The organism is Streptomyces sp. NPDC029014, from assembly GCF_055564695.1.
In genome coordinates this window covers 1-50,326 of record NZ_JBVHVT010000066.1, presented here as the reverse complement: position 1 = coordinate 50,326, position 50,326 = coordinate 1, and the positions used below count along the sequence as shown (strand labels likewise).

36 protein-coding genes and 3 pseudogenes are annotated in these 50,326 nt (G+C 74.2%); 27 read left to right on the top strand and 12 right to left on the bottom strand.

The annotated features are described in order from the left end of the window. Window positions 1-139 precede the first annotated feature (139 nt). The 3 genes from ACZ4VL_RS29660 to ACZ4VL_RS29650 all read right to left on the bottom strand — a co-directional run bounded on the left by ACZ4VL_RS29660 (window position 140) and on the right by ACZ4VL_RS29650 (window position 3,735). Window positions 140-1,582: a hypothetical protein gene (locus tag ACZ4VL_RS29660; protein ID WP_468205904.1), complete on the bottom strand. Its 1,443-nt coding sequence runs from the start codon at window positions 1,580-1,582 to the stop codon at window positions 140-142. 318 nt (window positions 1,583-1,900) lie between these two features. After that, window positions 1,901-2,530 (bottom strand): HAD family hydrolase, encoded by a 630-nt coding sequence (locus ACZ4VL_RS29655; RefSeq protein ID WP_468205901.1) that lies wholly within the window; start codon window positions 2,528-2,530, stop codon window positions 1,901-1,903. Between the two features lie 14 nt (window positions 2,531-2,544). After that, window positions 2,545-3,735: an MFS transporter gene (locus ACZ4VL_RS29650; protein ID WP_468205898.1), complete on the bottom strand. Its 1,191-nt coding sequence runs from the start codon at window positions 3,733-3,735 to the stop codon at window positions 2,545-2,547. Window positions 3,736-3,903: 168 nt separating this feature from the next. On the opposite strand from ACZ4VL_RS29650, the gene ACZ4VL_RS29645 reads away from it, so the two are divergent. From ACZ4VL_RS29645 to ACZ4VL_RS29585, 13 genes and pseudogenes are all read left to right on the top strand, one after another. Next, the gene (locus ACZ4VL_RS29645) at window positions 3,904-4,677 is read left to right on the top strand and encodes a DeoR/GlpR family DNA-binding transcription regulator (RefSeq protein WP_468205895.1); all 774 of its coding nucleotides are present in this window, start codon (window positions 3,904-3,906) and stop codon (window positions 4,675-4,677) included. Window positions 4,678-4,706: 29 nt separating this feature from the next. Further along, window positions 4,707-5,333: a GNAT family N-acetyltransferase gene (locus ACZ4VL_RS29640; protein WP_468205894.1), complete on the top strand. Its 627-nt coding sequence runs from the start codon at window positions 4,707-4,709 to the stop codon at window positions 5,331-5,333. A gap of 73 nt (window positions 5,334-5,406) precedes the next feature. Then, window positions 5,407-6,147 (top strand): spermidine synthase family protein, encoded by a 741-nt coding sequence (locus ACZ4VL_RS29635; protein WP_468205891.1) that lies wholly within the window; start codon window positions 5,407-5,409, stop codon window positions 6,145-6,147. 71 nt (window positions 6,148-6,218) lie between these two features. Beyond that, a pseudogene (locus tag ACZ4VL_RS29630) lies at window positions 6,219-6,564 on the top strand (zinc ribbon domain-containing protein); the annotation flags it as partial. Window positions 6,565-6,604: 40 nt separating this feature from the next. Continuing rightward, a pseudogene (locus tag ACZ4VL_RS29625) lies at window positions 6,605-7,071 on the top strand (cupin domain-containing protein). Window positions 7,072-7,185: 114 nt separating this feature from the next. Further along, entirely contained in the window at window positions 7,186-7,743 is a 558-nt protein-coding gene (locus ACZ4VL_RS29620; RefSeq protein ID WP_468205907.1) for a DoxX family protein, read from the top strand. Window positions 7,744-7,798: 55 nt separating this feature from the next. Then, entirely contained in the window at window positions 7,799-8,506 is a 708-nt protein-coding gene (locus tag ACZ4VL_RS29615; protein ID WP_468205888.1) for a hypothetical protein, read from the top strand. Between the two features lie 238 nt (window positions 8,507-8,744). Next, on the top strand, window positions 8,745-10,049 hold the full coding sequence (locus ACZ4VL_RS29610) for a phenylacetate--CoA ligase family protein (protein ID WP_468205886.1): 1,305 nt from the start codon (window positions 8,745-8,747) through the stop codon (window positions 10,047-10,049). Further along, complete coding sequence (locus tag ACZ4VL_RS29605; RefSeq protein ID WP_468205884.1) at window positions 10,046-11,470, top strand: MFS transporter; 1,425 nt, start codon at window positions 10,046-10,048, stop codon at window positions 11,468-11,470. The genes ACZ4VL_RS29610 and ACZ4VL_RS29605 overlap by 4 nt, the downstream gene beginning before the upstream one ends. Beyond that, entirely contained in the window at window positions 11,467-12,678 is a 1,212-nt protein-coding gene (locus tag ACZ4VL_RS29600) for a GNAT family N-acetyltransferase (RefSeq protein WP_468205882.1), read from the top strand. Before ACZ4VL_RS29605 ends, ACZ4VL_RS29600 begins: the two co-directional genes overlap by 4 nt. Next, the gene (locus ACZ4VL_RS29595) at window positions 12,675-13,841 is read left to right on the top strand and encodes a LuxE/PaaK family acyltransferase (protein WP_468205879.1); all 1,167 of its coding nucleotides are present in this window, start codon (window positions 12,675-12,677) and stop codon (window positions 13,839-13,841) included. Before ACZ4VL_RS29600 ends, ACZ4VL_RS29595 begins: the two co-directional genes overlap by 4 nt. Then, window positions 13,838-16,432, top strand: a complete 2,595-nt coding sequence (locus ACZ4VL_RS29590) for an acyl-CoA reductase (protein ID WP_468205876.1) — start codon at window positions 13,838-13,840, stop codon at window positions 16,430-16,432. Before ACZ4VL_RS29595 ends, ACZ4VL_RS29590 begins: the two co-directional genes overlap by 4 nt. Before the next feature lie 193 nt (window positions 16,433-16,625). Beyond that, window positions 16,626-17,746 (top strand): annotated as a pseudogene (locus ACZ4VL_RS29585) (IS630 family transposase). Window positions 17,747-17,748: 2 nt separating this feature from the next. Here ACZ4VL_RS29585 and ACZ4VL_RS29580 read toward each other — a convergent pair. Together ACZ4VL_RS29580 and ACZ4VL_RS29575 are read right to left on the bottom strand one after the other, a co-directional pair. Then, a complete protein-coding gene (locus ACZ4VL_RS29580) occupies window positions 17,749-17,988 on the bottom strand; it encodes a hypothetical protein (RefSeq protein ID WP_468205873.1) in 240 nt (79 codons plus the stop codon). Window positions 17,989-18,042: 54 nt separating this feature from the next. Continuing rightward, window positions 18,043-18,705: a MerR family transcriptional regulator gene (locus tag ACZ4VL_RS29575; protein ID WP_468205870.1), complete on the bottom strand. Its 663-nt coding sequence runs from the start codon at window positions 18,703-18,705 to the stop codon at window positions 18,043-18,045. Between the two features lie 137 nt (window positions 18,706-18,842). Between ACZ4VL_RS29575 and ACZ4VL_RS29570 the strand changes: the two genes are divergently transcribed. Then, window positions 18,843-20,285: a DUF3533 domain-containing protein gene (locus ACZ4VL_RS29570; protein WP_468205867.1), complete on the top strand. Its 1,443-nt coding sequence runs from the start codon at window positions 18,843-18,845 to the stop codon at window positions 20,283-20,285. A 62-nt stretch (window positions 20,286-20,347) separates the two neighbouring features. On the opposite strand, the gene ACZ4VL_RS29565 is transcribed toward ACZ4VL_RS29570, so the two are convergent. After that, window positions 20,348-20,869, bottom strand: a complete 522-nt coding sequence (locus ACZ4VL_RS29565; protein WP_468205864.1) for a SixA phosphatase family protein — start codon at window positions 20,867-20,869, stop codon at window positions 20,348-20,350. 335 nt (window positions 20,870-21,204) lie between these two features. Between ACZ4VL_RS29565 and ACZ4VL_RS29560 the strand changes: the two genes are divergently transcribed. The 5 genes from ACZ4VL_RS29560 (at window position 21,205) to ACZ4VL_RS29540 (ending at window position 29,768) form a co-directional block, all read left to right on the top strand. Next, window positions 21,205-22,569, top strand: coding sequence for a cytochrome P450 (locus tag ACZ4VL_RS29560; RefSeq protein ID WP_468205862.1), 1,365 nt, complete (start codon window positions 21,205-21,207; stop codon window positions 22,567-22,569). A gap of 92 nt (window positions 22,570-22,661) precedes the next feature. Next, complete coding sequence (locus ACZ4VL_RS29555; RefSeq protein ID WP_468205859.1) at window positions 22,662-24,554, top strand: peroxidase family protein; 1,893 nt, start codon at window positions 22,662-22,664, stop codon at window positions 24,552-24,554. Window positions 24,555-24,776: 222 nt separating this feature from the next. Beyond that, window positions 24,777-26,843 carry a SpoIIE family protein phosphatase gene (locus tag ACZ4VL_RS29550; RefSeq protein ID WP_468205856.1) on the top strand — a complete coding sequence of 689 codons (2,067 nt, stop codon included), beginning with the start codon at window positions 24,777-24,779 and terminating at the stop codon, window positions 26,841-26,843. Between the two features lie 147 nt (window positions 26,844-26,990). Beyond that, on the top strand, window positions 26,991-28,409 hold the full coding sequence (locus ACZ4VL_RS29545; RefSeq protein ID WP_468205853.1) for a DUF2079 domain-containing protein: 1,419 nt from the start codon (window positions 26,991-26,993) through the stop codon (window positions 28,407-28,409). A gap of 87 nt (window positions 28,410-28,496) precedes the next feature. Continuing rightward, window positions 28,497-29,768 (top strand): competence protein CoiA, encoded by a 1,272-nt coding sequence (locus ACZ4VL_RS29540; protein WP_468205850.1) that lies wholly within the window; start codon window positions 28,497-28,499, stop codon window positions 29,766-29,768. 32 nt (window positions 29,769-29,800) lie between these two features. Here ACZ4VL_RS29540 and ACZ4VL_RS29535 read toward each other — a convergent pair whose 3' ends face one another. Further along, window positions 29,801-30,517 carry a TetR/AcrR family transcriptional regulator gene (locus ACZ4VL_RS29535; protein WP_468205848.1) on the bottom strand — a complete coding sequence of 239 codons (717 nt, stop codon included), beginning with the start codon at window positions 30,515-30,517 and terminating at the stop codon, window positions 29,801-29,803. 104 nt (window positions 30,518-30,621) lie between these two features. Between ACZ4VL_RS29535 and ACZ4VL_RS29530 the strand changes: the two genes are divergently transcribed. Next, complete coding sequence (locus ACZ4VL_RS29530; protein WP_468205845.1) at window positions 30,622-31,887, top strand: FAD-dependent monooxygenase; 1,266 nt, start codon at window positions 30,622-30,624, stop codon at window positions 31,885-31,887. Between the two features lie 21 nt (window positions 31,888-31,908). On the opposite strand, the gene ACZ4VL_RS29525 is transcribed toward ACZ4VL_RS29530, so the two are convergent. From ACZ4VL_RS29525 to ACZ4VL_RS29505, 5 genes are all read right to left on the bottom strand, one after another. Beyond that, window positions 31,909-32,616: a TioE family transcriptional regulator gene (locus ACZ4VL_RS29525; RefSeq protein ID WP_468205842.1), complete on the bottom strand. Its 708-nt coding sequence runs from the start codon at window positions 32,614-32,616 to the stop codon at window positions 31,909-31,911. 369 nt (window positions 32,617-32,985) lie between these two features. Continuing rightward, on the bottom strand, window positions 32,986-35,376 hold the full coding sequence (locus ACZ4VL_RS29520) for an ATP-binding cassette domain-containing protein (protein ID WP_468205839.1): 2,391 nt from the start codon (window positions 35,374-35,376) through the stop codon (window positions 32,986-32,988). A gap of 71 nt (window positions 35,377-35,447) precedes the next feature. Next, window positions 35,448-35,858: a VOC family protein gene (locus ACZ4VL_RS29515; RefSeq protein ID WP_468205837.1), complete on the bottom strand. Its 411-nt coding sequence runs from the start codon at window positions 35,856-35,858 to the stop codon at window positions 35,448-35,450. 10 nt (window positions 35,859-35,868) lie between these two features. Further along, entirely contained in the window at window positions 35,869-36,339 is a 471-nt protein-coding gene (locus ACZ4VL_RS29510; protein ID WP_468205836.1) for a helix-turn-helix transcriptional regulator, read from the bottom strand. Then, window positions 36,336-37,535 (bottom strand): PP2C family protein-serine/threonine phosphatase, encoded by a 1,200-nt coding sequence (locus ACZ4VL_RS29505; RefSeq protein ID WP_468205834.1) that lies wholly within the window; start codon window positions 37,533-37,535, stop codon window positions 36,336-36,338. Before ACZ4VL_RS29505 ends, ACZ4VL_RS29510 begins: the two co-directional genes overlap by 4 nt. A 204-nt stretch (window positions 37,536-37,739) precedes the next feature. Between ACZ4VL_RS29505 and ACZ4VL_RS29500 the strand changes: the two genes are divergently transcribed. The 7 genes from ACZ4VL_RS29500 (at window position 37,740) to ACZ4VL_RS29470 (ending at window position 49,940) form a co-directional block, all read left to right on the top strand. Next, window positions 37,740-38,786 carry a cyclase family protein gene (locus ACZ4VL_RS29500; RefSeq protein ID WP_468205831.1) on the top strand — a complete coding sequence of 349 codons (1,047 nt, stop codon included), beginning with the start codon at window positions 37,740-37,742 and terminating at the stop codon, window positions 38,784-38,786. A gap of 166 nt (window positions 38,787-38,952) precedes the next feature. After that, window positions 38,953-41,727, top strand: coding sequence for a SpoIIE family protein phosphatase (locus ACZ4VL_RS29495; RefSeq protein WP_468205828.1), 2,775 nt, complete (start codon window positions 38,953-38,955; stop codon window positions 41,725-41,727). A gap of 165 nt (window positions 41,728-41,892) precedes the next feature. Further along, window positions 41,893-43,482 (top strand): sugar ABC transporter ATP-binding protein, encoded by a 1,590-nt coding sequence (locus tag ACZ4VL_RS29490; RefSeq protein WP_468205825.1) that lies wholly within the window; start codon window positions 41,893-41,895, stop codon window positions 43,480-43,482. After that, window positions 43,479-44,525: an ABC transporter permease gene (locus ACZ4VL_RS29485; RefSeq protein WP_468205822.1), complete on the top strand. Its 1,047-nt coding sequence runs from the start codon at window positions 43,479-43,481 to the stop codon at window positions 44,523-44,525. Before ACZ4VL_RS29490 ends, ACZ4VL_RS29485 begins: the two co-directional genes overlap by 4 nt. 10 nt (window positions 44,526-44,535) lie before the next feature. After that, a complete protein-coding gene (locus ACZ4VL_RS29480) occupies window positions 44,536-45,702 on the top strand; it encodes a substrate-binding domain-containing protein (RefSeq protein ID WP_468205819.1) in 1,167 nt (388 codons plus the stop codon). Window positions 45,703-45,872: 170 nt separating this feature from the next. Then, on the top strand, window positions 45,873-48,125 hold the full coding sequence (locus ACZ4VL_RS29475; protein ID WP_468205817.1) for a protein kinase domain-containing protein: 2,253 nt from the start codon (window positions 45,873-45,875) through the stop codon (window positions 48,123-48,125). 69 nt (window positions 48,126-48,194) lie between these two features. Then, window positions 48,195-49,940, top strand: coding sequence for a hypothetical protein (locus ACZ4VL_RS29470; protein WP_468205814.1), 1,746 nt, complete (start codon window positions 48,195-48,197; stop codon window positions 49,938-49,940). Window positions 49,941-50,326 lie beyond the last annotated feature (386 nt).

Sequence of the window (50,326 nt, the reverse complement as noted above, 5' to 3'; positions counted from 1 at the left end):
TTCTTGCCCCCTCTCTCCTTCTGGGGTTGGGGGACGAGGGTCAGCTGAGCCCCCACCACAGGCAGGGGGGTGGCTTTCCCCCCCCCCCCCCCTCCCCCCCCCCCCCCCCCCCCTCTCAGGGACCGTCGGGTCGGTCGGGTCAGCCGGCGGTGCGGCCCGAGACCAGCGGCCACTCGCGGTTGAGCGATCCCAGGGGGATCTTGCGCTCGAACAGCGGCGTGCCGAACAGGGACAGCTGGAGCTGGAGGTTGCCGCTCAGGTCGAAGCCTCCGTAGAGGGCCCAGGCGCCGCTGACGGAGGTCTTGCCGTCGGTCGACGCGGAGGCCTTGGCCTCGGCCTCGCCGCGCAGGTACGGGGCGAAGTCCGCGGAGACGCCGACGGCCCCGTACAGGCCGATGGAGGCCTCGGCGCCGAGGGCGCCCTTGACCTTGCCGGAGGCGGTGACCTCGGCCTTCACCGGGGTGCTCTTGACGTTCGAGGTGCTGACCGGGCTCCAGCCCTTGCCGGTGGCGTAGCTGCCGCCGACGCGGAAGTCGCCCTTGACGTCCTGGCTGACCTCCAGGGTGACGCGGCCGTCGGCCTCCACCTGGACGTAGCAGGTCAGGTCGAGGTTGACGACGACGGGGACGGGGCCCACCTGGATGACGGGCGCGGTGTGCAGCTTCGCGAACGGGATCCGCTTGGGCGATCCGGTGCTCGCGGCGGCGTGCCCCTTGAGGCTCCACTGCGAGGACCAGTCGCCGCTCATGCCGAGGAAGGCGGTGCGCGGGCCGACGCCGCCCGAGCCGTCGTAGGCGAACTCCACGGTCGGGGCGAGCTGGACGAATCCGTTGACCGAGGCGCCGGCCGAGACGGGGGCGCCGGGGGCGGTCTCGATCGGGGCGTTCACGTCGAGCCGCAGGTTGCCGAGGGGCAGCTTCCCGCCCTCGGGGCCGAACTTCATGCCGCCGGTCTTGGCCCAGGAGAAGGTGACGCCCTTCATCAGGGGTTCGACCGTGACCGCGGACGGGTCGACGGGGACCTTGCCGTCGGCCTTGTCGTCGTTCAGGACCGAGGCCAGCGTCGTGGGGGCGGTCTTGACCTCGGTGCCGCGGTCGGTCTTGCCGACGACCTCGGTGACCTTCGCGAGGAGGCCGTTGGGGGCGCCGGGGGCGGGGGCGCTGGCGATGACGTCGCCCACGGCGACGGGCTTGTCGGCCGCCGGGGACTGGCTCGGCGAGGCGGACGAACCGGGCGCGTTCTGCGGTCCCTTGGTGCTCGGCGGGTTCTTCGAGGGGGTGGGGCCCTGCGGGGCCGAGGCTATGACGGCGCGGCCGGTCTTCTGGTCGAAGGAGGCGACCTTGAGCGCGGCCTTCTCCGGGGTGCCCTTGCCGGCCCCGACGCGGGCGATCCCGGCCGGTGCGGGCGTGCCCTCCGGGGCGGCGGCGACCTCGAGCTGCTGCGTGCCGTCGGCCACGGGGGTGGGGTTGGCCGGGTCGGTGGGGCCCGCGGCCCCGGTGTGCGTGGCCGAGGAGCAGCCGGTGACGGTGAGCGCCAGCGTGGTGATGCCGGGCAGCAGGAGGCGTCTGGCGAGCATGCGCACGTACGTAAGACCTTCTGGTTGGGGGGAAGTTACGCTACCGACAAGTAACGTGAGAAGCGATCATGACAGGCATGTCCACCACAACAGCGATATTCGGCCACCCCGACCGAAGGATCACGATCGACAGCCTGTGTGCCGGACCGTCGCCGTACGTAACGGATCAGCCGGTTCCGGCCGCAGGGTCGGCACAACCCCGCCGCTCGACCCCCGGCCGGAGCCCCGCGCCGCGCCGCCGAAGTCGGCGCAATCCGCTGCGTGTTGCCGCCCGCGCGGCGCGAGGGACCGCCCGCGCGGCCCACCCCGACCCACACCCCCGGGTCACCCCAGCCGGATCTCCAGCGCGGCCTCAAGCTCGACCGCGAGCGCCTCGTGGGACGTGAACACATGGCCGCGGAAGCCGAGTTCACGCGCAGCCCGGACGTTCTCGACGTTGTCGTCGACGAACAGGATCTCCTCGGCCGCCAGCCCGAGTTCCCGAACACACCATGCGTACGCGCCCGGTTCGGGCTTCGCACTGCCGATCCGGCAGGAGAGCCCGACGACCGCGAACCGGTCCAGCCAGGGCTGGGTGGCCTCGTACCGGGCCGCGAGTTCCTCGGGGATGTTGGAGAGGAGCCCGAGGACGACCCCCCGACCGGCGAGCGCACCCAGCAGGTCCACGCTGCGCCGGTCGACCTCGCTCCAACTGGCGAGGTCGGCGGCGATCAGCTCCCCGACCAGGCGGTCGTCGAGCGGGATGCCGAGCTGGGCGCAGACGCCCGCCCAGTAGGCCGGTCCGGTCACCTCACCCCGGTCGTACGGGGGGCGCCGCGACCAGTACGCCTCCCAGAAGCGGTCGGGGTCGGCGCCGGCCGTGCGCTCCAGTACGGCCCGGGACCCGGGCGACTGGAGGCGGGCGATCACGCCGAACATGTCGAAGAGGACGGCTTCCACTTTTCGGTTTCCCATCTTCCGGCGGTACCTCACTTTCCCCGGGATCCGTGCAGGGGGGCGTTCCTGCGCAGCCAGAGGCTCAGGGCGGCGCAGGCAACGGCGAGTCCGAACAGCACCAGGGGTACCGCGTCCACCCCCAGCGCGTCGATCACCGCGCCGAGCAGGGGCGGAAAAGCGACGCCGCCGACCATCGAGGCGGCGATCACGTACGCCCCGGCCGAGGCCACCCCGGGCACGGCCCGGTTCAGCCAGGGCAGGCAGGTCGGGAAGACGGGGGCGATCGCGAGGCCGACGCCGACGTACGCGTACGGGGCGAGCACCGGGACGGTGGCCAGCAGGAGGAATCCCGCCATGCCCGCGCAGCAGACGGCCAGGATCGACGGCGCGGAGCAGCGCAGCCCGATCGGTACGACGAGGAACCGGCCCGCCGTCATGGCGGCCCAGTAGGCGGAGGTGGCGGTGGCCGCGGTGGCCGCCCCGTACCCGGCGGCTTCGAGGTGGGTGGGCTCCCAGCCGCCGACGCCGGTCTCGATGGCGACGTGCAGCACGTAGACGCCGATGAACCCGGCGATGACCGGCAGCACCCGGACACCCCCCGCGGACCGCCCCTCTGCCACGGGCGGTTCGGGCTCCCGCGGGGCCACGCCGCCCAGGGTGAGCGGGATCAGCAGGCTGACCGCGGCCAGGCCGAGGAAGATCCCCGGGTAGGCGTCCGCGCCGAGTCGGCCGATCAGGGCCGGGCCGGCGATGGCGCCGATACCGAAGTGCCCGTTGAGCAGGTTGAGCATGGCGGTGCTGCGGTGGCCGAAGCCGATGGCGAAGAGGTGGTTGAGGCCGTAGTCGATGCCGCCGAAGCCCAGTCCGGTCACGAAGGCGCCGGCCAGGGCCGTGACCCAGCCCGGCGCGAGCGCGAAGCCCGCCGCGCCCGCGGCCGTGAGCACGTAGGAACCGCCGAGCAGCGCCCGGTCGTTCAGGCGCCGGCGCAGCAGGTGGTAGGCGAGTACGCCCAGGAGCGCGCCGGCGAAGTGGGCGCTGAGGCCGAGCCCGGCCGCGGCGGGGCTGATGCCGTACTCCTCCCTCAGTGCCGGGATCGCGGGGCCGTAGAGCGCCTGGAGCGCACCGATCACGACGAACGCGGCACACGAGGCGGCGATCGCGACCGGCCCGAGGAGGCGGCTCCCCGAGACCTCCGGCCGCTCGGCCTCACTGGTGGCGGACATCGCCCCTCCCCTCGTCCATGGCGCTGCGAACACACGTGGTGTTCAATGCAGCGCCGACTTCACATCTTTGCGCACACAATAAACATCAAGAATGTTCGTTTCAACAGAATCATTGTTCGGAACCCCCTCCGAGGGCCCTCCCGACCCGGCTGTGCTAAAAGCAGACACATGAACGTGAGGGAGAGGCACAAGTTCGTCGTGGAGCTGCTCGTGCAGCAGAACCGCGCGACGGTGGCCGAACTGGCCCGGGCCACCGGTGCGTCCGAGATGACCGTCCGCCGGGACCTGGAGGTCCTGGAGTCCCGCGGCGCGCTCCGCCGGGTGCGGGGCGGCGCCGTGAGCAGCCGGACCGGCGGCGTCGAACCGCCGTACGCGGTCCGCGCCCTGTCCGGGACCCCGGCCAAGGAGCGGCTGGCCCGCACCGTGGTCGGGCTGCTGACGGACGGCGAGACCGTGGCCCTGGACACCGGCACCACCGCCGTCGCGGTCGCCCGGGCCATGGCCGGCCGCCGACTCACCGTCGCCCCGCTCTCGCTGCACGCCGCGTTCGCCCTCTCCGACCAACCCGGCATCCGACTGGTGATGCCGGGAGGTCAGGTCCGCGCCGAGGAGCTCTCCTTCCACGGGCCCACCGCCGTCCGGACCCTCGGTGAGCTGTGCTTCGACACGTTCGTGCTGGGCTGCTGCGGGGTGGACCCGGTGCAGGGCGCCACCGCCTACGACCTCGACGACGTCCAGGTGAAGCGGGCCGCCGTGGCCGCGGCACAGCGGGTGGTGCTCGTCGCCACCGCCGACAAGCTGGGCCGTACGGCGCTGGGCCGCATCTGCCCGATCGAGCAGGTCACCCTCGTCGTCACCGACGCCCCCGCCGACTCCCCGGCGGTCGACGCCCTGCGGGACCGGGGCGTCGACGTCCTGCACCCGGCCCCGGAGGAGGACTGAGGACCGCAGCGCTCTGGCATGATGCCGGAGTGATCGTTCCCATACCCGACGTCGTGCTCCCGGGCCGCCTGGCCGGAGCCGGACATCCCGTCTTCCCGTTATCCTGCGGCCTCGAACTGCGCCCGTGGGCGCCCGACGACGCGCCGGTCCTCGCGGAGTCCTGCCACGACCCGGACGTCCAGCACTGGAACCGGCCCGGACACCTGACCCCGGACGCGGCACGCGAGCGGATCGCCCGGTGGGAGGCCCGCCGGCAGGCCGAGAAGACCGTCGTCTGGGCCGTCGCCGAGCCGCACGGCGGCCGCCCCGTCGGCCTCGTCGGCCTGGCCGACGTCGACCTCCGCGGCGGCAGCGCGGAGTTCGTGTACTGGCTCCTTCCCGCGGGCCGCGGCCGCGGGGCCATGGCCGAGGCCGTCGTCCGGGTCAGCCGCTGGGCACTGGAGGACCTGGGCCTGCACCGGCTCCGCATCACCCACTCCGTCGCCAACACCGCCTCCTGCGCGGTGGCGACCCGTGCGGGCTTCGCCCTGGAGGGCACCCTGCGCAGCGCCCTGCTGCACGCGGACGGCTGGCACGACGAGCACCTGCACGCCCGTGTGCAGGGCGATCCCCCGCCCGCGGGGCGTGCGGGGGAAGCAGGACGCCCGGGGGGCTGAGGTGGGGAGGGCGCGGGACATGTTCGTGTGATCCGGCCGGAACACCCGTCCCGCGGGCCTCGTTGAACCTCGCATGAAGGCATTAGTGACACCGGACGTCCCCGAGACGCTGGACCGCCGGGAAGGCCCGTTCGGCGAGGTCGTGCTGCGGCGCCGGGGGGCCGCGTACGAGATCATCGCGAACGGCTGCTTCCTGATGGACACCTCCGACGGCAGGTCCGAGCGGCTGCTGGTCGACGCCGCGTACCTCGCCCTCGACCCGCCGCCCGGCGCGCCCGCGCCGTCCGTGCTGATCGGCGGGCTCGGCGTCGGCTTCTCGCTCGCGCACGCCGCCGCGCAGCAGGGCTGGGGCCGGATCGCCGTCGTCGAACGGGAGGACGCGATCATCGAATGGCACCGGACGGGCCCGCTCGGCGCGGTGTCCGCCGAGGCCCTCGCCGACCCGCGGACGACGGTCCTGCACACCGATCTGGCGGCGTACCTGACGGATTCCGCCGACCGGTACGACGCGCTCTGTCTGGACATCGACAACGGCCCGGACTGGACGGTGGACGAGGAGAACCAGGGGCTGTACTCCCCCGCCGGACTGGCCTCCTGCCGGGACCGGCTCAACCCGGGCGGGGTCCTCGCCGTCTGGTCGGCGCAGCCCTCCCCCGCCTTCGAACGGGCCCTGCGCGAAGCCGGGTTCGACTCCGTGCGGACGCAGGAGGTCCAGGTGGCCCGCGGGGTGCCCGACGTGGTCCACCTGGCCCGCAGGCCGGCGCCCGACCACGGACCCGCGGACCGCACCGACGACCGGCGGACAGCCGGGTAGTCCCGTCCACGGCCCGACCGACTCAGGGGGATCCATCCCTTGATCTTCGCAGGGAATCCCGGCCTTGAGGCAAGGCCCCCGTGCCGAAACCCGACCCCGGTCGGCCGGGCAGATTTCTGCCCAACGCCGCGAGCGCGAAGGCCGGGCTGAACTGCTCAATCAACGATGCCGGATGGGGGGGTGTTCCTCGCGGTCCTGAACGCCAGGGCTGAAAGCGCCGGACGGGAAATGATCGCCGTGGACCCCCGCAACACCTCCCGGACCTGTCCCGCATGCGGGCACGTCTCAGGGGAGAACCGGCCCACACGGGAGAAGTTCCACTGCGTTGGCTGCGGCCACCAGGCGCACGCGGACACGGTGGGCGCTCTGAACGTTCTACGGGCCGGGCTGGTCCGTCGCGAAGCCCAACCGGCATAGCGAGAAGCCCCCTCATCCATGAGGGGGAGGACTCACGTCACTGCTCCTTCCCGACTTCGACGACACGGTCGTCGTCCGGGCCGCCGACGCCGAAGTCATCGGCGCCGGAACCTCCGTGACGAACCGTCTGCTCGCCGACAGCAGCGCCACTGGCGGCGCGCTCTCCACCATGCGGGTCACCCTCGCCGAGGGGGCGAGATGTTCTACGTGCTGGACGGCACCGCCCTCCTGCTCTCCGGCGACCAGGTGGTCACGGCGGAGCAGGGCGACCTCGTGGCCGTCCCGCCGGGCACCCAGCACGCCTTCGCGGCGGCCCCCGGGGAGACGGCCGACATGCTCGTCGTGATCACTCCGGGCATCGAGCGCTTCGAGTACTTCCGGCACCTGGAGCGCATACGGTTCGGCAAGGTCCCGGTGGAGAGCATCCTCGAGGTGCAGGAGCTGTACGACAACCACTTCGGCACCAGCAGGGTCTGGGGGGAGGCCCTGGCCCGCGGACGCGCCTGACCGGCCCGTCGGCCATTCGGTGGGGCTCCGCCGGGTGCACGGTGTGGGGCCGCGGGCGCCGGGGGGAGCGGACCGATCCTGCCGTGAGTGCTCCTCGTCCGAAAGGCCTCCCCCATGCCGCTGACCCGACGCAAGGACCTCGGACTGCTCGCCCTGCGCATCGGAACGGGCGGCGTGCTGATCGCGCACGGCACGCAGAAGCTGTTCGGCTGGTTCGGCGGGGCCGGCCTCGACGGCACCGCCCGGGCCATGGAGCAGATGGGCTTCACCCCCGGACGCCCGAGCGCCCTGGCCGCCGGCCTCGGCGAGGCCGGCGGCGGCGCCCTCCTCGCCCTGGGGCTCGCGACCCCGGCGGCGGGCGCCGCCGCGGCCGGCGCCATGGCCGGGGCCGTATCGGTGCACGCACCGGCGGGCTTCTTCGCACAGGGCGGCGGCTTCGAGTACCCGGCGTTCCTCGGCTTCGTCTCCGCAGCGCTCGGGGTCTCCGGGCCCGGATGCTTCTCGGTCGACCACCTGACCCGGCACCGGCTGGACCGGCCCGCGGTCCTGCTGGCCGCGTTCACCTTCAGCGCGGCCGCCGCCACGGTGGTGGTCAAGCGGCGCATCGCGGCGATGGAGGCCGCGCAGGCGGCCGCCGCCCGGCAGGACGGGCGCCCCGGCAACGGCGCATAGCGCGCACCGGCCCGCCCGGTTGCCGAGCGGCTGCGGCGGGCGGGACGATCTGCGGATGATCGAACTGCTGCCCGAGACCGGGCTGTTCCTGCCGAACGGTGCCGGCACCCTCCGCTTCGGTACGGACGGGCTCGCCGCCCGGGAGGTGCTGGCCCGCCTGGGCCCGGTCGAGGAGGACCGGGAGCCGGGCACCGGGTGGGGGTACTCGGTCCGCTGGTGCGACCTCACCGTGACGGCCCGCGCAGACGCCCCAACCTCGCAAGCCCCGCTCTCGGAAGCCCCGCCTTCGCAGGCCCCGCCCCTGGACGGCCCGTCCTCGGACAACCGGTCCCCCGACGGCCTTCCGCTGGCCGAGGTCACCGTGCGGCGGGGCGGCTTCCGGCCGTCGTGGCACGGCCCTGTGGCGGCCCCCGTCGCCCTCGACGGCATCGACCTGTTCGGCCATCCCGCCGACGAGGTGCGGGAGGCCCTGGACGCGCACCGGTATCCCGGACTCCTGCTCCCACCTGCCGGCCCGGACGGACATCTGCCCGCGGTGACCCTCCGGGCCGGACCTCGCCCCGACACCGGGCCGGACCTCGCCGCGTACGCCCCCATGTGGACCACCGAGCGGGACTCATGGCAGCTGGAGGTCGCGGGCAGCGGCTACGCGATCGTCACGAAGGGCGAGCGCCCCATGGAGTTGCTGATCTGCCACGAGGAGCTCGCCGAGCAGGTAATCGCCCGGATGCTCGCGGCCGGCGTCGAGATCGCGGGCGGGTGACGCACGGTAAATCTCGCGGGTTCAGGTCGCCATGGCCGGAAATATTTGGCCAATTTGGCGGTAACCGGAATGATGTTCCATCATCGTGACTGCACGTCAGCTATCGGCGTGCGTCGAGGAGGCGGGGGTGCGGGGGTTCCCCCGTACCCACCACCGGCCGATGCGCAGGCGGGCCCGTGCCCTTGCCGCGCCCCGAGGTGGCTCCCGCCCCTGTTCCCGTTCACCTAGGCAAAGGCCCATGTCCGCCCAGCAGCTCTCGGACCTCATACGTTTCGCCCGCCACAACTCGCCCTTCTACCGCGACCTCTACGCGTCCCTGCCGCCGGACGTCGACCGCCTCACCGACCTTCCGGTCGTGGACCAGCAGGAGTTCTGGGCGGCCAACACCCTCCACGACAACCGGGTGCTGACCGGCCCGCTCAGCGAGGCCACCGTCTACAAGACCGGCGGCACCACCGGCTCGCCCAAGTTCTCCGTCTACACCCGCGACGAATGGCGCACCTTCGTCAGCGCCTTCGGTCAGGGGCTCGTGGACACGGGCCTGCGCCCGGGGCACCGCGTCGCCGACCTCTTCTACGCCGGTGAGCTGTACGCCAGCTTCCTGTTCCTCCTGGACTCCCTGACCCACGCGCCCGTGGACAACGTCCGCCTGCCCATCGGCGGCGCCGCCCCGCTGGAGTCGACGGTACCCACGCTGCGCGACCTCGCGGCCCAGGTACTGACCGGCACGCCGACCACGCTGTGCCGGCTGGCCGAGCACGTCATCGCGGCCGGCGTCCGGCTCGACTCCGTGGAGTTGCTGCTCTTCGGCGGTGAGGCCCTCTTCGACGACCAGCGGCGGCTGCTGGCCACCGCGTTCCCGCACGCCGAGGCCCGCTCCGTCGGGTACGCGAGCGTGGACGCCGGTCTGCTCGGCCGCCCGGTGCCCGGCCCCGACGCCCGGGTGCACCGGGCCTTCACACCGCACTCGGTCGTCGAGATCCTCGACGACACCACCGGTGAGCCCGTCACCGAGCCGGGGCGGCCCGGCCGGGTCGTGGTCACCAGCCTGTTCCGGCGCCTGATGCCGGTCATCCGCTACCCCGCGGGCGACCGGGCCGAGTGGACGGGCACCGGGGAGGGCCACTTCCGGATCCTCGGGCGCGCCGAGGAGGGCGTACGGGTGGGCCCGGTCTCCCTCTACACGCAGGACGCCCAGCAGGCCGTGGCCGCGGCGGACACCGCCGGGCGGGTCGTCGGCATGCAGCTCGTCGTACGCCGCTGGGAGGGCCGGGACGGACTCGTGCTGCGGCTGGCGACGGCGCCCGGGGACGGCAGGGGTGCCGGCGACGGCGCCGACGCGGACCGCCGGCCGGGCGGACTGGAGGCGCTGGCCCGGGCCGTCGTCACGGAGCTGGAGACCGTACGGCCGCTGTACCCGGACAGTGTGCGCGCCGGGTTCGTGCACCCGCTGTCCGTGGAGTGGGCCCGCCACCGGGACCTCGCCGTCAACCCGCGCTCGGGCAAGCTCGTCCGCGTCCTGGACGAGAGGCCGACCGCATGAGCGCCGTCACCGAACCCCAGACCCCTGTCGGGGCCCCGGCCGCGGCCACCGACCGGCCCGGGACCGGCGGCCGGCGGCTGCCGCTCGTCCTGCGCAACCGTGCCTTCGGGGCCGTCTGGCTGGGCCAGGTCCTCACCCAGGGGGCCGTGCGCATGTTCCAGGTCGGCGTGTCATGGTGGCTCGTCGCCTACGCCGTGCAGGACGCCGGCGGACTGGCCTCCGGGCTGTTCATGGCCGTCTGCACGCTGCCCGCCGTGGCCCTGGCGCCCCTGGTGGCCCGCGCCGTCGCCCGGTTCGCGCACCGCTCGGTGCTGCGGACCGCCGCCGCAGCGGCCGGAGCCGCCGCGGCCGGTCTCGCCCTGTGGGCGCAGGGCAGCGGCCTGCCGGTGGCCGCCGTGTACGGCGCCGCCCTCGCCCTGGCCACCTGCCAGGCCTTCTTCGACCCGTGCCTGACCACGTCGGTGCCCGAACTCGTCGACGACGCCGACATCGAGACCGCCACCGGTTTCGAACTGTCCACCCAGTCCCTGGCCGGCCTGGGCGGGGCCCTGCTCGGCGCCCTGACCGTGGACCGGGCCGGCGTGGCCGGGCTCGCCGCCGGGTGTGCCGCCGCCTACCTGCTCGCCGCCGTCCTCGTCGCGACGGCGCGGTTCCGCACCGCCGCGGCGGCCCATGGAGCGGCAGCCGCCGACGGCGGCGCCGGCGCCGACGGGCCGTCCGCGGTGGCCGGGCAGCGCCGCACGCTGCGCGGGATCCTCGGCGAACTGCCCTACGTACGAAGGATCCTGGTCTGTTTCACCGCGGCGAACCTCTTCACCGCCGCCGTGTTCGTCGTCATCCCCCTCTACACCCGGTCCGTCCTGCAGGGCGGCGGCGGTACCGTGGCCCTGCTGGAGGCCTCCCTCGGCACCGGCGCGCTCATCGGCGCCTTCACCGGCACCCGGGTCCCGGGCCGGCCCGCCGTCGCCGGCGCGTACTGCCTGGGGCTGATGGCCGTCGCCCTGGCCCTGCCCGGCCTGGCCCCGCTGCGCCCGGTGTTCGCGGGCTGCCTGGTCGTGGCCGGCTGGTGCGCCGGGGCCGTCAGCGTCCGCTTCGTCGCCCTCTTCCAGCGGCTGGTGCCCGCCGCCGACAAGCCCGGCTTCTTCGCCGTGATGCAGGCCGTGCTCGGCGCCTCCCTGCCGGTGGCCTCGCTGGTCTTCGGCTCGGCCGGCGACCACCTCTCGCCGCAGACGCTGTGCCTGGTGCAGGGCATCGGGCTGCTGCCCGCCGCCTGCGCCCTGGCCCTGCTCGGCCGGCACCACCCGGAACCCGCGGAGGCGGAGGCCGGAGCAAGGGCAGGAGCGGAAACGGACGCGCATGCCGAGGCGGAGGCGGATGCCGTCGGCGGCGCGGCCGCCCGGCCGGCGGGAGGCGCGCGGTGAACCCCGTCATCACCCCGGCCGCCCGCGCGGACATCGCCGAACTGCGCCAGCTCTACTACGCCGTCTACGGACCTCACTACCCCGTCGCCCTCGGCACCGACCCCGCCGAGATGGCGCGGCTCATCGCCGACCCGCACTCCCTGTGGCTGGTCGGCCGCTGCCCCGACTCCGGCGCCCTGACCGCCTCGGCCGCCATCCACGGCGAGGCCGGCAGCCGCATCGGCCGTCTGGAAGGCATCGCCGTGCACCCCGAGCACCGCTCGGGCGGCCTGGCCGCGGCCCTGACCGAGGAACTGTGCACCCGGATGCTGGACTCCGGGCGCCTGGACTCCGTGTACGCCACCGTCCGGACGGTCAGCGCAGGCCCGCAGCGCGTCGTCGCCCGCAACGGCTTCCGCCCGCTGGGCATCCTGCCCAACGCGGTGGATCTCAGCAGCCGAGAGAGCCTCGCGCTCTACGCGCGTCATTCCGCGGGGGTGCTCGACCGCCGGATGCCCGTCGCCGAAGTGCCCGCCGCGCTGCTGCCGTTGCTGCGGACGGCCGAGGGCGCGCTCGGCATCCGCTACGCGGAGGTCCGGGCCGCCGCGGCCCCCTCCACCCCCGCTACCCCCTCCACCCCCTCCACCCCCTCCGCCCCCGCTACCCCCGGCGCCCCGCCGGTCACCGCGCCGCCGGCGCCGGAGGCCGCCATGCGACTGGAGGTGATCGAGGCCCCGGCGTTCGTCCGCCGCCGGTTCCGCGACCACTTCCCGGGCGCGGAGGGCTGGTTCTACCCGCTGCACACCCCCAACGTGCTGCTCACCCCCGAGGACGGCCGGTTCGAGGTGTACGCCTACCTCAACCGCGCCGGCGGCTACTGCTCCCTGCTGACCGCCCACCCGGACCCCGCCGCGGCGGCCGCCCACCTCGAACCGGTCACCCGGGCCCTGGCCCGCGCGGGCGCCGGCTACGTGGAGGCCCTGGTGCCGCTCGCGCACCAGGAGGCCCTCGCGGCCTTCCTGGCCCAGGGGTTCGTGGCCGGTGCGCTGTACCCGGCGATGCGCGCGGACGGCGACGGGTTCCACGACTACGTCGTGCTGTCCCGCTCCACCGAGCGCATCGACTTCCGCGGCGTCGCCGTCGAGCCGCCGCTCCAGCCCTATCTGGACTGCTACGTGTCGGCCTGGGCGTCGACGCACCTGCCCACACCACCCGAGGTTGCCCGATGAACCCCCATCTCGCCCCGGTCGGCGTGCCCGACCCCGCCCTCCTGCCGCACGTGCAGCAACTGTGCGACCTGACCGACCCGTACGCCTCCGGGCCCGCCGAGGACGAGCTGTTCGCCGCCGCCATGGCGGAGATCAACGCCTGGCACGCCGAACGGTCCCCGTTCTTCCGCTCGTTGTACGCGGCCACGCCCGCGGCGGAGGGCGGGGCGTACCGCACGCCGCTGGTCCACGCGAACTTCTTCAAGCGGCACGAGGTGCTGTCCATCCCCCGCGAGGACGTCGAACTGCACCTGACCTCCTCCGGCACCACCGGCCAGAAGTCGCAGATGTTCTTCGACCACTGGACGATCCGCTCCGCCCAGCGCATGGTCGCCCGGATCTTCGAGCGCAACGGCTGGATCACCCCCGAGCAGGAGGTCAACTACCTGCTCTACAGCTACGAGCCGGCGCCGTCGCTGAACCTCGGCACCGCCTTCACCGACAACTACCTCTGCGACTTCGCCCCGGCGCGCAGCGTCGAGTACGCCCTGCGCAACACGGGCGGCGGCGCGGGCGGCGACCACGAGTTCGACCCGTTCGGCTGCATCGCCGCGCTGCGCCGCTTCGAACGGGACGACGCGCCGGTCCGCATCCTCGGCTTCCCCGCCTTCCTGTGGTTCACCCTGGAACGGATGCGGGCCATGGGCGTGCCGCCGCTGCGGCTGCCCGAGGGCTCCCTCGTCGTCCTCGGCGGCGGCTGGAAGGGGCACGCCGACCGGCGGATCGGCAAGGAGGAGCTGTACGCGCGGGTCACCGAGCAGCTCGGGATCCCCGGCGAGCGGATCCGGGACACCTTCGGCTCGGTCGAACACTGCATCCCGTACATCGAGTGCGAGCGGCACCGGCTGCACGCGCCCGTCTGGTCGCGGGTGACGATCCGCTCCACTCGCACCCTGGAGCCGCTGCCGTTCGGGGAGCGGGGCTACCTGCACCTGGTGTCCCCGTACATCACGTCCGTGCCCGCGCAGAGCGTGGTGATGGGTGACCTGGCCTCGCTCGAACCCGGGGAGGCCTGCGGGTGCGGGCTGCGGACCCCCTGGTTCACCGTCCACGGCCGGGCCGGGGTGAGCCGCAACCGGAGCTGCGCGGTGGCCGCGGCGGAACTGATGAAGGGAATGGCGTGACCGTGAGCATGACCGTCGACGGAGACCTGGCCGTGACCGTGGCCGTGACCGCGTACGAGAACGGCGGCGGGCCGACCGCCGACGCACCGCACTACTGGCAGGGCGCCTTCACGGGCGACGAGGAAGCCGGGCGCCGGCTCGCCGAACTCCCGGCCGCGGTCGAGGCCGCGCTGGGCACCCCGCTGGAGACCGAGACCGTCCTGGCCGCCTGCGACGCCCTGGCCGGCGCCCTCCTCGATCCGGAGCACCCGGTGCACGCCCGGCTGGCGGCGCACCTGCCCGAGGGCGAGGACCCGGCGCTCCTGGCGGAGCTCGGCCACCACCTCGGCCGCCGGGAGCTGACCCGCAAGCTGCGCCGCGAGCTGGGCGGTTCCGCGCCCGGCCGGCTGAACCGGCCCGACCCGCGCGAGGCGGTGTACGAGGCGTGGGCGCCGGTGGGCATGGTCGCGCACATCGCTCCGGGCAACGCGGCCACCGTGGCCCCGCTGAGCATCGTGGAGGGCCTGCTCGCAGGGAACGTCAACGTCCTCAAGACCAGCAGCGCCGACTCCCTCTTCCCGCAGGCCCTGATGGCCGAGCTGGCCGCCCTGGACCCCAGCGGGGCGCTGGCCGCGCGGATCGTCGTGCTGCGCTTCGGGTCGTCCCGGCAGGAGTGGCTGCGCCTGATGTGCGCGCCCGCGGACGCCGTCGCCGTCTGGGGCGGCGAGGCCGCGGTCGCGGGGGTGGCCGCGCACGTGCCGGCCGGCTGCCGGCTGGTGGAGTGGGGGCACCGGATCTCGTTCGCGTACCTGACCGGCGACGCCTGGTCGGACGGGGACGCGCTGGACGCCCTCGCCGGGGACGTGTGCCGGCACGAGCAGCAGGCCTGTTCGAGCCCGCAGGTGGTCTACCTGGACACCGAGGACCAGGCCGAGGTCTTCGCGTTCGCGGAGCGGTTCGCGGGCGTCCTCGCGGCCCGGTCCGCGGCCGCCCCGCCGCCCGGCGCCGCGGGCGGGGACCGGGACCCGGCCGAGGAGGCCGAGCTGACCACCACGGAGCTGGTGGCCCGGCTGGAGGAACACCTCGGTCTGACCCGGGTGTTCGCCGCGGACGACGGCTCGTGGCGGGTCATGGCCGACACCCGGTCCCCGTTGACGGCGTCCCCGCTGCACCGCAGCGTGTGGGTCAAGCCGCTGCCGCGCGAGCGGATGATCGCGACCCTGCGGCCGATGCGCCGCTACCTGCAGACCGCGGGCATCGCCGGCAGCAGGACGGACATCGCCGAGCTGTCGCGCACCGCCCTGGCGGCCGGCGTCACCCGGGTCACGCCCGTGGGCGCCATGCTCGACAGCTACACGGGCGAGCCGCACGACGGGGTGTACGCGCTGCAGCGCTACAGCCGCCGCGTCGCGGTCCAGGCCGATCCGGACCGGTTCGCCACCACCGCCTGCCTGGACGACCTGGCCGGGCCCGTGCTGCTGCCGGCGCCCGCCGGCCCGCTGCTGGGCAAGGAGGAGGTGCAGGAGCGCAACGGCCGGGTGGACCGCGCCGACGCGGAGCTGTACTTCCACAGCGGCGGCAGCACGGGCGCCCCGGCGCTGTCGCTGTTCAGCTACGACGACTACGACGCGCAGATGCACGCCGCGGCCCGCGGCCTGCTCGCCGCCGGCTACGACCCGGTCGGGGACCGTACCGCCAACCTCTTCTACTGCGGCGGCATGTACGGCAGCTTCATCAGCTTCTTCTCCATCCTGGAGCGGCTCGGCGGGGTCCAGCTCCCGCTGGCCGCCGGGCCCGACCACCGCGCGACGGCGCGGGCCCTGATCGACCACGGGGCGACCACCCTCTTCGGCATGCCCTCCTACCTGTGGCAGCTGCTGCACGCGGAGGCGGACGCGCTGCGCGCCTACGGGGGCCTGCGCAAGGTGTTCTACGGCGGCGAGCGCTTCACGCCGGAGCAGCAGCGGACGCTGGAGGACGAGTTCGGCATCGAGGTGGTCCGCTCCATCACCTACGGCAGCACCGACCTCGGCCCGCTGGGCTACCAGTGCACCGAGAGCACGGGCGGGGTCCACCACCTCCACGCCGACCTGCACACCATGGAGATCCTCGACCCCGACGCGGACCGGCCGGTCGAGCCGGGCGCGACGGGCCGGCTCGTGTTCACCACGCACGCGCGGCGCGGCCAGCAGCTGGGCCGGTACGTCATCGGCGACCTGGGGCGGGCCGTGCCGGGCCGCTGCCCGTGCGGCAGCCACGCCCCGCGCTTCGAGCTGCAGGGCCGCACCGGCGACGTGATGCGGGTGGCGACGTACTTCCTCAACCACCGCCGCTTCGTGACCCTGGCGGAGGAGCAGGGCGGCCACCGCGGCGAGCTGCAGGTCCTGCTCGGCAACGGGGAGGCGCGCGAGCGGCTGACGGTGCGGGTGGAGCGCTCCGCCGGGACGGACCCGGAGCGGTTGCGCGAGGTGTTCCTGGCCGGCTACCCCGACCTCCGCTCGGCGGTGTCGGAGCGGCTGCTGGACCTGGTGGTCGAGGCGGTCGACGGCGCGTCGCTGGACCGCAGCCCCACGAGCGGCAAGCTCCGCTCCGTGGTGGACGGCCGCCGCTAGGCCTGGTCGGGGTCGAGGGGGCGGGGCCCGGCCCGACCCCTCGGCCCGGCTGCGGCCCCGGCTGCGGCTGCGGCCCCGGCTGCGGCTGCGGCCCCGGCTCCGGCCCGGCTAGTGCTGTGACCGCATAGGTTCACCGGGTTGCTCGTTGTGCTGGTCGGAAGTGACGGCTTCCAACCCAGCATGGTCGGGCGGGATGGCACCACAGGTCAGGGTCCGCAGGCTGACGGAGCAGGAGGGACAGAAGCTCCAGCAGACTGTTCGGCGGGGCAGCACCAGCTCGGTGCGGTTTCGGCGGGCGATGATGCTGCTGGCCTCGGCCGGCGGTAGCAAGGTCCCGGTGATCGCGCGTCTGGTCCAGGCGGACGAGGGCACCGTCCGTGACGTGATCCACCGCTTCAACGAGATCGGGCTCGCATGCCTCAACCCTCAGTGGGCGGGAGGCCGTCCCCGCCTGCTGAGCAGTGACGATGAGGACTTCGTCATTCAGACGGCCACCACCCGCCCCACCGTGCTGGGCAAGCCCTTCACCCGCTGGTCGGTCCGCAAACTGGTCGATCACCTGCGACGCAACGTCGCCAGGCCGGTTCGGATCGGCCGTGAGGCCCTGCGGTGCTTACTGTCTCGCCGGGGGATCACCTTCCAGCGGACGAAGACCTGGAAGGAATCCCCGGACCCGGCCTTCGACGCCAAGCTGGCCCGGATCGAGTACGCGCTTAACGAGCGGCCGGACCGCACGTTCGCCTTCGACGAGTTTGCCCTCTGGGCATCCGCCCCACCGTCGGCTCCTGCTGGAAGAAGCAGGGCAGCCCCGACCGGCTGCCGGCCACCTACCGCCGCACCCACGGAATCACCTACTTCCACGGCTGCTACTCGGTCGGCGACGACAAGTTGTGGGGTATCAACCGGCGCCGCAAGGGCAGCGACCACACCTGGTCCGCCCTGCGGTCGATCCGGGCCGCCCGCCCGGACGGCGGGCCGATCTACGTGATCCTCGACAACCTCTCGGCCCATCTGAACTGGAAGATCCGCAGGTGGGCGGCGAAGAACAAGGTCGAGTTGTGCTTCACACCCACCTACGCGTCCTGGGCCAACCCCATCGAGGCCCACTTCGGGCCGCTCCGGCAGTTCACCCTGGCCAACTCCCACCATCCGAACCACACCGTCCAGACCCGGGCCCTGCACGCCTACCTGCGCTGGCGGAACAACAACGCCCGCCACCCCGACGTCTTGGCCGCCCAGCGACGCGAACGCGCCCGCATCCGCAGCGAGCGAGGTGTCCGCTGGGGCGGCAGACCACTACCGACCGCAGCCTGACATCACCGCCCCGACCACCGGAACTGCTCGTCCTCCGGTTCCTCCCGCCGCTCCAGCACTCCTGCGGCGACCAGCTGAAGAAGCACCTCGTGAAGAGCGTTCCCCAACGGGTTGTCGGTCCAGAACACGCCCTTGACCTGCGTGAACGTCACAGACTCGTCAAAGATCCCCAGCGAACGGCCCACCACGAAGGCAGCACCGTCCCAATCAGTCCAGCCAGCCATGCCCTCGGAAAGATCCACAAGCCGATCCTGCCAGCACACGCCCTAACCCGGTGAACCTTCCCGGTCACAGCACTAGTCGGCGTCCGGGGCCTCGATCGGCGTGCGGCGGCGGACCTGGTCCTCCTGGGCCAGTCGCCGCAGCAGTTCGAGTACCGGGGCGGACAGGGCGAACACGACGACCGCCTGCTCCGCCAGCGCCGCCGAGTCACAGAAGGCGGCGGCGCGGCGCAGGTCGAGGCGGGCGACGGAGTCGGCCAGCTCGGCGTAGGCGAGGAGGCCGTCCGGCCGGTACCCGGCGTCGAGCCGCCTGAGCTGCTTGAGCGCCGTGGTGAGCCCCCGTACGTGCGGGGAGGTGTCGGGGACCTGCCAGTCCATGGTCGCGATCAGCGCGGCGACGTCCGCCTCGGCGGCCGTCTCGGCCTCGGCCTCCTGCTCGGAGTCCCCGGCGGGGGCCTCCGCCACCGGTACGGGGAGGGCGTAGCTGATCGCGCCGAGGGCGGCGTCGGTGGTGTCGGCGCGGTCGACCGCGGCGAGGACCTCACGGGTGGCGGCGATGGAGAGCCCGCCCAGGCTGGTGAGCGCCTTGATCAGCCGGAGTCGGTGGACGTGCTCCTCCCCGTACTCGGCCAGGGTCGCGGCCGTGGCCCGGCCGGCGGGCAGCAGACCCTCGCGGCGGAAGTACTTGATGCTGGCGACCGGCACGCCGGTGCTGCGGCTGAGCTCCGAGATCCTCATCGGCTACCTCGCTGTGGTGCGGCCGGGCTGGACCGCCGCCGTCGTCGTCGATTGGACACCCTAAGAAGATACTGCCACTATCTAGTACTGGATACCTTGAATATCTAACTACTCCATGTAATCACCCTGGAGCTGCCATGCCTTCGCCCCAGCCGTCCGCCCCGTCCCCCACAGCACCCTCGGAGCCCTCCTCCGTCCTGCGCAGCCCACGGCTGTGGCTCGGCACGGGCGCGATCCTCGCGGTGGTCTCGACGCTGTTCGCGCTGCTGTACGTCGGCGGCAACGTCAACCCGAAGGGGAACCTGCGCGACCTGCCCGTCGCACTGGTCAACAGCGACCGGGGCGCCGACTCGGGCGGCAAGCACGTCAACTTCGGCGAGCAGGTCGTCACCGGGATCCAGAAGTCCGCGTCGGCCAACAAGAGCATCTCCTGGCAGGTGCTCAGCCGTGCGGAGGCCGACGAGCGGCTCGGCCAGGGCAAGCTCTACGGCGCCCTCGTCGTCCCGGAGGACTTCACCGCGTCGGTGTCGGCCCTGGCCGCACCGCCGGCCCAGGCCCAGGCCCAGGCCCAGAACCCGGCGCAGGCCCAGGCCAAGGCACAGGGGCAGCCCCAGGCCCAGCCGCAGGGTCAGGGCCAGGCACAGCCCCAGCCGGTGCGCCCGAAGCTGACGGTGCTGACCAACCAGTCGGCCGGTAGCTTCGGCTCGTCCATGGCCTCCCAGGCGAGCCAGCAGGCCGCCCACGCCGCCTCCGCGCAGCTCGGCAAGGAGCTCCTCGCCCGGGTGTCCGCCCAGGGTGCGGCCGCCGCCCAGCTGCCCCCGGCCGCCAAGCTGATGCTGGCCGACCCGGCCGCCGTGGAGGTCGCCGACGGGCATCCGGTCGGCGCGCGCAGCGCGATGGGCCTGAGCGCGTTCTACTACGCCCTGGTCCTGCTGGTGTGCGGCATGCTCGGCGCCAACGTGATCAACTCCCAGGTCGACAACGCGCTCGGCTACCTGCACACCGACTACGGCCCGATCCGCCGGCGCACCCCGGTCCGGCACACGAGCCGTGTGCGCACCCTGGCCATCGGCGCCCTCATGATGCTGGGCCTGTCGGTCGTGATGGGCTCCCTGATCGAGGCCACGACGGTGGGCCTGCTCGACATGGACGCCTCCCACCTGGGCCTGTTGTGGCTGTACTCGGTGGCCACCATCGCGGTCGTCGGCATCAGCGGTCTCGCCCTGCTGGCCGCCTTCGGCACGCCCGGCATGCTGATCTCCACCATCGTCTTCATCGCGATGGCCGTCCCGTCGTCCGGTGCGACCGTGCCGCTGGAGGCGCTGCCCGGGTTCTTCCGTACGCTCGCCGAGTTCGAGCCGCTCCGGCAGCTGACCGGCGGCCTGCGCTCCATCCTGTACTACGGTGCGCAGGGCGACGCCGGCCTCACCCGGGCCTGGGCCGCCATGGGCATCGCGCTCGCCGTCTCCGTGGTGTTCGGCTTCGGCATCACCCGCTTCTACGACCGCAAGGGCCTGCACCGCATCCCGCAGACCGCCGAGGCCCCGGCCGCCGCCTCCTCGGCGTCCGCCGCGCTCTGACCGCCGGCTCCTCCCCCTTCGGGCCGCGCCCTTCCCGGGCGCGGCCCGACGTGCGTTCCGCGTCAGCCGCGGGGCGTCCAGAGTTCGACCAGGCGGGCCGCCTTCCACGCGAGGCTTCCCCAGCCGCCGTTCACGGCGAACACGGCGATGGCGCTGGTGGGGAAGGACTTCCCGAGGCGGGCGACCAGCTTCTCCGGCCCGTCGCCGCACAGTCCCACCGCGAGCTCGTGCACGGCCGGGTTGTGGCCGACGACCAGCAGACCGGTCAGCTCGTCCGCCTGCTCCCCGAGCACACCGAGCAGTTCCTGCGCGTCGGCCTGGTACAGCCGGTCGTCGAAGACGGTGGGTGGGGGGTCGGCGAGCGCGGGGAGCATGAGCTGCCAGGTCTGCCGGGTCCGCCGGGCCGGCGAGCACAGCGCGAGGTCGACGGCGAACCCGAACGCGGCGAGTCTGCGGCCCGCCTCCGGGGCGTCGCCACGCCCCCGGTGGGCGAGCTCGCGCTCGAAGTCCTCGACGTCCGTGGCCTCTCGGGGCACCGCCTTCGCATGGCGGACCACCACGATCCGGCGCTCGATGTCCGGCACCGTCCACACCTCCCATGGCCCGGCCCGCCGGTCCCCCGCGCGGCCCCCGTGCCGGGCGCTCCTCGTCCTCGGCGACCCGGGTCCGGAACCGCCCCCTTCCGCTTTCCCCGGCCGGCCCCGCGGCAAGCGCGGCCGAACGGTGGACGCGCAGGACGGCCTGAAGCAGATCCGGCCCGACCGGCGGCCGACGGCGGCCGGTTTCGCTCGGGTGGGGCATGCAGAATCGATTACCTGCATGGCGTTCGGGAAGCCGGCCGTGCCCGTCGCCTACCGTGACCGGCGTTGCTCCACAGCCGCCCCGGCCCACGCCGGACCCCTCGAAAGGTGATCGAGGCATGAGCCAGTCCACCCGGGCAGTCGGCCGCGGACTCGACGCCGCCGGCACCGCCGCGCCGGCCGTCGCCGGGGTCGCCGAGAACCTCCGCTTCCTCGCCACCCACACCCTGCCGGCTTTCGTCCGCGGGTTCGTCAACGCCCGTCCCGTCGTGGTCAAGGCCTATGCCGCGGTCGGCCAGCCCGCCTGGTCGGCGGCCACCCTGCGCGCCCTGCGGGCCCGCCACGGCGGTGCGCCCGTGCTGCTCAAGGGCATGTCCGGGCCCATGCTCGTCCTCCTCGACGAGCCCGAAATCCGCCAGTTCTACGCCGAACCCGTCCGTACGCTGGCCATGGACTCCCCCGACAAGACCGCCGGCCTGGCCGTCCTGGAGCCCACCGGGGTCATCTGCTCGCACGGCGAACTCCGCGAACAGCGACGGCAGATCAACGACGAGGTCGTGGCCGCCCCCGAGGCCGTGCACCCCTGCGGTTCGGAGTACCTCGCCGTGGTCGCGGACGAGGCCCGGCGGCTCGCCTCGCGCAGCCTCCTCGACACGCCGGCGCTGGAACGCGCGATGCAGCGGGTGACCCGCCGGATCGTCCTGGGCGAGGCGGCCGCCGACGACCGGCAGCTCACCGAATGGCTGTTCACCCTGCGCAACGAGGGCAACTGGATGGGCAAGCGCCGCAAGCAGACCCAGGCGGCGCGGAGCCTGTACGCCCGGGCCAACGCGCGGATCGCCGCCTACGCCGCCGCGGCGCCCGCGCACACCCTGGCCGCCCGGGCCCTCGCCCACCCGGACCCGGACGGCACCCTCGACCCGATCGGCCAGGCCCACCACTGGCTGCTCGCCCTCGACGCGCTCGGCCCCGTCGCCGCCCGCACCCTGCTGCTCATCGCCACCCACCCGGCCGAGCAGGAGGCCGTCTTCGGCGAGGTGTCCGCGGGCGGCGGCCCGCTCCTGCCCCGGCTGCAGGCCTGCGTCCGGGAGTCCTTGCGGCTGTTCCCGCTGGTGCCGGACCTGGTACGGGTCACCCGGGCCCCCACGAGCTGGCGCGGCGCGCCCTACCCCGCGGGCACGTCGGTGCTGGTGCCCGCCCTGTTCCACAACCGGGACCCGCACCGGGTGTCGGCGCCCGACGCGTTCGTACCCGGCCGCTGGCTGGCTCCGGGCGCGACCGGGATCCTGCAGTTCGCGCCGTTCAGCCACGGCGGCGGCCGCTGCCCCGGGGAGAACCTGGGGCTGCTGGTGACCACCGCCCTGTGCGCCGAAATCCTGCGCGCCGACCGCCTCACCGGGGCCCGGCCCGCGCTGCCGTCCTCGGGCCCGCTGCCGCTGATCGTGGACACCGCCGGCATCCGGCTGGGCCTCGTACCCCGCTGACCGCTGACCTGCGCCGACGCCCCGCCCCGTCCCTTCCCGCTCTTCGCCCACCGAGCCGGAGACCGCCGGCCGGCCGAGACCACGAGGCCCCGATGACCGACACCGCCCCCACCACCCGCACCGCCGCCACCGCACCCGAGACACCGCAGCAGCCCGGCAGCTGGGTGACCGCGCCCTACGGGCCGGCCGGACTGCTGGAGCGCCTCGGCTCTGCCGCCTTCGCCGGGATCAACGCCCACTGGGAATGGCACGAACTCCCCCTGCCGCTCGCCCTGCTGAACCTGCGCACCCTCCGCGAGGACCTGCGCCGCAAGAACCTGTACGACACCTTCGGCGCGGGCGGCGAGCGCCCCCGCCGGGCCACCTCCCACCTGCTGCCCTACCGGTCGTACGACGGCTCCGGCTACGACCCGTACGACGAGGACATGGGCCGGGTCGGCACCCGGCTCGACCGCAACGCCCCGCTGGACCTCTCCTACCCGGAGCCGGACGCGGAGCTGATGAGCCCGAGCCCCCGGGAGATCAGCCGCCAGCTGCTGGCCCGCCGCTCCTTCGTGCCGGCCACCACGCTGAACCTCCTCGCGGCGGCCTGGATCCAGTTCCAGATGCACGGCTGGGCCAACCACGGGGACAACACCGCCGTGGACCCGTTCACCGTGCCCCTGGCCCCGGACGACGACTGGGAGGCCCGGGGCGGCACCTGCCCCATGCGGATCAACCGCACCCAGCCCGACCGGGTCGCCCACACCACCCCCGACGCCCCGCCCACGTACGAGAACACGGTCACCCACTGGTGGGACGGCTCCCAGCTGTACGGCAGCGACGAGGAGCGCTGCCGCTCGCTGCGCACCGGCGAGCACGGCAAGCTGGTCCTCGGCGCGGACGGCCGGCTGCCCGCCGACCCCCGCCCGGGCCGGGAGTGCCTGGACTGGACCGGGATGAACCACGACTACTGGGCGGGCCTGTCGCTGCTGCACCACCTGTTCACCAAGGAGCACAACGCGATCTGCGACATGGTCCGCTCCCACCACCCCACCTGGGACGACGAGCGGATCTTCCAGATCGCGCGGCTGGTCAACACCGCCCTGATCGCGAAGATCCACACGGTGGAGTGGACGCCCGGCATCCTCGACACGCCGGCGCTGCACTACGCGATGAACGCCAACTGGTACGGGATGCTGCCCCGCTGGGTGAGCAAGCGGTTCGGCCGGATCGGCTCGGGCGAGATGCTCAGCGGCATCCTCGGCTCCCCCACCGACCACCACGCGGCCCCGTACTCGATGACGGAGGAGTTCGTCTCCGCGTACCGGCTGCACCCCCTCATCCCCGACGAGCTCGCCGTGCACGAACACCGCGGCGGCCGGCTGCGCCGCACCATCGGCTTCGACGAGATGCAGGGCCGCACCACCCGCACGGCCGTCGACGAGTTCGGGATGAGCGACCTCCTGTACACCTTCGGCACCTCCCACCCCGGCGCCCTGGTCCTGCACAACCACCCCGACGCGCTGCGCAACCTGATCCGGCTGTCGGGCGAGCACATGGACCTCGGGACCGTCGACATCCTGCGCGACCGCGAGCGCGGCATCCCCCGCTACAACGCCTACCGGCAGATGCTGCGCAAGCGGCCCGTCAGCTCCTTCGAGGAGCTGACGGGCGGCCACCCGGACGACACGCCGCTGATCAGGGACCTCTACGAGGGCCGGCTCGACCGCGTCGACACCCTCGTCGGCAATCTGGTGGAGCCGCGGCCCGAGGGCTTCGGCTTCAGCGACTCCCTGTTCCGGATCTTCATCCTGATGGCGAGCCGGCGGCTCAAGAGCGACCGCTTCTTCACCACCGACTACCGGCCGGAGGTGTACACCGCGGAGGGCCTGGAGTGGGTCGACCGCAACACCATGGTCACGGTGCTGCTGCGGCACCACCCCGAACTGGCCCCCGCCCTGGACGGCGTCGCCAACGCCTTCGGGCCGTGGAAGGGCCGGTAGGGCACCTGCCCCCGGCCGCCGCGCACGGGGCCGTCGGCTGCGGGACGGCCGCGGGACGGCCGCGTGTGGGGCCGTCCCCGCGGGGCCGTCCCGCAGGGGCCGTCCGCGGCCGGCCGATCACCGTGCGTGTCGGGAGCCCGGTGGGCCGTACGGGGTGTGCGGGGGGACCATGGGGGGTGTGGACGATCGACGTCGTCCGGGTCCGATCCGGGTGGGTGGCCCATGCGTGAGCAGACCTCGATGGAGGAGCTGATCAGCGGCGCCGCGCAGGACGCCGGCGGGTGGCTGGGCGCCCTGCCGGTGGCCCAGGTGGCGACGGGCTCCGACGGCCGGATCGTCCGCTGGAACCATGCCGCCCAGGAACTCCTGGGGTACCCGCCTCCGCAGGTGCTGGGACGGCACATCGCCGACCTGCTGCACCCGGGCGCCGACCGCAGCCTGGGACGGGCCCTGTGGGAGACGGCCGCCACCGGTCGCGGGGTGATGGGCACGGTCACCGCCTGGCACCGCGACGGGCATCCGCTGGAGCTGGAGATCTGGGCCTGCCCGGTGCCCGACCGGAAGGGCTCGGCGTCGGCGGTGCTGGTGTTCGCCGCCGAGGCGCACGCCGCGCGCCGGGTCCGCGGGTCGTCGGCGGTGTGGGAGGGGCTGTTCGCCCGGTCCCCGGTGGGGATCGGCATCCTCGACACCCAGCTGCGCTTCCTGCTGGTCAACCCCGCCCTGGAGCGGATGAACGGCCTGCCGGAGTCCTCCCACATCGGGCGACGGCTCGCCGAGGTGCTGCCCCAGGTGAACGCCGCCGAGATGGAGGAGGCGATGCGGGAGGTCCTGGACACCGGCGAGCCGCTCCTGGACCGGCGGCGCCGGGGGCGTACGCCGGCCGACCCGGACCACGACCGGGTGTGGTCGTGCTCCTACGTCCGGGTCGAGGACCCCTCGGACCGGCCGATCGGGGTGATCGCCACGCTGGTGGACGTCACCGAACAGCAGCGCGACCACACCGCCGCCGCGGTGGGCCGTCGCCGGCTCGCCCTGCTCAGCGAGGCCAGCGTACGGATGGGGGCCAGCCTGGAGCTGGAGCGCACCGCGCAGGAGCTGGCCGACCTCGCCGTGCCGCACCTCGCCGACGTGGTGACCGTCGACGTCCTGGAGAGCCTGGCCCGCGGCGGCGAGCCCGGCATGGGCCTGACCTCGGGGGCGGAGCTGCGGCGCCTGGGCAAGTCGCCGCTGACCGGGCGGGCGCTCGGCGACGTCCTCGCCCCGATCGGGAGGACCCTCGTCTTCCCCGCCGGCGCCCCGTACACCCAGGCCCTCAGCGTCCGCCAGCCGTACGTCCTCGCCCGCTTCGACCAGCGGGCCGTCGCCCTCGCGGCACGCCGCACCGACAAGCCGGCACAGCTGCTCAAGGCGGGCGTGCACTCGTTCATGATGGTCCCCCTGGTCGCCCGTGACCTGGTCCTGGGGGTGGCCACGCTCTACCGGATGCGGCCGGTGGGACCGTTCGGGTCCGACGACGTCGTCCTCGCCGGCGAGCTGGCCGCCCGCGCCGCCATCAGCATCGACAACGCCCGCCTCTACCAGCACGAGCACGAGACCGCGGTGCTGCTCCAGCGCAGCATGCTCCCGCAGCACATCACCCCGCCGACGGGCATCGAGGTGGCCCACCGTTACCTGCCGGCCAGCGACATCAACGAGGTGGGCGGCGACTGGTACGACGTCCTCCAGCTTCCCGACGGCAGGGCCGCGCTGCTGATCGGCGACGTCATGGGGCACGGCATGGCCGCGGCCGCGGTGATGGGCCGGCTGTCCGCGAGCGTACGGGCGCTGGGGCGCCTGGACCTGCCGCCGACGGACATGCTGCACCAGCTGGAGGCGGCCCTCGCCGACCTCGCCGAGCCGATGCTCGCCACCTTCCTCTACGTCACCTGCGACCCGCGGACCGGCGAATGCACGATCACCCGCGCCGGGCACCCCCCGCCGGTGGCGGTGCGACCGGACGGCACCGCCCAGGTGGTCAGCAGTCCGCCCGGGGTCCCGCTGGGCGTCGGCGGCATCGACTTCACCACCACCCGCCTGCCCCTGCCGCCGGGCTCCCTGCTGGTCCTGTACACGGACGGGCTGATCGAGGCCCGGGGCACCGACATCGACGAGCGGCTCGGGGAGCTCACCCGGCTGCTCACCGAACCCCACCGCCCCCTGGACCACCTGTGCGACACCCTGGTCACGGGCCTGGTCCCCGCCTCCGCGGACGACGACATCGCCATCCTCATCGCCCGCGTCGGCAACTGACGCCCCCTCGCCCCCGTGGGACCCGCCTCGGTCGGCCCCGACTCGACGCGTCCCGGCCCGTACCGGTCCGGCCCAAAGGCGGAACGGGGTGGTTTGATGCCGACTCAGGGGTTTTGTGGCCGTTGATCGACCTTGAGGACGTCACCTGTGCTGCGCAAGCAGAAGCGAGCCCCGGGAGCGGCTCCGGGCCCGGCGCTGCCGTGGTGCCTGGCCGCGGGGTTCTTCCTCGCGTACGCCACGCTGTCGGTGAGGCTGCACCGGCGGATGCTGACCTACGGCTACGACCTCGGGATCTTCGAACAGGCCGTGCGCTCGTACGCGGGGGGCCGTCTCCCCGTGTCCGCCCTGAAGGGGCCCGGTTTCAGGCTGCTGGGCGACCACTTCTCCCCGGTGCTCGCCACGCTCGCCCCCTTCTACCGGCTCGTCCCCTCACCCGTGACCCTGCTGGTCGCGCAGGCCGCCCTGCTCGCCGTGTCCGTGGTGCCGCTGAGCCGCTGGGCGCACCAGGCGTACGGTACGGCCGCCGGGCTCGTGGTCGGCCTCGGGTACGGCGCGTCCTGGGGCATCGCCGCGGCCGTCGAGTTCGACTTCCACGAGATCTGCTTCGCCGTCCCGCTGCTGGCCTTCTCGGTCACCGCCCTGGGCAACGGGCGTTGGCGCGCCGCGGCCGCCTGGGCCCTGCCCCTGCTGCTGGTGAAGGAGGACCTCGGGGCGACCGTCGCCCTGATCGGCGCCTACATCGCCTGGCGGGGGCCCCGGCGGCTGGGGCTCGCCACCGCCGCGGCCGGGGTCGCGGGTACCCTGCTGGAGGTCCTGGTGATCATCCCGGCCTTCAACCCCGAGCACCGGTACGCCTACACGGGCGTCCTGACCGGGGGCGGGGCGGGCGGCGGGGCCCTGGCGCGCCTCCTGCACCTGCCCCTCGACCTGGTCACACCGCAACCCAAGGCCACCACCCTGGTCCTGCTGCTGGCCCCGGTCGCGTTCATGGCGCTGCGCTCACCGCTGATCGTGCTGGCGCTGCCCACGCTGGCCTGGCGCTTCCTCTCCGACACCCCCGCCTACTGGGGCACCGTCTACCACTACAGCGCCGTCCTGATGCCGATCGTCTTCGGCGCGTTCGTCCACTGCCTGGGGCTGTGGGCGCCCGGCGACTCGGCGCAGGACCGCCGGACCGTGCGGGTCGCCCTCACCATCAGTGCCGCCACGACGCTCCTGCTGCTGCCGCAGTTCCCGCTGGCCCGGTTCGCCGACCGGGCGACCTGGCAGACGCCGCCGCGCGCCGCCGCCGCCCACCGCCTGATGGACCGGATCCCCGACGGCGCGACCGTCGCCGCGTCCAACCGGCTCGTCCCCCAGCTCACCGACCGCTGCACGGTCACCCTGTTCGGCTTCCCCGGCATCCCGCTCACCGCCGAATGGATCGTCGTCGACGCCCATGACCCGATGGGCTTCCCCCTGTCGGCCGAGGACGAGGCCCGGGCACTCCGGGACGCCCGCGACGCCGGCTGGCGCACGGTCGCCGAGGACGACGGATTCGTGCTGCTGCGCCGCTCCCCGGCCTGAGGCCGGCACGCCCCGACGATCCGGCCGGGTGCGGGTGATCGGGTGATCGGGTGACGGACCTCGCGTCCGCCCGCCCTTGCGGGGCCGGTGGGGTTCACCGCCATACACGAGGACTGGGGACGACTCGACTCGACGCTCGACGACCTCGGGTGCGGCCGTTCCTGGGCCGACGTCCACCGCGCCAAGAGGATGGAGCTGACCTGCCCGGAGTGCCGCGGCCAGGTCTTCGCCCGCGTCTCGCAGCACCGGGCCCGGCACTTCTACCACAAGGTCCGGCCGCTCCACTGCGCGCTGGCGTACGAGTCGCCCGAACACCACCTGTTGAAGCTGGAGCTGGCCATGGCGGCCCGGGCGGCGGGGTGGCACGCGGAGCTGGAGGTGGGCTCCGCGGCCCGGGACTGGCGTGCGGACGTCCTCGTCCACGACGACCGGGGCGAACCGCTCATGGCCCTGGAGGCGCAGCTGTCCCCCATGACCGCGGACGACGGGCTGGCGCGCACCGCCCGCTACGCGCGCGACGGCGTCGCGGTGTGCTGGGTGGCGCTGCACCACCGCCCGTGGCAAAGGGTCGTGCCGTCGCTGCAGGTGTACCCTCCGCCGGGGCGCGGGCAGAGCTGGACGGTGCACCACGGGATGGCCCGGTACGTCTGGAATCCGCGCACGCTTCGGGCCCCCGCGGCGTGGGAGCACATCAGGCGCCCGCTCGGCGATGCGGTCGCGTGGATCCTCGACGGCCGGGTCCGGGCGCACACGGGGCGGGACGGCTCGGTGTGGTGGACGGCGCCCGCGTACGTGGACCTGGCCGTGGCGCGGGCGCGTCTGGAAGCCGATGCGGAGGCGCAGGAGCGGGCCGCCGCGGCCGAGCAGACCCGGCAGGAGGCCGAGGAACGGGCGCGGCGGCGGGCCGAGTTGCGGGCCCGGCAGGAGGAGCAGGAACGGGCGGAGGAGCTGGAGCGGCAGGAGGAACTGGCCCGGCTGGCCGGCTTCTTCGCGTACTGCGGGATCGATCCCGCGGAGTGGGGCGCCTTCACCGGGATGGTGCGGGACGCCTCGGGGAAGCGGGTGTTCTTCGGCGACCAGAGCCGCGCGCACGGCGACGGGTTGCTGGTCCACACGGTGTCGAGCCGGGAGGGGATCCGCAGGCTGGCCGGGGTGGTCTGCCCCCGCCCGGAAGCCCTCGGGGCGTGGCCGCACGACCTGACGATACTGGTCCCGGGGCAGGTGTGGCTGGCCCGCATCCGGGCCGCCGCGCGGACACCGCTGAAGGTCGCCGTCCTCGACCCGGCCACCGGGCGCCGCGCCTTCGTACGGGTCGCCCCCGACCCCCACCCCGGTGGTGCGGGCCCGGAGGCCGGGTAGGGGGCGGGGGTGCGCCGCGGGCGGGGCAGCGCTCAGCGTGCGCGCTGCTCGATGAGGGCGGCCAGGCCGTCGAGGATGCGCTGAAGGCCGAACTCCCAGGCCTGGTCCTGCCCGTGGGACGCGGCCGCTGACTCCAGGGCCGCGGTGAGCGCGGGGAAGCGCGCGCCGTGCTCCCGCATCAGACCGCCCAGGATGACGCCCAGTTGCGCCTCCAGGTCGCCCTCGGGGCCCGCGGCCCGGGCCTGCTGGGTGAGGGAGCGCAGGTGGCCGGCCAGCAGGGCGGCGGCGTCCATCCGTTCGGCGCCGGTCAGCCCCGTACCGTCCAGGACGGCGACGGCCCGCTCCAACCAGGACAGCTCCGCGGGCCCCATGACGCGCGGCCCGACGGTGGCCTCCAGGACCCAGGGGTGCCGGCCGAAGGCCTCGCCCAGCCGGCGCGCCCATTCCTCCAACTGCCCGCGCCAGCCGCCGGAGCGCGCCTGCACGGCGGGGCAGTCGCCGATCGCGGCGTCGACCATCAGCGCGACCAGCTCGGCCTTGCCCGGCACGTACCGGTACAGCGCCATCTTCGTCACGCCCAGGTGCGCGGCGACCCGCTGCATGGACACGTCGGCCAGGCCTTCCGCATCGGCGATCTCGATGCCGGCACGCGCGATGCGCTCCGGGTCGAGCGTCGGCCTGGGGCCCCGCCCGCGCTTCGGGGGCGGACCCCACAGCAGCCGCACCAGTTCGGCGTGCTCACCACCCATGCCTGCCGCTCCTCTCCCCGTTCCGTCCTTGCGCAACCAACTGCGTCTACGGTACACAGTAATTAATCGTGTCCGCCGGACACAGTTTCAGAGCGGAGCAGACCGTGACCGTGCAGAAGTCCCCGGACATCAAGACCGTCCTCATCTCCGGCGCGAGCATCGCCGGACCCGCGCTCGCCTACTGGCTCGGACGCCACGGCTTCGAACCCACCGTCGTCGAACTGGCGCCGGCCCTGCGCCCGGGCGGGCAGGCCGTCGACTTCCGCGGCGCGGCCCATCTGACCGTCCTCGAACGGATGGGCCTGCTACCCGAACTGCGCCGCATCCGCACCGGCGGCAGCCCGATGCGCTTCGTCGACGAGCGCGGCCGGACCCTGCTGCACCTGCCGGCCGAGTTCGCCGGCGGCGAGATCGAGGTGCCCCGCGGGGACCTGGCCCGCGCACTGTACGAGCACGGCCTCCCCCGCACCGAGTACGTCTTCGGCGACTCGATCACCCGCCTCACCGAGACGCCCTCCGGCGTGCAGGTCGACTTCCGCAGCGGGACCTCGCGCGAGTTCGACCTGGTCATCGGCGCGGACGGGATCCACTCCAACGTCCGCCGCCTCGCCTTCGGACCGGAGGGGGACCACGTCAGCCACCTCGGCTACTACGCCGCCACCTGGCAGCTGCCCAACGTCCTGGGCGTGGAGAAGGGCTCGGTCGGCCACAACGCGCCCGGGCGGCTCGCCTCCGTGGGCGCCGACCACCGGGACCCGAGCCGGGCGGGCGCCTTCTTCGTCTTCGCCGCGCCCGAGCTGTCGTACGACCGCCACGACCCGGAACAGCAAAAGCGGCTGCTCCACGATGCGTTCTCCGGCCTCGGCTGGGAGGTGCCCCGACTGCTGGACTCGCTGCGCGAGGCCCCCGACCTGTACTTCGACTCGATCAGCCGGGCGGACGTCGACACCTGGTCGACGGGGCGCGTGGGCCTCATCGGTGACGCGGCCTGCGGGGCCACCATCGGCGGTATGGGCACGGGAACCGCGGTCGTCGCCGCCTACGTGCTGGCCGGCGAACTCGCGCGGGCCCGGGGCGACCACCGGAGGGCCTTCACCCGGTACGAGAACCGGCTCCGCGCGTACGCCGCGGGCTGCCAGGCCGGCGGCGACCGCACCGGGAAGTTCCTCGCCCCCGCCACCGCGACCGGCATGCGCCTGCGCAACACGCTGCTGTCCCGCCCCTGGCTGCTGAACCGGATGCTCAAGACGGGCGAGCGCGTCAGCAGCACCGTGGACCTGCCGCACTACGGCGCGCAGCCCGACGCCGCCGACCGCGCCGGCCGGGGCGCACGGGGCGGACGGGACGATCGGATCGGCCGGGGCGCCTGATCCCCCCGACGGCCCGGACGGTCAGCGGCACCCCAGGTAGGTGTCGAGGGCGGCCGCGCCCGCCAGCATGGCCCGGCCCCGCACCGTCAGCCGGTCGCGCCACTCCCGCAGCGTCGCCCGGAGCGGCTCCGGTCCGCCCGCCGCCCGGACCCGCTCCAGCACCCGCGCGATCTGCTCCAACCCGTGCCCGCCCCGCCGCAGCTGGTGCGCCAGCTGCGCGTCGCGCACGTCCGCGGGGGTGTAGACCCGGTAGCCGGTGAGCGGGTCGCGCCCGGGCACGATCAGCCCCGCCCGCTCCCACGTGCGCAGGGTCGCCGGCCGGACACCGAGCCGGTGCGCGAGCGGGCCGATGAACGTCATCCCCGGCTCGGGCCCGCTCGGACCGCACGGCTCGCCGACCGGTGGCACCAGGTCGTGCAGCGCCCGCTCGACCTCCTCGAGGGTGCGCCTGTCGCCGTCCAGTCGGGCGTGGCTCCCGTCGATCAGCCGCAGCGCCTCCTCGACCGCGTCACCGTTCACGGCCCGCATGATCGCCGTCGCGGTCGCGTGGCCGTGCGCGGGGGCCAGCGCCAGGAAGGCCCGCAACGCGGCCGCATGGCGCGGGGCGTAGACGCGGTACCCGCTCGGCGTGCGCTCGGCCGGCGGGAGGATGCCCGCCTCCTCGTAATTGCGCACCGCCTGCGTGGACAGACCGTGCTCCCGCGCCAGATCGACGGGCCTCAACCCCATTTCGAAGCTTTCTCCGTCCCCGTGCGTAAAACTGCGCGAAGAATGTAACCCGAGGGCTACCGCTCGATCGCCGACGGCGGCTTCGGCCACGGCTCCGGTCCGTGCCCGTGGGGCACCGGCGAACGGTACGCCGCCGACCGGGAGATGCCGCGCGTGAAGGTGTCGACCAGCGTCTACCGGCCGGGCAGCACGCGATCGGCCACGGCGTGGGCGAAGGAGGAGGTCAAGACACCTCGGCCCTGCCCGGACTCGGAGACCAGGCGGTCTCGCACCGCTGAGGGCAACGCCCCACGCAGCGGGGCGTGCTGTCCGGTACGGGACCCGGGTGGTGTGCCCGGGCCCCGTGCCGAGGTATCGCTCCCGCCCCCGTCAGGGAGCCACGTACGCCGCGAGGTGTTCGCCCGTCAGGGTGGAGCGGTCGGCGACCAGTTCGGCGGGGGTGCCTTCGAAGACGATCCGGCCGCCGTCGTGGCCCGCGCCGGGGCCGAGGTCGATGATCCAGTCGGCGTGGGCCATGACCGCCTGGTGGTGCTCGATGACGATGACCGACTTGCCAGAGTCCACCAGCCGGTCGAGCAGGACGAGGAGCTGCTCGACGTCGGCCAGGTGAAGGCCGGTGGTCGGCTCGTCGAGGACGTACACGCCGCCCTTGTCGGCCATGTGCGTGGCCAGCTTGAGGCGTTGCCGCTCGCCGCCGGACAGGGTGGTGAGCGGCTGGCCGATGGTGAGGTAGCCGAGCCCGACGTCGGTGAGCCGCTGGAGGATCCGGTGCGCGGCCGGGGTGTGCGCCTCGCCGGCGGCGAAGAACTCCTCGGCGTCGGTCACCGACATCGCGAGCACCTCGCTGATGTCGCGGCCGCCGAGCCGGTACTCCAGGACCGCCGGCTGGAACCGCTTGCCGTCGCAGTCCTCGCAGGTGGTGGCGACCCCGGCCATCATCGCCAGGTCGGTGTAGATGACTCCGGCGCCGTTGCAGGTGGGGCAGGCGCCCTCGGAGTTGGCGCTGAACAGCGCCGGCTTCACCCCGTTGGCCTTGGCGAAGGCCTTGCGGATCGGGTCCAGGAGCCCGGTGTACGTGGCCGGGTTGCTGCGCCGCGAGCCGCGGATCGGGCTCTGGTCGACCGACACCACGCCCTCGTCGGCCGGGATCGAGCCGTGGACGAGGGAGCTCTTGCCGGAGCCGGCGACGCCGGTGATGACGGTGAGCACCCCGAGCGGGATGTCCACGTCGACGTCGTGCAGGTTGTTCGCCGTGGCGCCGCGGATCGCCAGCGTGCCCGTGGCCTCGCGGACCGTGTCCTTCACGGCGGCCCGGTCGTCGAGGTGGCGGCCGGTGACGGTGCCGCTGCCCTTCAGTGCGGCGACGGTGCCCTCGAAGCAGACGGTGCCGCCCTCGGTGCCGGCGCCGGGGCCGAGGTCCACGACGTGGTCGGCGATCGCGATCGTCTCCGGCTTGTGCTCGACGACGAGCACCGTGTTGCCCTTGTCCCGCAGCCGCAGCAGCAGGTCGTTCATCCGCTGGATGTCGTGGGGGTGCAGGCCGACGGTGGGCTCGTCGAAGACGTACGTGACGTCGGTGAGCGAGGAGCCGAGGTGGCGGATCATCTTCACGCGCTGGGCCTCGCCACCGGACAGGGTGCCGGACGGCCGGTTGAGGGAGAGGTATCCCAGGCCGATCTCCGTGAACGAGTCGAGGGTGTGCTGGAGCGCGGTGAGCAGCGGGGCGACCGAGGGCTCCGTCAGGCCGCGGACCCATTCGGCCAGGTCGCGGATCTCCATCGCGCAGGCGTCGGCGATGCTGACCGTGCCGATCTTCGACGAGCGGGCGCCCTCGCTGAGCCGGGTTCCGTCGCATGCGGGGCAGGTGGTGAAGGTGACCGCCCGTTCCACGAAGGCCCGGATGTGCGGCTGCATCGCTTCCTTGTCCTTGGACAGGAACGACTTCTGGATCTTGGGGATGAGCCCCTCGTAGGTGAGGTTGACGCCGTTGACCTTGACCTTGGTCGGTTCGCGGTAGAGGAAGTCCTGCATCTCCTTCTTCGTGAACCTGCGGATCGGCTTGTTCGGGTCGAGGAAGCCCGATTCGGCGTAGATCCCGACGGTCCACACGTTGTCCGACTTCCAGCCGGGGATGGTGAACGCGCCCTCGGCGATCGACTTGGAGTCGTCGTAGAGCTGGGTGAGGTCGATGTCGGAGACCGTGCCGCGCCCTTCGCAGCCCGTGCACATGCCGCCGGTGCGCTCGTACGTCGCCTTCACGGTCTTGGTCCTGGCGGCGCCGCGGTCGACGGTGAGCCCGCCGCTGGCCCGGACCGAGGCGGTGTTGAACGAGTACGCGCTGGGCGGGCCGATGTGCGGGCGGCCGAGCCGGCTGAAGAGGATCCGCAGCATCGCGTCGGCGTCGGTGGCGGTACCGACGGTGGAGCGGGGGTCGCCGCCCATGCGCTGCTGGTCGACGGTGATCGCGGTGGTCAGGCCGTCGAGGACGTCGACCTCGGGTCGGGCCAGGGTGGGCATGAAGCCCTGGACGAAGGCGCTGTAGGTCTCGTTGATCAGCCGCTGCGACTCGGCGGCGATCGTGTCGAAGACCAGGGAGCTCTTGCCGGAGCCGGAGACTCCGGTGAACACCGTCAGCCGGCGCTTCGGGATCTCTATGCTGACGTCCTTGAGGTTGTTCTCGCGGGCGCCGACCACGCGGATCAGGTCGTGGCTGTCTGCGGTGTGCTGGGCGGGCGGCTGCTGGTTCTTGCTCGTGGCCATGCTCTGGGTCGTCTCCATCTGTGCGGCCGGCGGGCCCGGTCGGACGGTCGGGCCGGTCAGGTCAGGTCAGGTCAGGCCAGTTCCTGGATGCGGATCAGGTTGCCCGCGGGGTCGCGGAACGCGCAGTCACGGATGCCGTACGGCTGGTCGGCGGGCTCCTGGACGACCTCGGCGCCGTCGGCGGCGACGCGCTCGAAGGTGCCGTCGACGTCGGCGGTGGCCAGGAGGATCCCGGCGTAGGTGCCCTTGGCCATCATCTCGGCGATGGTGCGGCGCTCGTCGTCGGTGACGCCGGGGTCGGCGGCCGGCGGGTGCAGGACGATGGAGGTGCCCGGCTGGTCGGGGGGACCGACCGTGATCCAGCGCATGCCGCCGTACCCGACGTCCTTGCGGACCTCGAAGCCGAGGATGTCGCGGTAGAAGGCCAGGGAGGCCTCCGGGTCGTCGTGCGGGAGGAAGCTCGCGTGAATGCTGATGTCCATGACCGTCACGCTATCCGCGGCCCGGTGCCTGCGCTTCTCGATTCCTGATCGGCCTGGTGACCTGCTTCGCGACGCACGAGGGGATGCCCTCCGTGGCCTGCGCCGCCACGCGCCGGTAGGCGCTCGGCGGCATGCCGACGAGCTCGGTGAAGCGGGTGCTGAAGGTGCCCAGCGACGAGCAGCCGACCTCGAAGCAGACCTCGGTGACGCTGAGGTCGCCGCGGCGCAGCAGGGCCATGGCCCGCTCGATGCGGCGGGTCATGAGGTAGCCGTACGGCGACTCGCCGTAGGCGCGCTTGAACGCGCGGCTGAGGTGCCCGGCCGACATGTGCACGCCACGGGCGAGGGCCTCCACGTCCAGCGGCTGCGCGTACTCGCGGTCGATCCGGTCGCGGACCCGGCGCAGCAGGGCGAGGTCGCGCAGGTACTGCGGGGCGGCTGCGTCCGAGGCACTGGTCGCCCGGTCTGGTTTTCCGGTCACCCGGAAGATCGTGCCACACCCGCGTCTTCCTCTGCGGCCGTGCCCGCGGCGGACCGGCCCCCGGCCGGTTCCGGGTCGAGCCGGTCGACGAGGATGACCGCGACGTCGTCGGCCAGGCTGCCCTGGGTGTGCCGGACCAGTCCCTGGTGGAGGCCCTCCAGGAACGCCTCGGAGGTGCGGTCGTGCATCTCCTCCATGGCCTCGGGCAGGGCGAAGAAGGCGTTGTCGGGGTCGCGGGCCTCGATGACCCCGTCGGTGTGCAGCAGCAGCCGGTCCCCGGCGGCGAACGGGTAGCTGTCCGCCTCGCCGGGCGGTCCGGTCATGAACTCCTCGAGGCCGAGCGGCGGCATGGGGGAGGCGGGCGACAGGGCGCTGGCCTTGCCGTGGCTGAGCAGCAGCGGGGGCGGGTGGCCCCGGTTGACGACCTCGACGGCGGGCCCCTCCCCCACCTCGGCGATGACCGCGGTGACGAACCCCTCCAGGGCGCCGTCGCCGCCGGACGCGCCCGCCATGGCGGCGTCGCGGCGCAGGGCCTCCCCGCAGTGGTTCATGACCTCCACGAGTTCCTCCTCGTAGTGCGCGGCCTCGCGGAACGCGCCCAGGACGACGGCGGCCGCCCGTACGGCGGGCAGTCCCTTGCCCCGGACGTCGCCCACGATCAGCCGGACCCCGTACCGGGTCTGGACGGCGTCGTACAGGTCGCCGCCGATCTGCGCCCCCTGCTCGGCCGCCAGGTAGAGGCTGGCCGCGCGTACGGGGCCCAGCCGGTCCGGTACGGGCCGCAGCAGGACCTCCTGCGCGGCGGCGGCGATGCGACGGATCTGGTTGAGCTCGTTCTCCTGGCGCGTCCGCGCGGCGCGGCTCGTGGTGAAGCCCGCGACCGATACGAGGAGCAGGGCCAGGAAGTTGGTGTAGACCTGCTGGCTGCCCCAGGCCTGGTTGTAGGTGGCGGTGGTGATGCTCACCGCGACGGCCAGCAGCACCGCGGCGAGCGTGCCCGCGGGGCCCATGGTCACCGCAGCCAACGCCGGCGTCGCGACCAGCACCGGGCCCGTGTAGAGGAAGTGGGCGGGGGTGAACTCGACAACGAGCACCAGGAGCGCGATCACGAAGGGCACGCACTGCGCGAGCACGAAGAACACCTGGTGTTGGCCACCGCCTCCCGGCCCGGGAGGCGGGCGGAGGAGCGCCCTCATGGCTCAAGACTGCCTCGCCCGGGCGGATCGCTGCCAGTCGCCGCCCCCGGACGGCGCGGGGCCCGCGCGGGACGGGGGAGCAACCGTCGGGGGCGTAGGAACCGCGGTGGACGGGCATGGCTCTGGTACGGGCGTCGGGGCGTCCGGTGCCGGCCCCCGCTTCCCCGGGGGGCCGTGTCCGCCGAGCCGTGGAGAACAGTACGGATGAAGCCCCGCCCCCCGGAGGTACCACCGACCACGCCGCCAGCCGCGGCCACGCCGCCGGCCGCGCCCCCCGGTCGGGATCCCGCCGCCGGTCCGGGGCCCGGATCCGGGACCGGATCCGGGACCGAGCCCGGCCCCCGGGTCTCCCGGGAGGAGTTCGACGCCCTGTTCGCCGCCGTACGCACCTGGGGCCACTGGGACCCGGCCGACCGCGGTGCCTGGAACCGGGTCACCCCCGACCACGTACGGCGGGCCGCCGGGCTGGTCCGGTCCGGCACGACGGTGCGCCTGGGGCTGCCCTGGAACACCCGGCCGGAGCCCGACAACGACAAGCCCGCGCTGCACCACATGACCGATCTCGGCGATGTGGAGCCGCCCGAGCCGGCGACGTACAAGGACTTCCTCGGCACGGACTACCACGGCAAGGCCGTGAGCCACCTCGACGCGCTGTCGCACGTCGCCTACCGGGGGCTGCTCTACGGCGGCCGCCCGGCCGGCGAGTCCGTCGGCGCTGCGGGCGCCCGCTTCGGCTCGGTGGCGGCCCTCGGCCCGCTGGTCGCCAAGGGGGTGCTCCTCGACCTGCCCGCCGTCCTCGGGGTGGAGTGGCTGGAGCCCGGGCGGGCGGTCCGGGCGCGGGACGTGCTGGCCGCGGAGGCGGCCCTCGGCGTACGGATCGACGACGGCTGCGGCGTACTGCTGCGCTCCGGCCGGTTCCGGCGCCGCCGGGAGCTCGGGCCCTGGGACGTCGGCGCCGCGAGTGCGGGTTTCCACGTGGACGCCGTGCCGCTGCTGGCCGAGCGCGGCGTCAGCCTGCTGGGCTCGGACGGGGACAGCGACCTGCGGCCGTCGCCGGTCGAGGGCGTCCACTCCCCCGTCCACGCCCTCGCCGTCGCCGCCATGGGGGTGCCCCTGCTGGACAACCTGGAGCTGGAGGCGCTCGCCGCCGCCTGCGCCGGGGCGGGGCGCCACGAGTTCATGATCGTCGTGGCGCCGCTGAACGTGCCCGGCGGGACCGGGTCGCCCGTCGATCCGGTGGCGATCCTGTGACGGGTCCACGGCGGCGCGTGACGCCCTCGCGGGCCTGCGCGTGACGCCCCCGCGCAGCCGCTCACCCGAGCCCCATTACGGGTGAATCCGCAGGAATATACTCAAATGCACTGGCGTGATACGACCACCGGTACGGGTAGGAACCCGGCTGAGGGAAGTGATGCAGATGGGGGTCACGGGAGAGCAGATCGGCCCCGCACGCTCCCGTGAGCGGTTCCTGCTGGGTGAACCCGTCGAGGGCGGGGTGCGCAGCCCGATCCTGAGCTCGTGGGAGCGCTGTCGGCTGCTGGGACTCTCGCCCGACCAGACCGAGCTCCCCTTCCGGGACGACTTCGATCCGGACAGCCGGCTCGTCCGCGCGGCCGCGCCCGTGCTCGACCAGCTGGCCTCCCGGTTCGCGGGCAGCCGGATGAACGTCTGCCTCGCCGACGGGAACGGCACGGTCCTGCAGCGCCGCTTCGGGGAGCCCTCGCTGGCCCGGAGCCTGCCGCCCATCCAGGCCGTGCCCGGCTTCGTCTTCGCCGAGCGGGTCGCGGGGACGAACGGCATCGGCCTCGCCCTCGCCGAGCGCCGGCTGGTCCAGGTCCACGGCGCCGAGCACTTCGCCGAACGCTCCCAGCGGAACGCCTGCTCCGCCACCCCCATCCGCGACCAGCTCAGCGGCTGCGTCGTGGGCGTCCTGTGCTTCGGGTACCCGCACTCCTACGAGGACCCGGCGCTGCCCGTCCTGGTGCGCCGGGCCGCGGAGACGATCGAACGGCGGCTGATGGAACAGAGTTCGGCGCGGGAGCGCGGGCTGCTGCGGACGTACCTCGACGCCCGGCAGCGCGCCGGAGCGGAGGCCGTCGGGAACGGGTGGCCCGTCGGGCTGGACGAACTTCCCGACGGTGCGCTCGACGCCCACGACCAGCTGATCCTGAAGGAGAAGGCCACCGAGCTGATCTCCACGGCCCAGCGGGTCTCCGTCGAGGTGCCCCTCCCCCACGGCCGGGGCGTCACCCTGTTCAGCAACCCGGTCACGAGCAGCTCCGGGGTGGAGGGCGTCGTCGTCGAGGCCGTCCTCTCCGGGGACGGCCCGCCCGTGCACCACCTCGCCACCACCCCGCCGCACCCGGCACCGCCGCACCCCGCCGCCCGCCGGACCGGACCGCCGCCGGGGCCCCTCGCGCCGACCGCGGGCAACCGCCCCGGCAACGGCGGTCCCGGCAGCCGCGGCGGCGCGGTCCGGGGCCTGGTGCTGGTCGGCGAGCCGGAGGTGGGGAAGTACGCGGTCGCGGCACGCCGCCGGCTGGAGCTGCTGGCCGAGGCCAGCACCCGGATCGGCACCACGCTCGACGTGACCCGCACCGCCCGGGAGCTCGCCGAGACGGCCGTGCCGCGGCTGGCCGACCACGTCACCATCGACGTGCCCGAGGCCGTGCTCCGCGGCGACGAGTCCCTGGACCCCGCGGCCGACCTGCAGCGCCTGGTGGTCCACGGCGTCGGCGACGACACCCTCTTCGACCCGGTCGGCAAACGGCTGGGCCTGCACCCCGGAACCCCCCACATGCGGTGCCTGGCGAGCGGGCAGCCGGTACTGGAGCGCGACCTCGCCTCCGCCGTCGGCTGGATCACCCAGAACCCGGCGCAGGCCCGGCGGATCCTCGCCCACGAGGTGCACTCCCTCGTCTGCGTCCCGCTGCTCGCCCGCGGCCTGCTGCTGGGCATCGCGAGCTTCTACCGTTCGGCGGGCTCGCCCCCCTTCGGCGACGACGACAGCCGACTCGCCCAGGAGCTCGCCGCCCGCGCCGCCCTGTGCATCGACAACGCCCGCCGCTACACCCGCGAGCACAACCTGGCCCTGGCGCTCCAGCGCAGCCTGCTGCCGCGCGGCCTCCCCGAACAGAGCGCCGTCGAGGTCGCCCACCGCTACCTGCCCGCCGAGTCCGCGGTGGGCGGCGACTGGTTCGACGTCATCCCCCTCTCCGGCACCCGCGTCGCCCTGCTCGTCGGCGACGTCGTCGGCCACGGCCTGCACGCCGCCGCCACGATGGGCCGGCTGCGCACCGCCGCCCGCAACTTCGCCGAGCTGGAACTCGCCCCGGACGAGCTCCTCACCCACCTCGACAACCTCCTCGTGCGCCTGGACCGGGAGGAGGGCGGCGGGGACGACCCGGACAGCACCGGCATCGTCGGCGCCACCTGCCTCTACGTCGTCTACGACCCCACGACGCGCGAGTGCACCATGGCCCGCGCCGGCCACCTCCCCCCGGCCCTGGTCCACCCCGACGGCACCGTCGCCTTCCCCGACCTGCCCGCCGGACCCCCGCTCGGCCTGGGTGGACTGCCCTTCGAGACCGTCGAGGTCACCCTCCCCGAGGACACCACGCTGGTGCTCTACACCGACGGCCTCCTCGACGACCGCCACCGTGACATCGACGACGCCCTCGCCCAGCTCCGCGGCGCCCTGGCCCACTCCGGCCGGACGCCCGAGGACACCTGCCAGGCGGTCATCGACGCCGTGGCCCCCGAGCACCCCGCCGACGACATCGCCCTGCTCGTCGCCCGCACCCACACCATGCCCCCCGACCGGATCGCCACCTGGGACCTGCCCGCCGACCCGGCCCGCGTCGGCGAAGTCCGCGCCGCCGCCACCCGCACCCTGGCCGACTGGGGGCTGGAAGAGCTGGGGTTCGCCGCCGAGCTGATGCTCAGCGAGCTGGTCACCAACGCGGTCCGCTACGGGGGCGAGCCCATCCAGGTGCGCCTGATCCGCGACCGCACCCTGATCTGCGAGGTCGCCGACGGCAGCAGCACCGCCCCGCACCTGCGCCGGGCCGCCAGCACGGACGAGGGCGGACGCGGCCTGTTCCTCGTCGCCCAGCTCTCGCAGGCCTGGGGCACCCGCTACACCGGCCACGGCAAGGTCATCTGGGCCGAGTGCGCCCTGGACGCGGCATGACCCCGCACCGCGCCGCTGCCGCATCCCGTGCGCGGGGCCGGTCCACTCGACCATTGGAGCCCAAAAGGCAATGATTTGCCCGATATCACCCCACCCTTCGGATTAACATCCTCAACAACCCTCACCGCCGAGGTGAGGACCCCCAGGCCGGCCCCGGAGACGTCCGTGCACGACAGTTCCGCCCCCTCGACGATCCCGCCGGACCGCCCCGGCACGGAGCCGCTCGTCCGGATACGCGGTCTCCGCAAGCGGTTCGGCGGCACGGTCGCACTGGACGGGGTCGACCTCGACATCCGCGGCGGCAGCGTCCTCGCCCTGCTCGGCCCCAACGGCGCCGGCAAGTCCACGCTGATCAAGGTGCTCGCCGGGGTCCACCGGGCGGACGCGGGCGAGGTGACGGTCGCCGGGCACCCGCTCGGCTCCGACGCCGCGTCCGCGGGGCTGTCCTTCATCCACCAGGACCTCGGCCTGGTGGAGTGGATGACGGTCGCCGAGAACATCGCCCTCGGCACCGGCTACCCGCGCCACCGCGGCCTGATCTCCTGGCGGCGGACCCGGGAGCGCTGCGCCGAGGCACTGGAGACCGTCGCCGGACACCTCCACCCCGACGCCCGGATCGCCGACCTCGCCCCCGCCGAGCGCTCCCTGGTCGCCATCGCCCGCGCCCTGGCGAAGCGGGCCGAGCTCTTGGTCCTCGACGAACCGACCGCCACCCTCCCCGCCGCGGACTGCACCCGCCTCTTCGACGTGCTGCACGCCCTGCGCGACCGCGGGCACGGCGTCCTCTACGTCAGCCACCGGCTCGACGAGGTGTACCAGGTCGCGGACACCTTCGCCGTGTTGCGCGACGGGCGCCTCGTCAGCCACGGGCCCCTCGCCCCGTACCACCCCGCCCGCCTCGTCCAGGACATCACGGGCGCCGAGCCGGCCCGGCGACGGCCGACGACCGGCGCGTCCCCTTCTCCTCCCCCCTCTCCCCCTTCCGCCGGATCCGCGGAACGGCAGCCCGTCCTCCGCCTCGTGGAGGTGACGACCGACCGCACCGGGCCCGTCAGCCTGGACCTGCACGCGGGCGAGACCGTCGCCCTGGTGGGGCTGACCGGCGCCGGCCACCTGCACCTCGGCCGCGCCCTCGCCGGCGTACTGCCCCTCCTCGGCGGGCGGGCACTGCTCGACGGCCGCCCGTACCGGCCGCGCTCGGTCGCCGCGGCCCTGCGCAGCGGTGTCGGGTTCGTCGCCGGCAACCGCCAGGAGGAGGGCTGCGCCGCGGAACTGACCGTCCGGGAGAACTTCCTCGCCAACCCGCGGGCCGCCGGGGTGCCCGCGTGGCGCTGGATCCGGCCGCGCCGGGAACGCGCCGAGACCGCCGCCCTCATCGACCGGTTCGCGGTGCACCCCCGCAACGGCGAGGCCGTGATCGCGACCCTGTCCGGCGGCAACCAGCAGAAGGTGGTCGTCGGCCGGTGGCTGACGGGGCGCCTGCGGCTGCTGGTCCTGGAGGAGCCGACGGCGAGCGTGGACGTCGGGGCCAAGGCCGCGATCCACGGCCTCATCGACGAGGCGCTCGCCGACGGCCTGGCGGTCCTGCTCGTCTCCTCCGACTTCGAGGAGGTCACCGAGCTCGCCCACCGCGCCCTGGTGTTCGTACGCGGTACGGTGGCCGCCGACCTGAGGGAGGAGGCCCTCGGCGTCCGGGAGCTCACCCGGACCGCCTCGGCCATGCCCGCGATCACCGGAAGCGCGACGGCCCCGTGACCCGCCCGTCCTCGCACCACTCCCTGCCGGGTTACCTGCGCGGGCACTTCATCGGGACCTACGGCCTGCTGACCCTCACCGTCCTGCTCTTCCTCGTCTTCTCCCTCACCCTGCCGGACACCTTCCCGACGCTGGACAACGTCTCGGCGATCCTGTCCAACCAGTCGATCCCCGCCCTCCTCGCGCTCGGCGTGACCGTCCCCATCGCCACCGGCAAGTTCGACCTGTCCATCGGCTACGGGCTGGGGCTGGCCCACGTCCTGGTGACGTACCTGATCGTCGACTCCGACTGGCCCTGGCCGCTCGCCTGCCTCACCGTCGTCCTCGGCGGCGCCCTGGTCGGCGCCGTGAACGGCGTCATCGTCGAGTTCGCCCGGATCGACTCGCTCATCGCCACGCTCGGCACCGGCAGCATCATGTACGCCGTCACCGGCTGGCTCACCGACGGCAGCCGGATCGTCCCCGGCCCGGACGGCCTTCCGCCCGGCTTCACCGACCTGTACGACTCCCGGTTCCTCGGCCTGCCCGTCCCCGCCTTCTACGTCCTCGCCGTCGTCGTCGTCCTCTGGGTGCTGCTGGAGCGGCTGCCGTTCGGCCGGTACCTGTACGTCATCGGGTCCAACCCGCGCGCCGCCGGGATGCTCGGCATCCCCACGCGCGCGTACTGCGTCCAGGCCTTCACCTGCTCCGGTCTGGTCGTGGGCCTCGCCGGGGTGCTCCTCGCCGCGCAGCAGCAGATCGGCAACCCGAGCGTCGGCCTGGACTACCTGCTGCCCGCCTTCGTGGGCGCACTGCTCGGCTCCACCACCATCAAACCGGGCCGCGCCAACGCCGTGGGCACCCTCGTGGCCGTCTCACTGCTCGCCGTCGGCCTCGCCGGCATCCGCCAGCTCGGCGCCGAGTTCTGGGCGACACCACTGTTCAACGGCGCCACCCTGCTCATCGCGGTCGGCCTGGCCGGCTACTCGTCCCGCCGGAGGCTGCGCACCACGGCCGCGCCGGACCGCCCGGAGCGGGTGGCCGGTGGGCGGCGCACCCAGTGACAGGAGCACCGTGTACCCGTACCGGAAGACCGCCGTCGCGGCCGTGGCCCTGTGGGCGGCGGCCCTGGGCCTCCTGGTGGGCTGCGAGCGGGGCTCGGCCCCGTCGACCGCGACCGCGAGCGGACGCGCGACGGCGACCGCGCCCGCGGCCGACGGCTGCCCGGAGGCCCTGCGGAAGGCCAGGGCCGCCGTGCAGGCCGCCGAGCGCACCGACACCGCCTGGCGCGGCCCGCGCAGCGGCCCCGCGGCCGTCCCCGACAAGACCCTCGTCTACGTCGCCCAGACCATGACCAACCCGGGCGTCGCCGGAGTCGCGAAGGGGGTCAAGGAGGCTGCGGCGGCCATCGGCTGGAACGTCCGGGTCATCGACGGCGAGGGCACCCCGGCCGGCATCCAGGCCGCGTTCAGCCAGGCCGTCACCCTCAAGCCGTCGGGCATCGTCATCGGCGGCTTCGACCCCCGTCTCACCTCGCAGCAGGTGGCGCGGGCCGAGGAGGCGGGCATCCCGCTGATCGGCTGGCACGCGGTGAGCTCACCCGGCCCCAGCGCCAGCCCCAAGCTCTTCACCAACATCACCACGAAGGTGGAGGACGTCGCGAGGATCAGCGCCGACTGGGTGATCGCCCGGTCCGACGGCGGCGCCGGCGTCGTCGTCTTCACCGACGACTCCATCCCGTTCGCGCGGTTCAAGGCCCAGCTCATCAAGGGGCAGCTCGCCCGCTGCCCCGGGGTGAAGCTCCTCACGTACGAGAACATCCCCATTCCGGACGCCAGCCAGCGCACCCCGCAGGAGGTCTCCTCGCTGCTGTCCCGCTTCGGGCGGGGCTGGACGCACTCCGTCGCCATCAACGACCTCTACTTCGCGGACGCCGCGCCCGCCTTCCGCGCCGCCGGGAAGCCCGGCGACGGGCCCCCCTTCAACATCGGCGCGGGCGACGGCGACCCCTCCGCGTTCCAGCGCATCAACAGCGGCCAGTTCCAGGCCGCGACCGTGCCCGAACCGCTCACGCAGCAGGGCTGGCAGATCGTCGACGAGTTCAACCGCGCCTTCGCCGGGAGCCCGCCCAGCGGCTACGTCGCCCCCGTCCACGTGGTCACGGCCGACAACAGCAGGGGAAGCACGTCCTGGGACCCCCAGGGCTACCGGGAGGCGTACGAGCAGATCTGGCGGCGCTGACGCGCGGGCGCCGCCGCCGTCCGCGGCCGCCCGCGGCCCTGCGCGGCCCTGCGCGGCCACGGGCAAGCGGGCAGGTCGTCGGGGCTCCCGGCCCGGCTTGACTGCCGGGCGGCGCGACCGGTAGGGAAAGGGCAGCACCCGCGCACGGTGCGGAACGGGGGTGCTCACACATGAAACCGCTTGGACCGGGCGATCCGGAATCGGTCGGCGACGGCCGCTACCAGCTGACGCACCGGCTCGGCCAGGGCGGCATGGGCGTGGTCTACCTGGGCCGCTCCCCCTCAGGGCGGGCCGTCGCCGTGAAGGTCGTACGCCCCGAGCTGAGCACCGAACCGGGATTCCGGCGCCGGTTCGCCGACGAGGTGGCGGCGGCGCGGCGCGTCGGCGGCTTCCACACCGCTCCGGTCGTGGACGCCGACCCGGACGGCGACCCGGCCTGGCTGGTGACCGCGTTCGTGCCCGGGCCGACCCTGGCCACGGTGCTGGCCCGGGTCACGGCCCTGCCCGTGGACACGCTCACCGTGCTGGCCGCGGGACTCGCGGAGGCACTGGAGGCGATCCACCGGGCCGGGGTGATCCACCGCGACTTCAAGCCGGCGAACATCATCATCGCGGAGGACGGCCCCCGCGTCATCGACTTCGGCATCGCCCGCGCGCTGGACGGTACGGCGCTGACGCAGACCGGCATGCAGGTGGGCACCCCGGGCTTCCTGTCGCCGGAGCAGCTCACCGGTGGTGCGATCACGCCCGCGGTGGACATGTTCGCCCTCGGCGTCGTGCTCACGCAGGCCGCGGGCGGTTCGCCGTTCGGCGACGGTCCGGCGACGGCCCGGCACTACAAGGTGGTGTACGAGGAGCCGGACCTGAGCGCGGTCCCCGAAGAACTGCACGAGCTGGTCGCCGACTGCCTGCGCAAGGACCCGGCGGGCCGGCCCACCTCGGGGGACTTCCTGCGCCGGCTGACCGTCCGCTGGCCCGCGGAGGGCTGGCTGCCGGACGCGGCCATGGCCCTGCTGCGCGGTGAGGACCCCGCGCCGGCGGCGGCCCCGGACCCGACACCGGTACAGGATCCGACGCGGGTCGAGGACCCGACACCCGCTCACGACCCGGCTCCGGGCACGACGGCCGATCGGCCGGGCACCGTGGCGGACTCGGTCGCTCCGCCCGCGGCGGACCAGGGCGTTGCGGCCGCGGCGGCGGTGGCGACCGTACCGGAGACGGACGGCGCGTCGCTGCGGACGCCCACGGTGGCGGGGGCGCCGGGTCCCGAACGGCCGGCGGACGCACAGGCCGTCACCGAGACCGGAGCGGGGGCGGGAGCCGGCACAGTCGGCTCTGCCGCGGCTGGCGCAGTCGGCTCTGCCGGGGCAACCGGCGGGGCCGGGGCGGCGGAGGCCACCGTGCCCGGGGAGTCCGCCGAGCGGCGGCCCGGTCGTACCACCGCCGTGCGTGCGGCGGCGGTGCTGCTCGCGCTGTCCGCGGTGGGCCTCCTGGTGTGGCACCCGTGGCTCGGTTCGGCCGAGGAGCACGGTTCGACGGGGTCCGGCGGCCCCACGGCCTCCGCCGCGCCGCCGTCCGCGTCGGCCGGCCCGGCCGCGTTCCCGACCGCGCCTGTGCTGGTGCGTCAGGACACCGCCGCGGGCTGGCCGCAGGACTGCCACGGGGTGATCTCCCGCCGCGACCCGGGGGCCGCAGCCCCCGTACGACTGACCTCCGGGGACGCCTGCGCCATGCTCCCGCAGTGGTCCCCGGACCGCCGGTCGTTCGCGTACACGCAGGTCACCGCGCAGGGCTCGGCCGTCTGGACGGCCGACGCCGACGGCTCGAACGCGCGGCGGATCACGACCGTCGCCGGTGGCCGGGTGTCCTGGTCGCCGGACGGCGGCCGGCTCGCCGTGCTGCGCGCCGAGAAGGGCGTGCAGCAGCTGTTCGTGGTGAACGTCGCCGACGGCTCCGCCCGTCAGGTGACCTCCGGCACCGCCCACGTGGAGGATCCCGCGTGGTCGCCGGACGGCAAGCGGATCGCGTTCTGCATGCAGTCCGGCAAGGACGACTGGCAGATCCACGCGGTGGACGCCGAGGTCGCGGGAGCCGCCCCGGAGCAGCTGACCCGGCTGCCGCACCCGGCGCTCGACCCGGTGTGGTCGCCGGACGGCCGCTCGTTCGCGTACACCGCGGGGACGTACGGGCGGGGGACGCAGGGCGACATCCGCGTGGTCGGCGCCGACGGCACCGGTGACCGGGCCGTGGTGGCGACCGACGCCCACGAGATGGACCCGGCCTGGTCCCCGGACGGCACCTGGCTGGCCTTCGTGCGGGGGCCGTACGAGAAGCCGGTGATCTGGGCGGTCCGCGCGGACGGCACCGACTCCCGCTCCCTCACCACCTCGTCGGCGACCGAGGGCCACCCGTCCTGGCGCTGAGACGGCACCCGCCCCCGGCCACGGCACCCGCCGTGGCCGGGGCGGTCACGGCGCCGTAGGGTCGCGACCGTGCTGGACGGAACCGACGCCATCGACTGGGCCGCGCTCGAACACGCCTACGGGCCGTCGGACGACGTGCCCGACCTGCTGCGGGCGGCCGGCTCGGCGGACCCGCAGGTACGGGACGGGGCGTTGCAGCAACTGCTCTCGTCGCTCTGCCACCAGGGGTCGGTCTACTCGGCGACGGCTGCGGCCGTGCCGTTCGTGGCCCGGCTCGCCCTGGACGGACCGGGTGACCGGCTGCGGCTGCTGTGGCTGCTGCACGGCACGGCCGGCGGGACGGGCCGAGAGGAGCGGCAGGTGCGGCGGGCGGTCACCGCGGCGCTGCCGCATCTCCTGGTGCTGGCGGCCGACGGGGACCGGTCCGTACGGCGCAGCATGGTGTGGATCATCGCCGCCTGTGAGGAGGCTTCACTGCCGTTGATGCCGCTGCTGCGGGCCCGGCTGGCGGAGGAGGACGACCCGGAGGTTCGGGCGGACCTGGTGACCGCGCTCGGCCTGCTCGACGCCTCGCCGGAGGTCCGGGACGCGCGCAACCGGGCGCTGCTGGCCGGGGCGGAGCCGCTGGTGCGCGGGGCGGCGCTGACGGATCTGCTGCGGACCGCGGCCCTGCCGTTGCCGGCGGCCTGGGTGGATGCGGCACTCGACGTGCACGGGGCGGCCTCCGTGCTGGACGGGGACCATCCGTGGCCCCCTCGGTACCGGCCGCTCGGGGAGCGGCTCATGGACGATCCGGAGGCCGCGCTGCGGGCGGTGCGGCGCGGGCTGCCGCTGGCCTGGGAGCTCACCGAGAGGTGGCGCGACCGGGAGGGTGACGTCCTGCCGTGGCTCGCGGGGGCGGCCACGGACGTGGAGGGCCTGTGCCGGGTGGCGAGGGCGGGCTCCGCGCTGGAGGGCGGGGCGCCCGCGCCGTGGCTGGAGCCCGCGCTGCGGTCCGAGGACCCGGCCGTACGGGTGGCGGCGGTGCAGGCCGCGGTGCGGTTGCGGGTGCCGGGCGCGCTCGGGCTCGTCCTGCGCCTGATGGACGAGTTGCCGCAGGAGGCGGCGACGCTCGCGCTGACGCCGCTGTCGGCTCCCGGTGCGGTGGTGCGGGCCGCGGTGGAGGTGTTCGGTGCGGCGGCCCGGCCGGTGGCGCTGCGGGTCGCGGACCGGCCGTGTGCCGGCTGGGTGGAGGCACTGCTGCCCTTCCCCGAGCTCGCCGCCGGCTGCGCGGCGCACCTGGTCCGGCTGCTGCCCGCTTCGGCCGGGGTGCTCGCCGCGCTGGGTCCGGCGGCGGGCACGGCGGCCGCCGCGGCCCTGCGGGCCCGGGCCGGGGCCGGTGATCTGGCGGCGGCGACGGCGCTGGCCCACGTCACGGGGGATGAGGGGCCCGCGGTGGCCGCGGTGCGGGCGCTGCCGGACTCCGTGGCCCGGCGCAGGGCGGCCGTGCAGGTGGCCGCCGAACTCGGGCCGCGTGCCGGGGCCTTGCTGCCGCTGGTGGAGGAGCGGCTGCTGGCTCCGGCCCGGGAGAGCCGGGCCGACGCGGCCGCGGCGATCTGGCGCGTCACCGGCCGGACGCACGACACCGCGCCCGTCATCGCGGATCAGCTGGCCCGCGGCCGGGACCTGCACGAGCCGCACCTGGTGCGCTGCGCGCCCTGGTGGCGATGCGCCTGCTCCCGGCAGCGGCCCGAGCCGCCGTGGAACACATCGCCCGCTCCCCGCGCCGTGTCGTCTCCGGCTTCCCGTGCGACGGCACGCCGCACCCGGACCTGACGGCGAGGCGGCTGGCCCGGGAGCTGCTGGCGCGAGCCGGCTGAGGGGGTCGGGCGGCGGGCGGCGGCAACGGCGCGGTCGCGCCGTCCGGTTGCCGCCTTCTCACCTGCCTGCCGAGGCCGTCTTCCCCCGTACGGGGGAGACGGTTTCCTCGCACGGGGGATCCGCGACCGGTGGCCGGGCGGGTTTCCTGGAGACATGAAGATCACGATGAAACGCCTGGTCACCGTGGCTGCGGTGGCGGTGCTGGCCCTCACCGGACTGGGGGGCCCGGGCGGGGGGGGCCCCCGGGACAGCAGCAGCCGTAACCGGAGCTCGGCGGGTTCTTGCCGGTGGGTCTTCTGTTGAAGACCCCATACCACAAGAGAGACCACTCCCTACCCCAC

Bases quoted from the DNA above. Each gene is read 5' to 3' on its own strand.
- ACZ4VL_RS29655 (WP_468205901.1), bottom strand. From the start codon at position 2,530: ATGGGAAACCGAAAAGTGGAAGCCGTCCTCTTCGACATGTTCGGCGTG.
- ACZ4VL_RS29650 (WP_468205898.1), bottom strand. From the start codon at position 3,735: ATGTCCGCCACCAGTGAGGCCGAGCGGCCGGAGGTCTCGGGGAGCCGC.
- ACZ4VL_RS29645 (WP_468205895.1), top strand. From the start codon at position 3,904: ATGAACGTGAGGGAGAGGCACAAGTTCGTCGTGGAGCTGCTCGTGCAG.
- ACZ4VL_RS29635 (WP_468205891.1), top strand. From the start codon at position 5,407: ATGAAGGCATTAGTGACACCGGACGTCCCCGAGACGCTGGACCGCCGG.
- ACZ4VL_RS29620 (WP_468205907.1), top strand. From the start codon at position 7,186: ATGCCGCTGACCCGACGCAAGGACCTCGGACTGCTCGCCCTGCGCATC.
- ACZ4VL_RS29615 (WP_468205888.1), top strand. From the start codon at position 7,799: ATGATCGAACTGCTGCCCGAGACCGGGCTGTTCCTGCCGAACGGTGCC.
- ACZ4VL_RS29610 (WP_468205886.1), top strand. From the start codon at position 8,745: ATGTCCGCCCAGCAGCTCTCGGACCTCATACGTTTCGCCCGCCACAAC.
- ACZ4VL_RS29605 (WP_468205884.1), top strand. From the start codon at position 10,046: ATGAGCGCCGTCACCGAACCCCAGACCCCTGTCGGGGCCCCGGCCGCG.
- ACZ4VL_RS29595 (WP_468205879.1), top strand. From the start codon at position 12,675: ATGAACCCCCATCTCGCCCCGGTCGGCGTGCCCGACCCCGCCCTCCTG.
- ACZ4VL_RS29575 (WP_468205870.1), bottom strand. From the start codon at position 18,705: ATGAGGATCTCGGAGCTCAGCCGCAGCACCGGCGTGCCGGTCGCCAGC.
- ACZ4VL_RS29570 (WP_468205867.1), top strand. From the start codon at position 18,843: ATGCCTTCGCCCCAGCCGTCCGCCCCGTCCCCCACAGCACCCTCGGAG.
- ACZ4VL_RS29560 (WP_468205862.1), top strand. From the start codon at position 21,205: ATGAGCCAGTCCACCCGGGCAGTCGGCCGCGGACTCGACGCCGCCGGC.
- ACZ4VL_RS29555 (WP_468205859.1), top strand. From the start codon at position 22,662: ATGACCGACACCGCCCCCACCACCCGCACCGCCGCCACCGCACCCGAG.
- ACZ4VL_RS29550 (WP_468205856.1), top strand. From the start codon at position 24,777: ATGCGTGAGCAGACCTCGATGGAGGAGCTGATCAGCGGCGCCGCGCAG.
- ACZ4VL_RS29535 (WP_468205848.1), bottom strand. From the start codon at position 30,517: ATGGGTGGTGAGCACGCCGAACTGGTGCGGCTGCTGTGGGGTCCGCCC.
- ACZ4VL_RS29525 (WP_468205842.1), bottom strand. From the start codon at position 32,616: ATGGGGTTGAGGCCCGTCGATCTGGCGCGGGAGCACGGTCTGTCCACG.
- ACZ4VL_RS29520 (WP_468205839.1), bottom strand. From the start codon at position 35,376: ATGGCCACGAGCAAGAACCAGCAGCCGCCCGCCCAGCACACCGCAGAC.
- ACZ4VL_RS29515 (WP_468205837.1), bottom strand. From the start codon at position 35,858: ATGGACATCAGCATTCACGCGAGCTTCCTCCCGCACGACGACCCGGAG.
- ACZ4VL_RS29505 (WP_468205834.1), bottom strand. From the start codon at position 37,535: ATGAGGGCGCTCCTCCGCCCGCCTCCCGGGCCGGGAGGCGGTGGCCAA.
- ACZ4VL_RS29500 (WP_468205831.1), top strand. From the start codon at position 37,740: ATGAAGCCCCGCCCCCCGGAGGTACCACCGACCACGCCGCCAGCCGCG.
- ACZ4VL_RS29495 (WP_468205828.1), top strand. From the start codon at position 38,953: ATGGGGGTCACGGGAGAGCAGATCGGCCCCGCACGCTCCCGTGAGCGG.
- ACZ4VL_RS29475 (WP_468205817.1), top strand. From the start codon at position 45,873: ATGAAACCGCTTGGACCGGGCGATCCGGAATCGGTCGGCGACGGCCGC.